Annotated in this window: 54 protein-coding genes (1 of these 54 running past the window's edge); 17 read left to right on the forward strand and 37 right to left on the reverse strand. The window is 57.1% G+C overall.

Annotated elements, in window-relative coordinates:
* Positions 1–283 precede the first annotated feature (283 nt).
* Positions 284–1,045: an NAD kinase gene (locus tag ACR0DU_RS00005; RefSeq protein WP_170468759.1), complete on the forward strand. Its 762-nt coding sequence runs from the start codon at positions 284–286 to the stop codon at positions 1,043–1,045.
* A gap of 280 nt (positions 1,046–1,325) precedes the next feature.
* Here the strand turns inward: ACR0DU_RS00005 and ACR0DU_RS00010 are convergent, their stop codons facing one another.
* The 3 genes from ACR0DU_RS00010 to ACR0DU_RS00020 form a co-directional block, all read right to left on the reverse strand.
* The gene (locus tag ACR0DU_RS00010) at positions 1,326–2,759 is read right to left on the reverse strand and encodes an amidase family protein (protein WP_480871766.1); all 1,434 of its coding nucleotides are present in this window, start codon (positions 2,757–2,759) and stop codon (positions 1,326–1,328) included.
* Positions 2,760–2,940: 181 nt separating this feature from the next.
* Positions 2,941–4,830 (reverse strand): propionate-CoA ligase PrpE, encoded by a 1,890-nt coding sequence (gene prpE, locus ACR0DU_RS00015; protein ID WP_480871768.1) that lies wholly within the window; start codon positions 4,828–4,830, stop codon positions 2,941–2,943.
* A gap of 287 nt (positions 4,831–5,117) precedes the next feature.
* Positions 5,118–7,391, reverse strand: a complete 2,274-nt coding sequence (locus tag ACR0DU_RS00020; RefSeq protein ID WP_170779286.1) for an NADP-dependent malic enzyme — start codon at positions 7,389–7,391, stop codon at positions 5,118–5,120.
* A 196-nt stretch (positions 7,392–7,587) separates the two neighbouring features.
* Here ACR0DU_RS00020 and ACR0DU_RS00025 point away from each other — a divergent pair, with 196 nt between their 5' ends.
* From ACR0DU_RS00025 to upp, 7 genes are all read left to right on the forward strand, one after another.
* Positions 7,588–8,292 (forward strand): hypothetical protein, encoded by a 705-nt coding sequence (locus tag ACR0DU_RS00025; RefSeq protein WP_480871770.1) that lies wholly within the window; start codon positions 7,588–7,590, stop codon positions 8,290–8,292.
* The gene (locus ACR0DU_RS00030; protein ID WP_480871772.1) at positions 8,255–9,358 is read left to right on the forward strand and encodes a cupin domain-containing protein; all 1,104 of its coding nucleotides are present in this window, start codon (positions 8,255–8,257) and stop codon (positions 9,356–9,358) included. Before ACR0DU_RS00025 ends, ACR0DU_RS00030 begins: the two co-directional genes overlap by 38 nt.
* Before the next feature lie 97 nt (positions 9,359–9,455).
* The gene (locus tag ACR0DU_RS00035; protein ID WP_480871774.1) at positions 9,456–9,848 is read left to right on the forward strand and encodes a cytidine deaminase; all 393 of its coding nucleotides are present in this window, start codon (positions 9,456–9,458) and stop codon (positions 9,846–9,848) included.
* Positions 9,849–9,852: 4 nt separating this feature from the next.
* Complete coding sequence (locus ACR0DU_RS00040; protein WP_010438864.1) at positions 9,853–11,160, forward strand: thymidine phosphorylase; 1,308 nt, start codon at positions 9,853–9,855, stop codon at positions 11,158–11,160.
* Complete coding sequence (locus tag ACR0DU_RS00045) at positions 11,157–12,368, forward strand: phosphopentomutase (RefSeq protein ID WP_480871776.1); 1,212 nt, start codon at positions 11,157–11,159, stop codon at positions 12,366–12,368. Before ACR0DU_RS00040 ends, ACR0DU_RS00045 begins: the two co-directional genes overlap by 4 nt.
* Positions 12,365–13,351 carry an adenosine deaminase gene (locus tag ACR0DU_RS00050; RefSeq protein WP_480871778.1) on the forward strand — a complete coding sequence of 329 codons (987 nt, stop codon included), beginning with the start codon at positions 12,365–12,367 and terminating at the stop codon, positions 13,349–13,351. Before ACR0DU_RS00045 ends, ACR0DU_RS00050 begins: the two co-directional genes overlap by 4 nt.
* On the forward strand, positions 13,348–13,980 hold the full coding sequence (gene upp / locus ACR0DU_RS00055; protein ID WP_010438870.1) for a uracil phosphoribosyltransferase: 633 nt from the start codon (positions 13,348–13,350) through the stop codon (positions 13,978–13,980). Before ACR0DU_RS00050 ends, upp begins: the two co-directional genes overlap by 4 nt.
* Before the next feature lie 3 nt (positions 13,981–13,983).
* Here the strand turns inward: upp and ACR0DU_RS00060 are convergent, their stop codons facing one another.
* Positions 13,984–14,997 carry a hypothetical protein gene (locus ACR0DU_RS00060; RefSeq protein ID WP_480457769.1) on the reverse strand — a complete coding sequence of 338 codons (1,014 nt, stop codon included), beginning with the start codon at positions 14,995–14,997 and terminating at the stop codon, positions 13,984–13,986.
* 148 nt (positions 14,998–15,145) lie between these two features.
* Here ACR0DU_RS00060 and ACR0DU_RS00065 point away from each other — a divergent pair, with 148 nt between their 5' ends.
* Both ACR0DU_RS00065 and ACR0DU_RS00070 read left to right on the forward strand, forming a co-directional pair.
* On the forward strand, positions 15,146–16,090 hold the full coding sequence (locus ACR0DU_RS00065; RefSeq protein WP_480871780.1) for a DMT family transporter: 945 nt from the start codon (positions 15,146–15,148) through the stop codon (positions 16,088–16,090).
* 215 nt (positions 16,091–16,305) lie between these two features.
* Entirely contained in the window at positions 16,306–17,064 is a 759-nt protein-coding gene (locus tag ACR0DU_RS00070) for a Hint domain-containing protein (RefSeq protein ID WP_480871782.1), read from the forward strand.
* Between the two features lie 44 nt (positions 17,065–17,108).
* Here ACR0DU_RS00070 and ACR0DU_RS00075 read toward each other — a convergent pair whose 3' ends face one another.
* From ACR0DU_RS00075 to ACR0DU_RS00110, 8 genes are all read right to left on the reverse strand, one after another.
* Entirely contained in the window at positions 17,109–19,310 is a 2,202-nt protein-coding gene (locus ACR0DU_RS00075) for a 3-hydroxyacyl-CoA dehydrogenase NAD-binding domain-containing protein (RefSeq protein ID WP_480871784.1), read from the reverse strand.
* Complete coding sequence (locus ACR0DU_RS00080) at positions 19,303–19,791, reverse strand: cupin domain-containing protein (protein WP_480871785.1); 489 nt, start codon at positions 19,789–19,791, stop codon at positions 19,303–19,305. Before ACR0DU_RS00080 ends, ACR0DU_RS00075 begins: the two co-directional genes overlap by 8 nt.
* Complete coding sequence (locus ACR0DU_RS00085; protein WP_170779275.1) at positions 19,791–21,002, reverse strand: acetyl-CoA C-acetyltransferase; 1,212 nt, start codon at positions 21,000–21,002, stop codon at positions 19,791–19,793. Before ACR0DU_RS00085 ends, ACR0DU_RS00080 begins: the two co-directional genes overlap by 1 nt.
* A 12-nt stretch (positions 21,003–21,014) precedes the next feature.
* Positions 21,015–21,653, reverse strand: coding sequence for a glutathione S-transferase family protein (locus ACR0DU_RS00090; protein ID WP_480871786.1), 639 nt, complete (start codon positions 21,651–21,653; stop codon positions 21,015–21,017).
* Positions 21,654–21,719: 66 nt separating this feature from the next.
* Entirely contained in the window at positions 21,720–21,932 is a 213-nt protein-coding gene (locus tag ACR0DU_RS00095; protein ID WP_010438892.1) for a hypothetical protein, read from the reverse strand.
* A 53-nt stretch (positions 21,933–21,985) separates the two neighbouring features.
* The gene (locus tag ACR0DU_RS00100) at positions 21,986–23,767 is read right to left on the reverse strand and encodes an acyl-CoA dehydrogenase C-terminal domain-containing protein (protein WP_480871787.1); all 1,782 of its coding nucleotides are present in this window, start codon (positions 23,765–23,767) and stop codon (positions 21,986–21,988) included.
* Positions 23,768–23,803: 36 nt separating this feature from the next.
* Positions 23,804–24,205 carry a MerR family transcriptional regulator gene (locus ACR0DU_RS00105; RefSeq protein ID WP_039536426.1) on the reverse strand — a complete coding sequence of 134 codons (402 nt, stop codon included), beginning with the start codon at positions 24,203–24,205 and terminating at the stop codon, positions 23,804–23,806.
* 173 nt (positions 24,206–24,378) lie between these two features.
* Positions 24,379–24,747 (reverse strand): MerR family transcriptional regulator, encoded by a 369-nt coding sequence (locus ACR0DU_RS00110; RefSeq protein ID WP_170468808.1) that lies wholly within the window; start codon positions 24,745–24,747, stop codon positions 24,379–24,381.
* 117 nt (positions 24,748–24,864) lie between these two features.
* Between ACR0DU_RS00110 and ACR0DU_RS00115 the strand changes: the two genes are divergently transcribed.
* The 3 genes from ACR0DU_RS00115 to ACR0DU_RS00125 are packed head-to-tail and all read left to right on the forward strand — an operon-like array spanning position 24,865 to position 27,120.
* On the forward strand, positions 24,865–25,284 hold the full coding sequence (locus ACR0DU_RS00115; RefSeq protein WP_010438901.1) for a PaaI family thioesterase: 420 nt from the start codon (positions 24,865–24,867) through the stop codon (positions 25,282–25,284).
* A gap of 1 nt (position 25,285) precedes the next feature.
* A complete protein-coding gene (locus ACR0DU_RS00120) occupies positions 25,286–25,801 on the forward strand; it encodes a PaaI family thioesterase (protein WP_010438904.1) in 516 nt (171 codons plus the stop codon).
* A 2-nt stretch (positions 25,802–25,803) separates the two neighbouring features.
* Positions 25,804–27,120, forward strand: coding sequence for an MATE family efflux transporter (locus ACR0DU_RS00125; protein WP_319547301.1), 1,317 nt, complete (start codon positions 25,804–25,806; stop codon positions 27,118–27,120).
* Here ACR0DU_RS00125 and arsC read toward each other — a convergent pair.
* The 4 genes from arsC to ACR0DU_RS00145 are packed head-to-tail and all read right to left on the reverse strand — an operon-like array spanning position 27,117 to position 29,276.
* Positions 27,117–27,458, reverse strand: a complete 342-nt coding sequence (gene arsC, locus ACR0DU_RS00130) for an arsenate reductase (glutaredoxin) (RefSeq protein ID WP_319546781.1) — start codon at positions 27,456–27,458, stop codon at positions 27,117–27,119. The genes ACR0DU_RS00125 and arsC overlap by 4 nt on opposite strands.
* Positions 27,455–28,513 carry a quinone-dependent dihydroorotate dehydrogenase gene (locus tag ACR0DU_RS00135; protein ID WP_480871789.1) on the reverse strand — a complete coding sequence of 353 codons (1,059 nt, stop codon included), beginning with the start codon at positions 28,511–28,513 and terminating at the stop codon, positions 27,455–27,457. The genes arsC and ACR0DU_RS00135 overlap by 4 nt, the downstream gene beginning before the upstream one ends.
* On the reverse strand, positions 28,510–28,941 hold the full coding sequence (locus tag ACR0DU_RS00140) for a DUF1330 domain-containing protein (protein ID WP_480871790.1): 432 nt from the start codon (positions 28,939–28,941) through the stop codon (positions 28,510–28,512). Before ACR0DU_RS00140 ends, ACR0DU_RS00135 begins: the two co-directional genes overlap by 4 nt.
* Positions 28,938–29,276 carry a DUF952 domain-containing protein gene (locus ACR0DU_RS00145; RefSeq protein ID WP_010438914.1) on the reverse strand — a complete coding sequence of 113 codons (339 nt, stop codon included), beginning with the start codon at positions 29,274–29,276 and terminating at the stop codon, positions 28,938–28,940. Before ACR0DU_RS00145 ends, ACR0DU_RS00140 begins: the two co-directional genes overlap by 4 nt.
* A 109-nt stretch (positions 29,277–29,385) precedes the next feature.
* Here ACR0DU_RS00145 and ACR0DU_RS00150 point away from each other — a divergent pair, with 109 nt between their 5' ends.
* Positions 29,386–30,963, forward strand: coding sequence for a bifunctional metallophosphatase/5'-nucleotidase (locus ACR0DU_RS00150; protein ID WP_480871793.1), 1,578 nt, complete (start codon positions 29,386–29,388; stop codon positions 30,961–30,963).
* Between the two features lie 52 nt (positions 30,964–31,015).
* On the opposite strand, the gene ACR0DU_RS00155 is transcribed toward ACR0DU_RS00150, so the two are convergent.
* Complete coding sequence (locus ACR0DU_RS00155; protein WP_170779258.1) at positions 31,016–32,668, reverse strand: tetratricopeptide repeat-containing sulfotransferase family protein; 1,653 nt, start codon at positions 32,666–32,668, stop codon at positions 31,016–31,018.
* A 146-nt stretch (positions 32,669–32,814) separates the two neighbouring features.
* Here ACR0DU_RS00155 and mnmH point away from each other — a divergent pair, with 146 nt between their 5' ends.
* A complete protein-coding gene (gene mnmH, locus ACR0DU_RS00160) occupies positions 32,815–33,867 on the forward strand; it encodes a tRNA 2-selenouridine(34) synthase MnmH (RefSeq protein WP_480871794.1) in 1,053 nt (350 codons plus the stop codon).
* Here the strand turns inward: mnmH and selD are convergent.
* From selD to ACR0DU_RS00195, 7 genes are read right to left on the reverse strand one after another with little or no spacing between them, the layout of a single operon-like run.
* Positions 33,858–36,017: a selenide, water dikinase SelD gene (selD, locus tag ACR0DU_RS00165; RefSeq protein ID WP_480871795.1), complete on the reverse strand. Its 2,160-nt coding sequence runs from the start codon at positions 36,015–36,017 to the stop codon at positions 33,858–33,860. The genes mnmH and selD overlap by 10 nt on opposite strands.
* Before the next feature lie 5 nt (positions 36,018–36,022).
* Complete coding sequence (locus ACR0DU_RS00170; protein WP_010438925.1) at positions 36,023–36,409, reverse strand: Na+/H+ antiporter subunit G; 387 nt, start codon at positions 36,407–36,409, stop codon at positions 36,023–36,025.
* A 7-nt stretch (positions 36,410–36,416) separates the two neighbouring features.
* Positions 36,417–36,686, reverse strand: coding sequence for a K+/H+ antiporter subunit F (locus ACR0DU_RS00175; RefSeq protein ID WP_010438928.1), 270 nt, complete (start codon positions 36,684–36,686; stop codon positions 36,417–36,419).
* Positions 36,683–37,180, reverse strand: coding sequence for a Na+/H+ antiporter subunit E (locus ACR0DU_RS00180; RefSeq protein ID WP_029621724.1), 498 nt, complete (start codon positions 37,178–37,180; stop codon positions 36,683–36,685). The genes ACR0DU_RS00175 and ACR0DU_RS00180 overlap by 4 nt, the downstream gene beginning before the upstream one ends.
* On the reverse strand, positions 37,180–38,727 hold the full coding sequence (locus ACR0DU_RS00185) for a monovalent cation/H+ antiporter subunit D (RefSeq protein ID WP_480871797.1): 1,548 nt from the start codon (positions 38,725–38,727) through the stop codon (positions 37,180–37,182). Before ACR0DU_RS00185 ends, ACR0DU_RS00180 begins: the two co-directional genes overlap by 1 nt.
* Entirely contained in the window at positions 38,724–39,083 is a 360-nt protein-coding gene (locus ACR0DU_RS00190; protein WP_010438934.1) for a Na+/H+ antiporter subunit C, read from the reverse strand. The genes ACR0DU_RS00185 and ACR0DU_RS00190 overlap by 4 nt, the downstream gene beginning before the upstream one ends.
* Positions 39,083–41,953, reverse strand: coding sequence for a monovalent cation/H+ antiporter subunit A (locus ACR0DU_RS00195; protein WP_480871799.1), 2,871 nt, complete (start codon positions 41,951–41,953; stop codon positions 39,083–39,085). Before ACR0DU_RS00195 ends, ACR0DU_RS00190 begins: the two co-directional genes overlap by 1 nt.
* Positions 41,954–42,165: 212 nt before the next feature.
* On the opposite strand from ACR0DU_RS00195, the gene ACR0DU_RS00200 reads away from it, so the two are divergent.
* Positions 42,166–42,636 carry a rhodanese-like domain-containing protein gene (locus tag ACR0DU_RS00200; RefSeq protein WP_480871800.1) on the forward strand — a complete coding sequence of 157 codons (471 nt, stop codon included), beginning with the start codon at positions 42,166–42,168 and terminating at the stop codon, positions 42,634–42,636.
* Positions 42,636–43,451, forward strand: coding sequence for a CE1 family esterase (locus tag ACR0DU_RS00205; protein ID WP_480871801.1), 816 nt, complete (start codon positions 42,636–42,638; stop codon positions 43,449–43,451). Before ACR0DU_RS00200 ends, ACR0DU_RS00205 begins: the two co-directional genes overlap by 1 nt.
* Here ACR0DU_RS00205 and mdoH read toward each other — a convergent pair whose 3' ends face one another.
* The 13 genes from mdoH to cbiE all read right to left on the reverse strand — a co-directional run.
* A complete protein-coding gene (mdoH, locus tag ACR0DU_RS00210; protein WP_480871802.1) occupies positions 43,452–45,323 on the reverse strand; it encodes a glucans biosynthesis glucosyltransferase MdoH in 1,872 nt (623 codons plus the stop codon).
* Entirely contained in the window at positions 45,320–46,819 is a 1,500-nt protein-coding gene (locus ACR0DU_RS00215; RefSeq protein WP_010438947.1) for an OpgD/OpgG family glucan biosynthesis protein, read from the reverse strand. The genes mdoH and ACR0DU_RS00215 overlap by 4 nt, the downstream gene beginning before the upstream one ends.
* Positions 46,816–48,033 carry an OpgC family protein gene (locus tag ACR0DU_RS00220; RefSeq protein WP_480871804.1) on the reverse strand — a complete coding sequence of 406 codons (1,218 nt, stop codon included), beginning with the start codon at positions 48,031–48,033 and terminating at the stop codon, positions 46,816–46,818. Before ACR0DU_RS00220 ends, ACR0DU_RS00215 begins: the two co-directional genes overlap by 4 nt.
* Before the next feature lie 35 nt (positions 48,034–48,068).
* Positions 48,069–49,439 (reverse strand): tetratricopeptide repeat protein, encoded by a 1,371-nt coding sequence (locus ACR0DU_RS00225; RefSeq protein WP_480871805.1) that lies wholly within the window; start codon positions 49,437–49,439, stop codon positions 48,069–48,071.
* Between the two features lie 180 nt (positions 49,440–49,619).
* The gene (locus ACR0DU_RS00230; protein ID WP_480871807.1) at positions 49,620–50,804 is read right to left on the reverse strand and encodes a CaiB/BaiF CoA transferase family protein; all 1,185 of its coding nucleotides are present in this window, start codon (positions 50,802–50,804) and stop codon (positions 49,620–49,622) included.
* Positions 50,791–52,410, reverse strand: coding sequence for a thiamine pyrophosphate-binding protein (locus tag ACR0DU_RS00235; RefSeq protein WP_480871808.1), 1,620 nt, complete (start codon positions 52,408–52,410; stop codon positions 50,791–50,793). Before ACR0DU_RS00235 ends, ACR0DU_RS00230 begins: the two co-directional genes overlap by 14 nt.
* A gap of 79 nt (positions 52,411–52,489) precedes the next feature.
* Complete coding sequence (locus tag ACR0DU_RS00240) at positions 52,490–52,954, reverse strand: DUF302 domain-containing protein (RefSeq protein WP_480457808.1); 465 nt, start codon at positions 52,952–52,954, stop codon at positions 52,490–52,492.
* Between the two features lie 76 nt (positions 52,955–53,030).
* Positions 53,031–53,774, reverse strand: coding sequence for a precorrin-6A synthase (deacetylating) (cobF, locus tag ACR0DU_RS00245; RefSeq protein ID WP_010438958.1), 744 nt, complete (start codon positions 53,772–53,774; stop codon positions 53,031–53,033).
* Positions 53,767–54,495 carry a uroporphyrinogen-III C-methyltransferase gene (cobA, locus tag ACR0DU_RS00250; RefSeq protein ID WP_010438961.1) on the reverse strand — a complete coding sequence of 243 codons (729 nt, stop codon included), beginning with the start codon at positions 54,493–54,495 and terminating at the stop codon, positions 53,767–53,769. The genes cobF and cobA overlap by 8 nt, the downstream gene beginning before the upstream one ends.
* A complete protein-coding gene (locus tag ACR0DU_RS00255; RefSeq protein WP_480871809.1) occupies positions 54,492–55,808 on the reverse strand; it encodes a cobyrinic acid a,c-diamide synthase CobB in 1,317 nt (438 codons plus the stop codon). The genes cobA and ACR0DU_RS00255 overlap by 4 nt, the downstream gene beginning before the upstream one ends.
* Positions 55,801–56,595 (reverse strand): precorrin-4 C(11)-methyltransferase, encoded by a 795-nt coding sequence (gene cobM / locus ACR0DU_RS00260; protein WP_480871811.1) that lies wholly within the window; start codon positions 56,593–56,595, stop codon positions 55,801–55,803. Before cobM ends, ACR0DU_RS00255 begins: the two co-directional genes overlap by 8 nt.
* Entirely contained in the window at positions 56,592–56,960 is a 369-nt protein-coding gene (locus tag ACR0DU_RS00265; protein WP_170779224.1) for a cobalamin biosynthesis protein, read from the reverse strand. The genes cobM and ACR0DU_RS00265 overlap by 4 nt, the downstream gene beginning before the upstream one ends.
* Positions 56,957–57,287, reverse strand: the 3' portion of a protein-coding gene (gene cbiE / locus ACR0DU_RS00270; protein WP_480871813.1) for a precorrin-6y C5,15-methyltransferase (decarboxylating) subunit CbiE. Its footprint extends 869 nt past the window's final position; 331 of the gene's 1,200 nt are visible here — the last part of the coding sequence; its start codon lies off the right edge, out of view — the gene reads right to left on this strand; the stop codon is at positions 56,957–56,959. Before cbiE ends, ACR0DU_RS00265 begins: the two co-directional genes overlap by 4 nt.

The raw sequence follows: 57,287 nt of genomic DNA on the forward strand, positions 1-57,287 counted from the left end.
GCTCGATTTCATCGCGCTGGCGGCCCAACTCGGATGTGATCGAGCCAAATAGCTCGGGGTCACGATCGGCAAGGGATTGGGTGAAGAAACCGGTATCACGAAGATTGGCGTTCATAATGGCTCCACAGGGCTGGGGTTTATCTGGCGGATTTCCTATCGGAAACGGTAGAATTCAGAAAGGCTGTAAAGCGACGAATTGGCCCGCTATGGCGTCAAGTCTGGCCTATTGCGGAAAGGTATGTTTGTTTCGGAACCAAATGTGCAGCACTGGAAACCATAAAACATGACCAAGAGAATCGCCTTTCTGGCCAGCGATGCCAAAGTGGCGCAAACTGCCCGAGACTCTCTTGTGGCGTGTTATGGAAATGCGGCACCCAGGGATGCGGATGTGGTTGTCGCGCTGGGTGGGGATGGCTTCATGCTGCAAACGCTGCAGGGTATCCAGCATCTGAATACACCAGTCTACGGCATGAACCGCGGGACCATCGGGTTTCTGATGAACGAATATGCCGAGACCGATCTGATGGCTCGGCTTGCCGAGGCAGAGGAAGAGGTCGTCAACCCATTGGCAATGACCGCAATGGATCAGTCTGGCCAAAAACACGAAGCGCTGGCGATCAACGAGGTGTCGCTGTTGCGTGCAGGACCGCAAGCAGCGCAACTCAGGATTAGTGTGGATGGGCGTGTTCGCATGGCCGAGCTTGTGTGTGATGGCGCATTACTCGCCACGCCTGCGGGTTCAACGGCTTATAACTACTCTGCGCATGGACCTATTGTTCCGATTGGCGCAGACGTGTTGGCGCTGACACCCATCGCGGCATTTCGCCCGCGAAGGTGGCGCGGTGCTTTGCTGCCGAAAATGGCAAAAGTCAGGTTCGACGTGATCGATGCTGACAAGCGCCCGGTCATCGTTGCGGCTGATTCAATCTCTTTTCCAGATATCGACTGGGTCGAAATTAGGTCTGAAACAAGCATCCAACACCGGATACTTTTTGATCCGGGGCATGGATTGGAGGAGCGACTGATTTCCGAGCAGTTCACATAAATGTGAGCGAATTGATAAATTTCCTGTCGTTTGTGTGAACCAGTTCACATGCACACCGATAATGGTTTGTTAACTTCAACTTGCCCGGAGAACACGCCAAGGTGGAAGTGAGTGGCCATCTGACGGTGTTTTCGAATATTGCGCAGTTTTTGCGCTGGCGAGGGTGGGTGGTGCTACGCTCGTCTTCTGAAATCCGGGCATATTTTATTATGCGGACCCCGGGCACAAAACCCCGGGGTCAATTTTTTGTAGCAAGCTGCTACATAGGCACAAGTTGGACCTAATTGCTCATTTGCTCCCATAAAATCGGGGCCATCTGCCCGACGCGCTCTTCGATGGCGGCTGCGGCATCTACGGCCATATCTTCGCGCCAGCGCTGGGCAGCGATCTGAATGTTGATCGGTTGGGGGCCATTCGGCAATTCCGCAAGGCGTGCGGGAACGCTGGCAGCGGGCAACCCCAGAAAGTTCATCGCATAAGAATATACTGCACAGCCCAGCACCTCATGAACACCCTCCGCGCCTTCGGTGTCTCGATCAGGCTTGAAAAATGGCTGCGGCAGAAATGGAGACAGGACTAACGGATAATCCTGCAGGAACAATGACCATTCGCGCGCATGGTGGCTGCGCTGCGCAAGGGCCTGAATCAGATCGTCTCCGACAATCGGGGGAAACTCTTGGAAATAAACTTCAAAAATATCGCGGATGGTTTGCGATCCGGCAGCTTCGATATCACCTTTCATCAGGGTCAGCACCTCGCCCATCAGCGCGCGGTAGCCCAACCGGCCGCATTCGAACACATCTGGCGGATCAATCTCTTCAACCAGATATCCGGCATCGATTAAGGCGTCCCGTGCCGTATCCAGCGCCTTGTCTACTTCTGGATGCAATGCGTAGCCGAACGTGTTTTTTGTGAAGGCGACCTTAATCGGTCCGTCTTGCATATTGCCGCGCCAGGGCAGGTGTACGTGAAAGGGATCCCGAAGGTCTGGTTCAATCAGGCTCGGCATAGACAGGTGTAAATCTGCGGCCGTTCGGGTAATCACCCCCTGAACCGACATCGACTGCGCCAGCATTCCCCGCTCGGCCTTTTGGCTTGGGTTCCACGCGGGCACGCGGCCAAGCCCCGGTTTCACGGTGACAGCACCATTGGCTGCGGCGGGAAAACGCAGGCTACCACCGATATCGTTGCCATGACCCAGCGCGCCTATTCCCGCCATAACGGCCGCACCGGCACCACCGGATGATCCGCCGGGTGAGATATGGCGGCCCCAAGGATTATGGGTGCGCCCATGAAGCGAGTTGTCCGTATCAGCACGGAATGAAAATTCGGGGGTATTGGTCCGCCCGATGACAATCGCACCTGCTTTATGCAAGTTTGAGACCACAGGAGCATCATCTGGTGCAATGACATCCTTCAGGGCCACCACGCCATTGGTGGTTGCATGATCTTTCTGGTCCACATTCACCTTGATCGTAACCGGAACACCATGCAGGGGACCAGCCAAAGCACCATCACGACGGGAACGGTCAAGAGCGGATGCACGCTCCATCGCCTCCGCACCAAGATCTTCCACAACTGCATTCAACTCGGGGTTCACTTGGTGCATACGCGCCAATGCATCCTTGACGACTTCCTCCGCGCTCAGATCGCCCTTTTTTGTTAGAACAGTCAGTTCGGTCGCACTCAGACGCCAAATCTCGCCGTTTGTCATGCTCGTCCTCCTCACTTCAACCTGCGGGGAGGCGTGACCAATGACAAGCCCCAGTAAGACAAAACGGATCCGCCCTTCATCTGGCCGAAAATATCCCGGAGCGCGAGGCAGAGTCTCGCATTCGCGCTTCAGCACAAATCAAGTGCGCCATTTTGGTGCACTGTTGGGTTCCATTGCAAAGTTACTGCGCGTAACCGATGGTTTGCAGGGCCGATTTGATCTCGTCCAGAATGACTGGATCATCGATGGTGGCAGGCATCTTGTATTCATTGCCATCCGCAATCGACACCATCGTGCCTCGCAGGATCTTGCCCGATCGCGTCTTGGGTAGGCGATCTACCACCACCGCATTCTTAAACGCAGCGACAGGCCCGATTTTGTCCCGGACCATCTTGACCACATCCGCCACCACATCCTGGTGGTTCCGTTCAGATCCGGCATTGAGGCACAAGAATCCAACCGGCATTTGCCCTTTTAGTTGGTCCGACACGCCAATCACGGCACATTCTGCCACATCGGGGTGCGCAGCCAGCACCTCTTCCATCCCGCCAGTCGACAAACGGTGGCCAGCAACGTTGATGACATCATCGGTGCGCGCCATGATATAAAGATAACCGTCTTCGTCGATCATGCCTGCGTCACCGGTCTCGTAGTAGCCTGGGAAATGCTCCAGATACGACTTCTTGAACCGCGCCTCGGCGTTCCAGAGGGTCGGCAGCGTACCTGGGGGCAATGGCAGCTTGACCGCGATAGCTCCCAATTCACCTGGTTTCATGGGATGGCCACCTTCGTCCAGAATTTGAACGTCATAGCCTGGCATGGGCTTGGCAGGTGAACCCAATTTGATCGGAAGTTCCTCGATACCAAGTGGATTACCCGCGATTGTCCATCCGGTTTCGGTTTGCCACCAATGATCGATGACCGGGACATTCAACGCATCCTGCGCCCAGATGATGGTGTCCGGGTCGGCCCTCTCACCCGCAAGAAATAGCGCCTTCAGTTGCGAGAGGTCGTATTTCGACATCAACTCCCCATTGGGGTCTTCGCGTTTGACGGCGCGAATGGCTGTCGGGGCCGTGAAAAAACTTTTGACCTTATGTTCGGAGATCACGCGCCAGAAGGTGCCAGCGTCTGGCGTGCCAACGGGTTTGCCTTCGAACACAATCGTCGTATTGCCATGGATCAGCGGAGCGTAGCAGATATAGGAATGCCCCACGACCCAGCCCACATCTGACGCTGCCCAGAATACGTCACCTGGGTCGACATTGTAGATGTTCTTCATCGTCCAATTCAGCGCGACCAGATGGCCAGCGGTCGGGCGCACGACACCCTTTGGAGCTCCGGTGGTGCCCGAGGTATACAGAATATACGCCGGATCGTTGCCGTTTACAGGCACGCATTCTGCAGGTTCAGTTCCGTATTGGAACCCATGCCAATTGACATCGCGCCCTTCGATAAGTTGTGCAACCTCCTGTTCACGTTGGAAGATTACGCAGAGCTCGGGTTTGTGGCTGGCAAGATCGATCGCGCCATCCAACAGCGGTTTGTAGTGCACGACACGACCCGGTTCCATCCCGCATGAGGCGGCGATGATCGCCTTGGGTTTCGCATCATCAATGCGCACCGCGAGTTCGTTGCTGGCAAAGCCGCCAAACACCACCGAGTGCACTGCACCAAGGCGGGCGCAGGCCAGCATGGCCTCCAACGCTTCGGGGATCATCGGCATATAGATGATGACCCGGTCCCCTTTCTCAACTCCTTTCGCGCGGAGCGCACCGGCCAGATTGGCGACCCTGTTGCGCAGCTCGACGTAGGAGATTTCGCGTTTGGTATGTGTGATGGGACTGTCATAGATGATCGCGGTCTGCTCGCCACGACCGTTTTCCACATGCCGGTCGACTGCGTTCCAGCACGTATTTACCTTGGCATCGCTGAACCATTCATAGAGAGGCGCATTGTCGTCGAACAGAGCTTTGCTGGGCTCTTGAACCCAGTCGATCCCTTTTGCCGCATCCATCCAGAATGCTTCGGGGTCGTTCTTCCAGCTCTCGTAGACGTCCTGATATGCCATGATGGCCTCCTCCCAAATTCCTCGCGTTTTGTGTTAGGCGCCGAGGGTGCCTCGGGCAAGCGACGCGGAATGCGGCGCGTCAGTTTATCGCAAAATCTTTGCAGAACCTTTCAGATTGGACTGCAAAGTTTTGCAAATTCTCTGATATTTATGACCTTCTAGTTGATCCATCTAAGGTTTTGCAAATCTGCTAACTCGCCGCTGCAAAAGCGACAGTGCCAATAGAATCAACTTGGGCAACTGGTCCGGAGCCCGGTCGTGAGTATCCTCATACCGCCGCGCCCAGATTACCCGTAATGAGCCACTGGCGTTCCGGCGATGGCCGCCATGTTCAACAGCCCCCGGGCAGTGATTGATGGCGTTACGATATGGGCTTTGTTTCCCATCCCCATCAAGATCGGCCCCACCTCTAATCCGTCCGCTTTCATCTTGAGGATATTACGCACCCCGCTTGCTGCATCCGCGTGTGCGAAAATCAGGACATTCGCAGCGCCATCCATACGCGAGTTCGGGAAAATACGTGCACGCAATTCAGGATCAAGGGCCAGGTCCAAGTTCATCTCGCCCTCATAGCTGAAATCGCGCGGCTCAGAATCGAGGATCTCAAGGCCCGCCCGAAGGCGCTTGCCCGATCCCTCTGCCTGATTGCCGAACTGCGATTGCGAACAGAATGCAATCTTCGGCTCCAGTCCGAACCGCCGCACGTGACGGGCTGCGCCGATGGTTGTTTCGGCGAGTTCCTCGGGGGTGGGCAGTTGCCGTACATGCGTGTCGGCGATGAATAGGGGGCCGTCTTCCAGAATCATAAGTGAAAGCGCGCCGTGCGGGCGTAAATCGCCATCATCCAGAACTTGCTCAACATAATTGAGATGCCAGCGGTATTCGCCGAATGTACCGCAGATCATGCTGTCAGCCTCGCCGCGATGCACCATGATCGCCGCAATTGCAGTATTGTTGGTGCGCATGATGGCTTTTGCGAGGTCCGGAGTGACCCCCCGCCGCTGCATGATCTGGTGATATGAGTTCCAGTAGTCGTAGTAGCGCGGATCGTCCTGCGGGTTCACAATCTGGAAATCCTGCCCCGGACGAACTGTCAGCCCCAGTCGTTCGCATCGTGCGTCGATTACGTCCGGGCGACCAATCAGGATCGGGGTTTCTGTGGTTTCTTCCAAAATAGCCTGTGCTGCACGCAATACCCGCTCGTCCTCGCCTTCTGCAAAAACGATCCGCCGGGAAGCAACTGCAGCGGCTTCAAATACTGGCCGCATCAGAAGAGCCGATTTGAACACAGTCTGATTCAGCCGTTCTTTATAGGCCTCGAGGTCATCAATGGGCCGTTTTGCGACCCCACTTTTCATGGCTGCTTGCGCAACAGATGACGAAACGACTCCGACGAGGCGCGGGTCGAAAGGTTTGGGAATCAGATAATCCGGCCCAAAGGTCAACTGCTCACCCTTGTAGGCTGCCGCAGCTTCAGCGCTGGTTGTCGCACGGGCCATGTCGGCAATTCCGTCGACGCAGGCGATTTGCATCTCGTCATTGATTTCAGTCGCACCAACATCCAGGGCACCCCGGAAGATGAACGGGAAACACAAGACATTGTTCACCTGGTTCGGGAAATCGCTGCGGCCGGTTGCAATGATCGCATCTGGCGCAACTTCGCGTGCCGCTTGTGGCAGGATTTCCGGAGTTGGGTTGGCCAATGCAAAGATGATCGGGGTTTTAGCCATCTTTTCAACCATCTCGGGCTTCAACACGTTCGGTCCACTCAGCCCCAGGAACAGATCGGCATCCGGGATCACATCATCCAGAGTGCGCAGATCGGTTTTTTGGGCAAACTGGTCCTTGTGCGGGTTCATATCCTCGGCGCGGCCCTCATAGACCAGACCGTGAATGTCGCACAGCCAGATATTCTCGCGTTTGACCCCAAGCTTCACCAACATGCTGAGGCAGGCGATCCCTGCGGCGCCACCACCGGTTGAGACAACTTTGATATCCTCAAACTTCTTGCCTGCCACATGCAGGGCGTTCTTGGCAGCGGCCCCAACAACGATCGCGGTGCCGTGCTGGTCGTCGTGAAAGACGGGGATATTCATCCGCTCTCGGCACAGTTTTTCAACAATGAAACAATCCGGTGCCTTGATGTCTTCAAGGTTGATCGCGCCAAAAGTCGGTTCCAACGCGCAGACGATATCCGCCAGTTTTTCGGGGTCAGGCTGATCCACCTCGATGTCAAAACAGTCGATGCCAGCGAATTTTTTGAATAGGACCGCCTTGCCTTCCATCACTGGCTTTGATGCCAGAGCACCTATGTCGCCGAGCCCCAGAACCGCAGTGCCGTTCGAAACAACAGCCACCAGATTGCCGCGCGCGGTATATTTTTCGGCATTGGCTGCGTCGCTTTTGATCTCGAGGCTGGCTTCGGCCACTCCTGGCGAATAAGCGCGTGCAAGGTCCCGGCCGTTTGCCATCGGCTTCGTGGCCTTGATCTCAAGCTTTCCGGGCTTTGGATGGGCATGATATTCAAGCGCAGCCTGTCGCAGGTTCGGTGTGTCAGACATCGGCAATTCAACTCCGTTCCAATATTCGTTTGATGGTTAAACCATTTCTCAACGCTTGGCTATGTCGCCTCGGATTGCTGTCGAAATAAGGTCTCACGGATACGTTAAGGGGTCGCTGGTTGAGATTTGATGCTTTGCTTCTATGTACAGTCGATTCCCGACTATCTAACGGGCCTCAGAAGCGACGGATCTGATCATGCGCAATAAAAACAAAGCTTGTGCTGACGCGCAAATGGCCACCGCTTTTGACAGGCTTGGCACCAAAGGGGGTGCCTTGGTTGGTTCGCTTGCTTTGGCTGTCGTTCTGCTTTGCGTGGCCATGATCTGGCCTTTGCAGGCCGCAGCATTCAACCAAGAGGGCGGCTTGATCGAGACAATTTCAGCCACTGCGTTGCTGACTGCCGGGCTGGTCGCGCTGGTGCGTTTTCCAGGCCTCTCGCGCTTATATATTGCACTTATATGCCTACTGTTGGCCGAGCGCGAGCTGGAAGCAGAGGCCTACACCGAAGGCAGCGTACTTTTCGTCGTGCTAGAATGGCTGGATTTACTGCTTGATGCGACCACAGTCCGGATCGCTTTGGGCGTGATTGTCATTGGTGGTTTGCTTTGGCACGGGATACCAAACGGAGTACGGGCACTTAAGATCCGCGCACCATTTCTGACGGTATTTGTCCTAGCCGGAAGTGTTGCGGTACTGGCGCAGATACTCGAAGAAGTCAGTGGATTTTTCTCGGAAGGCCTTTCGGTCACGATGGCTACACGCCTGTTCGTGCTGGAAGAAACGCTTGAAATGTACTTTTCAATTGGCATTTTGGCCGCTGTTCTGATCGGATGGCCAAAAATCAGATCCGAAGAGATACAGAATGACAAGCGATCCGAAAGACTTCCAGACGCGCGCTGAAATCCGCCTGCCGACGCAGGAACTCCGCAACGATATTCCGTTCTATACCAAGGTGCTGGGGATGCGGATGGACATGATCTATCCAGCCGACGATCCAAATACCGCTGTGTTTTCCGGACATGGTTTACGTTTGCGGATCGAGAAAGACGCATCCGGGTCTCCTGGGACCTTGCGCATTTTGACGTCTGACCCCGACAGGTTCGCTGACGGCCAGCGCAGTCTTGTCGCACCAAATGGCACCCGGATCGAAATAGAGGAACTGGATCCACCGCTGGTTATGCCGGAAACGGTTCATTCATTTGTTGTTCGCCGCCTCAAAGATCAGGCGCCTTGGATCATCGGGCGGGCAGGGATGCATTATCGCGATCTGGTGCCTGACAGGTTGGGCGGTTCGATCATCGCCAGTCATATCCGCATTCCCGATGGCGGCCCGGTGCCGGACATGGTGCATTTTCACAAGGTCGGGTTTCAGCTTATCTTCTGCATCCACGGTTGGGTGGATGTGGTTTACGAGGATCAGGGTGAGAAAATGCGCCTGACAGCGGGTGATTGCTTTATTCAACCGCCCGAAATCCGTCACCGAGTGCTTGAGGCATCGGACAACGTGCAGGTGATCGAGATTGGTGTACCGGCTGAACATGTGACCGAGATCGACCACGAGATGGACCTGCCAACACCACACTTCCGACCGGACCGGGAATGGCAGGGCCAACGGTTTGTTTATAATCAGGCCAAAGACGCGGTGTGGATACCTTTCCGTCTGCCCGGATATGTCTGTCGCGACACAACCATTGCCGAAAACACCAAGGGTGTCGCGGGTGTGCAGGTCTTCCGTCGCGGGCAAGGTCAGCCAGAGTGGGCCAGCCACGATACTGATATCCACTTTACCTTTGTGATGGATGGCGAGGTCACACTTGAGGGTGAGGGGCGCGAACCCTATCGGCTGGAACAGGGCGACGCCTTCGTCATTCCACCTGGCATGAGAACTCGTTTGTCTGATCCAACTGACGATGTCGAATTGTTGGAAGTAACGCTGCCCGGCACATTCAACACGACCTTGGGCTAAATGCTTGTGATTATCCGCGCTCGGGGGCTTCAAATTCCCCGGCGCTTTCATTTAGGGTATGACATTCTGACCAAGTGATCAAAAATTGGGAATCGTCATGTCTTTGAAAGATGCTGCTTTGGCTGTTCGTGAAAATGCGCACGCGCCTTATTCGAATTTCAAGGTCGGGGCGGCGATCCGGACAAGTTCTGGAGCGGTTTACACCGGCTGCAATGTCGAAAACGTAGCCTACCCGGAAGGCACCTGTGCCGAGGCCGGGGCGATTGCCGCGATGATCGCCGCAGGCGACAAAGAACTGACTGAAGTTTACGTGGTTGCCAGCAGTCCGCATCCGGTGCCACCCTGCGGCGGCTGCCGTCAGAAACTGGCTGAATTCGGAAAAGGCGATGTGGTGGTCACTATGGCGACTGCCGATGGTCTTGAAACCAAAACCACAATAGCTGATCTGTTGCCGGGTGCATTTGGTGCTGCGCATATGAGGGACACTTGATCAGATGGATGCGCGTTCGATTATCGCCAAGCTTCGCCGTAACGAGATACCGACATCAGCCGAATTGCATTGGTTCGCACAGGGGTTGGCTGATGGTGGCGTAAGTGACGCGCAGGCGGGAGCCTTTGCCATGGCGGTCTGCATGGGTGGGCTGGGGGCTCAGGGCAGGGCTGATTTGACGGTTGCCATGCGTGACAGCGGTGAGGTGCTGAACTGGGATGTTGATGGCCCGGTGATCGACAAACACTCGACTGGTGGAGTCGGGGATTGCGTCAGCCTGGTTCTCGCACCGGCCCTAGCCGAATGCGGGGCCTATGTACCAATGATCTCGGGCAGGGGGCTGGGCCACACCGGCGGCACTTTGGACAAACTCGAAGCGATCCCCGGCGTGACAACACAGATCGGCCAGACAAGGCTGGCGCAGATACTGAATGAGACCGGCGCTGCGATTGTCGGCGCTACGGGGCAGATCGCACCGGCGGATAAACGGCTGTACGCGATCCGCGATGTGACGGCGACGGTGGAAAGCCTTGATCTGATCACTGCGTCGATCCTGTCAAAGAAGCTGGCCGCCAGCCCGGATGCGCTGGTGCTGGACGTCAAGGTGGGCAGCGGGGCGTTCATGAAGACGTTGGATGAGGCGCGCAAGCTTGCTCGGGCGCTGACCGAAACTGCAAATACCGCTGGGTGCCGGACCTCAGCGGTGATCACCGACATGAATCAACCGCTTGCGCCAGCACTTGGCAACGCGCTGGAAGTTGCCGAAGTGATGAAAGTCATGACCAGTGGTCAATCCTCACCTTTGGCCGAAATATCTGCTGAACTGGGTGGCGTGTTGATGGCAGATGCGGGCATGTGCGCATCGGCGGAAGAAGGCCGGGCGCGGATCGCAGAAGTAATACGTGACGGGCGCGCCGCCGAACGGTTTGGCCGCATGATGGCCGCTGTCGGAGGACCTGTGCACTTCGTCGATACCTGGGCGCGATTCCTGCCCGAAGCAAACGTGATCCAAGAGGTGCCTGCGCCCCGCGATGGCTACATCTCTGCGATAGATGGTGAGGCACTAGGACTGGCGGTGGTTGCCCTGGGTGGTGGACGCCAGGTTGAGAGTGATGAGATCGACCCGGCGGTTGGATTGTCGGATATCTTGCGGTTGGGTCAGCACGTTCAGAAGGGCGCGCCATTGGCCGTGGTCCACGCAGCCCGAGAAGATGCAGCGCGACTTGCGTCCGAGGCGGTATTGAATGCCGTAGCGCTTGGCGATGCGCCAGTAGAACAACCTCCGCATATACACGAAAGGATCAGCGCGTGAGCCGCGCTTTCCTTGTTGTTATGGATTCGGTTGGTATCGGCGGCGCGCCAGATGCCAATCAGTTCTACAACGGCACCACGCCCGATACGGGTGCAAACACGGTGGCTCATATTGCGCAGGCCTGTGCCGAAGGGCGCGCAGAAGAAGGACGCTCCGGCCCATTGCATTTGCCAAATCTCGACGCTCTGGGACTGGGCGCTGCAACGCGACTGGCCTCAAATGATGTCACGCCGGGGTTAGAAGCCAAACCAACAGGTCTCTGGGGATGCGCGCGAGAGTATTCACCGGGCAAGGACACGCCCTCTGGCCATTGGGAATTGGCAGGCGTTCCGGTGCCGTGGGACTGGCACTATTTCCCGGATACGACACCTGCCTTTCCCGCCGAGCTGAGCCGGGCAGCGGCGCAGGCTGCAGGTACCGTTGGCATTCTGGGCGATTGCCACGCTTCTGGCACGGCGATCATCGCTGAATTGGGGGCTGAGCATATGCGAACCGGCTGGCCGATCTGCTATACATCTGCCGACAGTGTGTTCCAGATTGCCGCACATGAGGAGAGCTTTGGCCTCGACCGTTTGCTGGATCTGTGCAAGGTGCTTGCGCCGCAGCTTCACGAAATGAAAGTTGGCCGTGTGATAGCTCGGCCATTCACCGGAACACCGGAAACTGGATTTACCCGCACCACCAACCGCAAGGATTTTGCCATCGTACCCCCAAGCCCGGTGCTGACAAACTGGGCGCAGGACGCGGGTCGGCACGTGTATGCAGTTGGCAAGATCGGCGACATCTTCTCGATGCAGGGGATCGACTCGTTGCGCAAAGGTTCGGATGCCGAACTGATGGCCCACCTTTCTGATCTGGTGGATGAGGCCGAAGACGGCAGCCTGACATTTGCCAACTTCGTCGAGTTCGACAGCATCTATGGCCACCGTAGGGATATCAGCGGCTATGCCCGCGCGTTGGAGTGGTTTGACCGCGAGTTGGGTGCCATCCTTCAAAAATTGCTCCCCGACGACCTGATGCTGCTAACCGCCGATCATGGCAATGATCCCAGCTGGATCGGAACCGATCACACGCGCGAACAAGTGCCGGTATTGATTGCCGGACATGGCACAGGTGAAATCGGCCGGATCAACTTTGCCGATGTCGCTGCCAGTATCGCGCATCACCTGAATATCCCGGCGCAAGGACCGGGGCGGAGTTTTCTATGACAGCGGCTGACCAACCCAAGATCGAACTTCACCTGCATCACGAAGGTGCAGCGCCCCCCGCCTTTATTCGCCAGTTGGCCCATGAAAAGCGCGTGGATCTAAGCGGGATTTTCAAACCCGATGGCTCGTATGATTTTCGCGACTTTGCACATTTCCTCAGTGTCTACGAGGCTGCCTGCGAGGTTCTGAAATCGCCAGAGGATTTTCGCCGATTGACGTTGGCCATTCTCGAAGAGAGCGCAGCCAACGGGGTGGTGTATTCTGAAACTTTCCTTAGCCCCGATTTTTGCGGCGGAGGAGATTTGCATGCATGGAAGGACTATTTGACCGCGATCCAGGATGCCGCTGATGAGGCCGAGCGCAAATTCGGGGTTACGCTGCGCGGTGTCGTGACCTGTGTGCGCCATTTCGGACCCGAGCAAGCCAAGCGCAGTGCACATTGTGCGGCCGAAACTGCTGGGAACTGGATCACCGGATTTGGCATGGGCGGCAATGAATCCGTCGGAACGCAGGGTGATTTCAAATGGTCCTTTGAGTGCGCGCGCGAGGCAGGGCTGCAGTTGACCACACATGCCGGTGAATTTGGGGGTCCCGATAGTGTGCGGGACGCAATTCGCGATTTGGGGGTCGAGCGTGTGGGCCATGGTGTCCGTGCCATCGAAGACCCGGACCTTGTGCATGAACTGATCGACCGAGATATCACGTTGGAAGTGTGTCCGGGCTCGAACGTGGTTCTTGGCCTATTCCCCGATTTCGCGGCGCATCCCATTGCGAAACTGCGCGATGCAGGTGTCAAAGTGACCGTGTCTACTGACGATCCACCGTTTTTCCATACCACGATGCGGCGCGAATATGAGATGTTGGGTGCAGCATTCGGCTGGCAAGCCGAAGATTTTGCCGCCCTTAATGTAACGGCCCTTAATGCGGCCTTTTGTGATGAAGAGACCCGCGCGCGGGTCAAGAGAAGACTGGAGACATCATGAGCGATCACCTGACCGTCGTCGACCACCCGCTGGTGCAGCATAAACTGACGCTCATGCGGGACAAGGGCACCTCGACCGCCGTGTTCCGGCAGTTGTTGCGCGAGATCACGTTGCTGTTGGCCTATGAGGTCACCCGCGAGATGTCGCTGACGACGCGCCACATCGAAACCCCGATGGAAGAGATGGACGCACCCATATTGGCGGGCAAGAAGCTTGCGTTGGTTTCGATCCTGAGGGCCGGAAACGGGATGCTGGACGGGGTGTTGGAGCTGATCCCCTCGGCGCGGGTCGGCTTTGTGGGTCTCTATCGCGATGAAGAGACGCTTAAACCTGTACAGTATTATTTCAAAGCGCCCGAAGGGCTGAAGGACCGTCTGGTCATTGCTGTTGATCCGATGCTGGCAACTGGCAACAGCTCGGCCGCAGCGATCGATCTGCTGAAAGAGCAGGGGGCCGCAGATATCCGTTTCCTTTGTCTTCTGGCTGCACCCGAAGGCGTGGCTCGCATGAAAGAGGCGCATCCGGATGTCAAAATAGTGACTGCGGCGCTGGATCGTGAGTTGAACTCCAAGGGCTACATCATGCCGGGCCTGGGCGATGCCGGGGATCGGATGTTCGGCACCAAATAGGCGCTATTGCCCGCAGATATTCTGCAGCCGGACCCAATCGCGGTCCGGCAATACCTGTTCCAAAGTTCGACCTGCCATGGGGTCCGCCTCGATCAACCCGAGAACGGACTCGCCTGTGATGTCAACAGCATAAGCGTACGGTGTTGAGGGAAGGGCGGCCTGAGCGAACACTGCCAGCAGATCATCATCGCTAATTTGTGGTTGAGGTTCAGCCAGGATTTCTTCGGTGTAGGTATCGACTATTTCAGTGGTCAACTCGCCAGTCGTCAACAGCCGAAACGCGGTTGTTGGGCCGGTACGATCTAACAGGTCGTCCAACGGTGCCTGTTGTGCCGCGCGAGCGCGCGCGGCGATAACATACCCCGCGGCAACGGCGGGGTCTTCATGATCTTCGACCAGCGCGCGATTCAGCAATACAGTCCCCCCCGGCAGGCTTAGGCTGTTGGACAAACCTGCGGGCAGAATCACGATCTGTCGAACACCAGTTCGTTTTGCAAGCCGGTCCAATGAGTCCTGCGCTTCGGGTGAATTGCATGCCTTGCCTGATACCCTTTCAATGCGCTGCAGGATCGTATCTCCGATCTCTTGCTGTTTGATCTCTGGCACGACTGAAACGACATGACGCTGCAAAGCGCCGGGCAACCACAGCAAAAGAACTGCCACTACGGCCAGCGCCACCCCCGCAACGCTGAGCCAGCGCAGACGACCGGGGTGCGGTCTGGCGCGGTCGATAGCACGTTGCAGACGATCGATGGCCTCGATCATCGTGGTTTCCGTTTCTGCAAGCTCCAGCGTTTCGCCAGGATCGCCGTCGGGACAATAGATGGCGGGATACGCACCCGGGTTTTGACGCTCTAACGCAGCCAAAGACCAATGCGTGAGCGCGCTGTCATTGAAATCCGAGATCGTCAGAGTGGCTTCGCCAATCGAAACCACAACCTCACGCCGCTGTTCATCGGGCGAAGGGCGCCACAAACCGGTGGCTTCGATCCGCTGGTACTGTTTGAGTGCGGTCATCGGTTAATGCTGCTCGAGTATTATTTTGCACTAAGCTTAGCATGGCAAAAACCAGCGGCGCAAACCTGTTGCATCAGGTTTGTGAAATGTGCTGATTGTAGCGGGTAGTTTTCTGGCCAGCACTGGCTAATCAAGCGCAGAGGCGGGAATGCAGTCACAACAACAATCCCATTCGATGCTGGCCTCTTTACTGATGGTCGCCTCGATGGCCATTATCGGCGTCATCGATAACTTTGTGATCCGGGTCGCCGAAAGCATTGGGCTATGGCAGTTTCATCTAAGCCGCGCGACGTTGATGTTACCCCTGATTGCGCTTCTTTCGGTGCTTGGCTTGGGCAGTTTGAAACCACGCCGGTACGGCATCGTCGCGGTGCGTAGCGTATTGATAACAATGGCGATGCTTTTTTATTTTACAGCTCTGGCTCTGATGCCGATTGCGCAGGCGTTGGCAGGGCTGTTTACCTCACCGATTTTTGTGCTGCTGATTTCCGCACTTTTTCTGAAGCAGCATATCGGCCCCTGGCGAATCGTGGCCGTTCTTTTGGGCTTTGCCGGAATACTCAGTGTTTTGCAGCCCGATCCCAATTCATTTGATCTTAAGACGTTGATCCCAGTAGCTGGAGGTTTTTTCTATGCTCTCAGCGCCGTTGTAACCCGCACGCATTGCCGTGATGAAAGCACCGTCGCCCTGCTGGCCGCGATGGTCGTAACCTTGGGATTAGCAGGGTTGATTGGTCTGATATGGCTGGCTGTGTTTCCGGTTGACGTGCCTGAAGGCCCAGAGGGGTTTGCCATGCGCGGTTGGGTCTGGCCGATACATGAAGCCCTGCCTTGGGTGGTGCTGCAAGCGATTGGGTCTACGATCGCCGTTTTCATGCTGATCAAAGCTTACCAATTAGGAGAGCCTTCCTACGTCGCCGTATTCGAGTATTCGGTCATGATATTCGGACCCTTCTTTGCATGGATCGCCTTTGGACAATCGGTAGGATTAATGCAGGTCGTCGGTATTGGCATGATCGCAACTGCAGGAATTTTATTGGCTTGGAGAGAGAAGCGCGCTGCCGGAAAGCTGCCCAAAGCTCTGCCAAATTGAGGACGTGTGTAGATAAAGCAAAGTTACTTGCACATCGCCTATAGTTTCCAGGTGTCGTGCAAAGCGATCTTCGCCGCCCATATTGTTCCGGAACGTCACGTGAAATATGGCCAAAAGGTCCTTATTTCGCCGCAATTGTGGCAAAACTTAGTCAGCTCGTGGCACATAAGCATGGTCAATCTGAACTATGTCGAAGTGCCAAGAGGGGGGCGCAAGTGTTAGAGTTAGTGAGTGTTTCGGGGTATTCGAAACGTGAGGGTCAAGGCCCGCAACCTGTTCAAGAGTCAGCCGTTTCAGTGCGCCGCGGTGGATTGCTGCATGGGACCAGGGTTGCAACAACCAGTGGTTGGAAGCCGGTTGAAAATCTGGTTACTGGCGAACTGGTGCGAACGCTGGATCACGGGTTTAGAGAATTGCGCCGTGTCTGCGCCGACAGCGTCGTGGTTCCAGGGGGGGAACGCAGGCCAGAGTATCTGCCGGTCCTTGTCCCGGCTCGCGCCGCGTATAATGGGCGGCCGGTCTGGCTGATGCCAGAGCAGGGAATGGCGCTGGATCAGACTAAACTGGATCTGGGAATTGAGGGGCTCTCAATTGTCCCTGCGCGTATGCTAAGCGGTGTTGGCAATCTCAGATCAAATACTCCGGCGCAAAGCTTCGATGTGACGTCGTTGTATTTTGATCAGGATGAGATTGTCTTTATCGAGGGGGGATTCCAAGCCTACTGTCCTGCGGGAGGTATGGGACCGGTCTGCACATACGAAGTTGCCGACCAAGAAGATGCTGATCTGTTGATCGAAGCGGTGGCCATGAAAGGCGACATATCGGTTTTTGCAAACCCATTGGGTGCGCTGCCTGCGCCCGTCCCGCAGGAACCAATATTCCCTATTCGCCCCCCCAAGGGCATGCGTCGGCCAGGGCGGCCAGGGCGGCCTAATGCCCCGATCTTGTTTCTGCGATCGGACTGGCGCATCTGAACGTAATCTGCTGGCGCAAAACAGATTGCGCCAGCAGTTCAATATCAGGCAGCTTCGGCCTCTGGGTTGAAGCGACCATAGAAATTCTGACCTTTCTCGGCCATTTCGCGCAGGAGCGGTGGGCACGCAAAACGCTCGCCATAGGCCTCGGTCAGTTGGTCGCAACGCTCAGACGCATAGGGCGTGCCGATGATGTCCAGCCAACTGAGCGGACCACCCGACCAAGGGGCAAAACCCCATCCAAGGATTGCACCCACGTCGCCTTCGCGGATGTCCTCAAGAACACCTTCTTCCAACGCACGAACCGCTTCCAAAACCTGCGCGAACATCAGGCGTTCCTGCACTTCGATCAGGTCGGGTTGTTCGGCAGCCAGCGGGTATTTGTCCTGCAAACCCTTCCAGTATTCGACGCGTTTACCCTTGTCGTCATAGTCGAAGAATCCGGCATTGGCCTTGCGGCCCAGACGCCCCTGTTCCTCCATCCAGAAGATCAGATCGTCCGAGGGGCTATCAGGATAGGCATCGCCCATCGCTGCTTTCGTTGCCCGTGCTATCTTGGCCCCGAGATCGATTGAGGTTTCGTCCGTCAACTGGATCGGTCCTACCGGGAAACCCAACTGCCGCGCGGCATTGTCTATCAAGATCGGACTGACGCCCTCGGTGATCATCCGAGCACCCTCGTTGATATAGGGGATGATGCAGCGGTTGGCGTAGAAGAAGCGTGCGTCATTGACCACGATCGGCGTTTTGCGGATCTGACGCACGTAATCCAGTGCTTTTGCCACTGCCCGATCGCCAGTTTCCTTGCCCTTGATGATCTCAACTAGGAACATCTTCTCAACTGGTGAGAAGAAGTGGATGCCGATGAACTGCTCAGGCCGCACACTCGCCTTGGCCAGATCGGTGATCGGCAGGGTCGAAGTGTTCGAGGCAAAGATGCAATCTTCGGGGATGATCGCTTCGACGCGTTTGGTCATCTCGGCCTTTACACTCGGGTCTTCGAACACGGCCTCGATGATCAGATCGCAGCCTTTGAGGTGTTCCAAATCCGGCGTCGCGGTGATCTGGCCCAGCATGGCCTCTTTCTTCTCAGCCGTAACCTTGCCGCGCTTGATACCCTTGTCCAAATAGGCCTCGGAATAGGCTTTGCCTTTGTCGGCTGCTTCCTGATCACGGTCGATCAGAACAACTTCCATGCCCGCTTGAGCCGAGACCAGAGCAATGCCTGCGCCCATCATGCCAGCACCCAGAACACCGATCTTCTTGACCCGCTGATCGGGCACATCCTTGGGCCGCACAGCGCCTTTTTCTAGCGCCTCCTTGTTCAGGAACAGCGAGCGGATCATCGCCGAAGACGAAGGGTTCATCAGCACGTTGGTGAACCAACGGGCTTCGATCTTCAGGGCGGTGTCGAAGTCAACCAGCGCGCCTTCGTAGATGGAACTCAACAGAGCCTTGGCCGCCGGGAATGCACCTTGTGTCTTGCCATTCACCATCGCGCTTGCGCCGACGAACGTCATGAAGCCAGCTGGGTGGTAGGGTGCGCCGCCGGGCATTTTGTAGCCTTTCGCATCCCATGGTTTGACCAGATCGGAATCCTTGGCGTTCAGAACCCATTCCTTGGCCGCGGCAACCGGATCGTCCGCCACGGCGTCGATCAGTTGCGCGCCTTTGGCCTTCTTCGAGTCCATCATCTTACCTTCCAGCAGCACCGGAGCTGCCGCCATTGCACCAACCATCCGGCTGTAGCGCATGGTGCCGCCGCCGCCGGGGAAGATGCCGAGCAAAATCTCGGGCAGGCCGATCTTAGCCTTTGGATTGTTGGTCATTACCCGGTGATGGCAGGCTAATGCGATCTCGGTCCCGATCCCGGCACAGGTGCCGTTGATGGCGCAAGCCACTGGTTTGCCGCCCTTTTTGGATTTGGGGTCCATGCCCGCCAGCTCCAACCGACGCAGGATGTTGTGGCCGCTCATGACAAAGTCGAACAAAGCCTGAGCCGGCTCGTCTCCGGCTTCCTGACGGATCGTGGCGAGGGTGCTCAGATCCATGCCGCCCGCAAACGACCCTTCCTTGCCGCTGGTGATAACAATCCCTTTGATCTCATCATCTGCCAGCGCCTGATCGATCAGTTCGCCGACCAAAGTGAAAGCCTCGCGGCTTAGGACATTCATGGATTTACCCGGAACGTCCCAGGTGATGAAGGCAACGCCGTCGGCGTCTTTGCTGAGGGTGAAATCAGTCATTGTCATCTCCAATCTGGTCAGCCGTCAGCGGGCCGCCGTCTTTGCGGGTAAAGCGAAAGTCGTCGCCCTCGAACTTCACCATCATGTCTATGTCGCTGTAATAGCCGGTCTCGGTCGGGGTCCGTGTACCCACCACCAGAAAGGATGCGGGCGCGTCGGTTTTGTTCACAAGGTGATGGCCATTGGCGTCACCTGCAGGCCAGGCGGCGCAGTCACCGGGCAGCATCTCATGCTCGCCATCATCATCGATCAGCACACATTTGCCGCTGAGCATGATTGCAAACTCGTCCTGCTCCATGTGGTAGTGGCGCAGCGAGGACAGGCCGTTCGGTTCCAGACGTACGATGTTGACCCCAAATTGCGTCAAACCGTTCGCATCGCCCAAGGGTTGGACGTAGCGGTCATCGCCCGCTCTTGCCAGTTTGCCGGGATAGCCCGAACCGTTCCGAAACGGTATTTTGGAAAGATCAATTTTGGGCATCAGACACGCTCGATAATGGTTGCCGCACCCATGCCGGACGCGATGCAGAGTGTGGCCAGACCGGTTTCCTTGTCCTGACGCTCCAACTCATCCAGCAGGGTTCCGATGATCATCGCACCAGTCGCGCCCAGCGGGTGACCCATCGCGATCGAGCCGCCGTTGACGTTAACCAGCGCCGGATCGACGTCGAACGCCTGCTGGAAGCGCAGCACGACCGAGGCGAAGGCTTCGTTCACCTCAAACAGGTCCAGATCGCCGATCTTCATGCCATTGTCGGCCAGAATCTTCTCGGTCACAGGAACCGGGCCGGTCAGCATGATGGTCGGGTCGGTGCCGATTTTTGCGGTCGCCTTGATGCGCGCGCGCGGCTTCAGGCCGTATTTCTCGCCGAACTCCTTGTTGCCGATCAGTACAGCCGCCGCTCCATCCACGATGCCCGAGCTGTTGCCGGCGTGGTGGATGTGATTGATGCGCTCAAGATGCGGGTACTTGATCATCGCAACCTTGTCGAAGCCCGGCATTTGCTCGCCCATCATCTGGAAGGATGGGTTCAGCGCGCCGAGGCTCTGCATGTCTGTGCCGGGGCGCATGTACTCATCGTGGTCCAGAATGGTCAGGCCGTTCTGATCCTTGATCGAGATCACCGACTTATCAAAGCGGTTGTCTTCCCACGCAGCAGCCGCGCGTTTCTGAGATTCAACGGCCAGCGCATCCGCATCGTCGCGGCTGAACCCATATTCGGTTGCGATAATGTCGGCCGAGATACCTTGCGGCACAAAATAGGTTTCCATCGCCAAAGAAGGGTCAACGGCAATCGCCGCACCATCGCTGCCCATGGCCACCCGGCCCATCATCTCGACACCGCCTGCGATATAGGCTTCACCTGCGCCGCCTTTGACCTGATTTGCGGCCAAGTTCACGGCCTCCATGCCCGAGGCACAGAAACGGTTGATCGCCAGGCCGGGGATCGATTCATCCAGATCCGAAGCCAGAACTGCTGAGCGTGCCAGGCAGCCGCCTTGCTCCATCACCTGCGTGACGTTGCCCCAGATCACATCCTCGACGGCGTGACCTTCCAGATTGTTGCGCTCTTTCATTGCGTTCAGGGTCAGGGCCGACAGACGCACCGAGGTTACCTCGTGCAGACTGCCATCCTTGCGGCCCTTGCCGCGCGGCGTGCGCAGGGCGTCATAGATATAGGCTTCGGTCATGGGGTCTTCTCCTTAAGCTCGATCCGACGGGTTGCCGGGCATCAGGTCGTAGGGGTGTTTCCAGCCGGGCTGTTCGCTGAGGCGCGTCAGCCAGGCGTCAATATTGGGCCAGTCGGCGCGATCAAAGCCGAATGGTTCGGGGTAATAGAGGTAGCCGCAGCAGCTGATGTCAGCATTGGTCACGCCGTTGCCAACGATCCAGTCACGGCCGTCAAGATGGGCGTTCAGCGTCTGATAAGCTGCCTTGAGGCGACCCTGATTGAACGCGATAACATCCGGGTTGCGGTGCTTTTCGGGCAAGAAGTTGATCAGGAAACGGGTCAGCCCGGCCATCGAGCTAAGCTTGTGGTTGTCCCACAGAACCCATCTGAAGATCTCGTAATTTTCATCACGATCTTTGCCGCCGAATTTTCCGGATTTTTCCGTCACATAAGCCTGAATCGCGCCGGACTGACTGGTGCGAAAATCACCGTCCACCATCACGGGGGCTTCACCCATCTCATTCACTTCTGCCCGAAATTCAGGGGTGCGCGTCACACCCCCGAAGAAATCAACAAAGACCGGCTCCCAGTCCAGACCGGACATTTCCAACGCAAGCGCGGCTTTGTAGCTGTTTCCGCTTTCACCAAAGCAATACAGTTGAATGGTCATGAGCGCGCCCCTCCCAAGGCATAAAGATATGTTTTCTGTGCTACCTTCAGTGGCCAGCACGAAGTTTTAACGTTTTCGAGCTTCCAGCTCTGAATTAAATATGCGCAGCCTATGCGTCAGGTTTTCGTGATCGATCACGCTGTTGAAATTCTCAAAAAGGAACGACAAAGCCTCACCTTCATCCAATCCCGCCTCTCGTGCGAAACCGCGGAGCTTACGGTAGCCGTCCTCGGTCATCGCGACCGGAAATCGGCGGGTCAGGCGAAAGCGTTTTGGCATCTTGTCTCCTCCGTTGGTGGGCTCGGGTTGCTTTAACCGAGCCCACACTGAGATCAGAAGTTCGCCGCGTCCAGTGCCATTACCGTGTCTGCTCCGGTCTGGATGCGGGCCAGATGCATGGCTGTCGCGGGCAGGCGGCGGGCCATATAGAAGCGACCGGTATTGATCTTGGTCTCGTAGAACTCTTTGTCCGAGGCACCGCCGTCCAACGCGTCTTGAGCGGCCTTTGCCATCTGCGCCCACATCAGGCCCAGGCAGACATGGCCGAACATGTGCATGAAGTCGTATGACCCGGACAGAGCGTTGTTTGGATTCTTCATACCTTCCTGCATGAAATACATGCCGGCGGCCTGCAGGTCCTTGGAAGCGGCCTTCAGTGGTTCGATGAAGGCTTTATCATAAGCTTCGTCCTTGCCACCGTTCTCCTTGCAGAAGCTTTTGACCATCTCGAAGAAGGCCATGACATGCTTGCCGCCGTCCTGGGCCAGCTTCCGACCCACAAGATCCAGCGCTTGAACGCCATTTGCACCTTCGTAGATCATCGCAATCCGGGCATCGCGGGTGTATTGCGACATGCCCCATTCTTCAATGTAGCCATGGCCGCCATAGACTTGCTGCGCCTGAACGGTCATGTCGTAGCCTTCGTCAGTCAGGAAGCCCTTGATGACCGGCGTCAACAGCGAGATCAGTCCGTCTGCATCCTTGTCACCCGCCCGGTGCGCCTTGTCGATCATCGTCGCGCCCCACAGGATGAACGCACGTGCACCCTCGGTGAAGCTTTTCTGATCCATCAGGTTGCGGCGAATGTCGGGGTGAACGATCAGCGGGTCGGCGGGGCCGTCCGGGTTTTTTACGCCTGTTACATCGCGGCCCTGCAGGCGATCTTTTGCGTATTCCAAGGCGTTTTGATAGGCCGCTTCGGCCTGAGACAGGCCTTGCATGCCCACACCTAGACGCGCTTCGTTCATCATGGTGAACATGGCGCGCATACCTTTGTGCTCTTCGCCCAGCAGCCAGCCGGTTGCCTCGTCATAATTCATGACACAGGTCGAGTTGCCGTGGATGCCCATCTTCTCTTCGATTTTGCCGACCGAAACACCGTTGCGCTCGCCCAGCGAACCGTCTTCGTTCACGATGAATTTGGGGACGATGAATAGCGATACGCCTTTGATGCCCTCGGGGCCGCCAGGGATTTTGGCCAGCACCAGATGGATGATGTTGTCGGCCATGTCGTGATCGCCAGCCGAGATAAAGATCTTCTGACCGGAAATCTTGTAGCTGCCGTCGTCCTGCGGTTCGGCTTTGGTACGCATAAGCCCCAGATCGGTGCCGCAATGCGGTTCCGTCAGGTTCATGGTACCGGTCCATTCGCAGCTGACCATATTGGGCAGGTACTTGTTCTTCTGCTCGTCAGTGCCGTGCGCTAGAATGGCTGAGGCCGCGCCGTGGGTCAGGCCCTGATACATCACAAATGCCTGGTTCGCGCCCGAGAACATCTCACCCACCGCTGTACCGATGACATAGGGCATATTCTGGCCGCCATACTCTTCCGGCATGTCGAGGCCCGTCCAGCCGCCTTGTTTCATCTGCTCAAAGGCGTCTTTGAAACCTGTGGGAGTGTACACAATACCGTTTTCCAACCGGCACCCTTCGGTGTCGCCCACCACGTTCAGCGGGTGCAATACGTTGGAGGCAACCTTGCCAGCCTCTTCCAGAACCGCGCCGGTAAACTCGGCTTCCAGCTCTTGATACCCGGGGATATCCGACTGTGAGATTTTCAAAACGTCGTGCAGGATGAACTGCGTGTCTTTGGATGGCGCGTTGTAGACGGGCATGTGAAGCTCCCTTAATTCATATGTCCGGAGGCGGGTTTATTCAGCCGCCTTCTTTTCCTGTTTCATCGAGGCGATCACCTTCTCGCCCCAGCGCAACTGCTCTTTCAACTCGTCGATGGCCTGTGTCAGCTCTTCGCGGCGCGATTCCATGTCAGCAAGGCGCTCGCACGCGATTTCATATGTGCGGGACATCTGTGTCAGCTGTTGGTCACCCACGTGATACAGGTCCAGAAGCTGGCGGATTTCTTCGAGGCTGAAGCCAAAGCGCTTGCCGCGCAGGATCAGTTTCAGGCGTGCACGATCCCGTTTGGTGAACAGGCGTTTTTGGCCCTCGCGGATCGGAAACAAAAGCTCTTTGGCCTCGTAGAACCGCAATGTGCGGGGCGTGACATCATATGTCTCGCACATTTCGCGGATGGTCAGCAGATCTTCGGTCATGATTCAAACTCTCATCACTGGCGTCATGCAACCTGAGTTGCGCAGTCGATGAGCGTTTTACAACACACAAGTGACGTTTACGTAATGCGGACGCTGCGTCACAAATAAGTTGACGTAACATCCGGTCGCGTAAACAGGGGTTTCGGCAATTTTGTTGCCGTAAGGGAAGGGGGCTATTTCAGCAATTCGACAGTCTGATCGCGCAATTGCTGCAACGCATCCATCGCCTCATCCAACTGCGCGCGTTGCTGACGTAGCTCTTCCATTTGTCGATCTGCCATCTCGATGAAGGTCGCCATCTGGGCCTGATCGCCCTGATCTTCGTAGATCAGCAACCACTGGCGAATCTCTTCCAGAGGAAATCCAAACTTGCGACCACGTAGGATCAGTTTCATTCTTGCGCATTCACGAGCACCATAGAACCGCGACCGACCTTCGCGGTCCGGTTGCAGCAACTCGATATACTCGTAATAGCGCAGGGTGCGCGGGGTCACGTCGAACTCGGCGCACATCTCTTTGAATGACAAACGGGTGTCGGACATTCTGGGTCTCCTCGGCTGCAACCTAGGGCGTCGTTGCGGCAAGCGCAACAGGTGGGCTTGCCCTTGGCGTAAACGCAGGCCCATAAAGGGGCGGCTATAAGGATAGGACCCAACCCCATGGTCGATAAGACAGTTTTAGCGCGGCAGTTCATCGAGGCGATTCCGCATGCAAAAGCCCTGGGGCTTGATTTGACCCATATCGGAGAGGGTGAGGCCGAAATCTCGATGCCCTACAACGAGCAACTAATCGGCGACCCCAGAACCGGAGTAATCCATGGTGGCGCGGTTTCTGCCATGCTTGATACTTGCTGTGGTGCTGCGGTGATGAGCCACCCATCGGCCCCCGGAGGAACCGCTACAATCGATCTTCGTATTGACTACATGCGGGCCGCGACGCCCGGTCAAAGTATCCGGACGCGGGCGACCTGCTATCACATCACGCGCAACGTGGCCTTTGTTCGTGCGACGGCGACGGATGATGACAGCGACCGACCGGTTGCTACTGCCTCGGGCGCATTCACCGTGGAGGGGCGCTGAGATGGCAAGACCTCGCCCCGAACCCATGCAGGTAGTCAAGCAACGCCGTGATGCCGCTCTGACCGCTTTGGTCGAAGGTGTGCCGTATATTCGGTTCCTCAACATTACATTCGACCGGCGTGGGGACGAACTGACAGGTGTACTGAATTTCGATGAGAAGTTGATCGGCAATCCCTTTCTGCCTGCCATCCACGGCGGTGTGACGGCGGCGTTCCTGGAAGTCACTGCCGTTATCACGCTGAGTTGGGAGCATATGTTCCCCAGGATTGAAAGCGGTGAGATCGGTGCCGAAGATATCTTGACCGACGAGAATATCCGCTTTCCCAAAACCATCGACTTCACGGTCGATTACCTGCGGTCTGGTTTGCCGCGAGACGCTTATGCACGCGCATTCATCAACCGATCGGGTCGACGTTATGCTTCTGTCCGGGTCGAGGCTTGGCAGGACAACCACGCCAAACTCTTTGCGCAAGGCACCGGGCATTTCTTAATGCCGCAGCCTCCGACAAAGCCGTGAGCTTGGAGGAGGCCAACGCGCCCATCACCCATCGGCGCGTCCTGAAAATCGCGATGCCGATCGTGCTGTCGAACGCGACCGTGCCGATCCTTGGCGCGGTCGATACCGGCGTTGTCGGTCAGATGGGGCTGGCAGCACCTATCGGGGCAGTGGGCATGGGTGCGGTGATCCTGTCGGCGATCTACTGGATTTTCGGCTTTCTGCGGATGGGGACCACCGGGCTGGCCGCACAGGCGCGCGGTGCGGGCGATACAGCAGAAACCGGAGCGTTGCTCATGCGCGGCTTGCTGCTGGGCGCAACGGCCGGTTTGGTCTTTATCGCTGCACAAGTTTGGGTATTCCTTGGGGCTTTTGCACTGTCTCCAGCCAGCGCCGAGGTCGAGTCTCTGACGCGCGCCTATCTGGAAATTCGCATCTGGGGCGCTCCGGCCACGATTGCCCTTTATGCGGTGACAGGCTGGCTGATCGCAGTCGAACGCACGCGAGGCGTATTCATCCTGCAGATATGGATGAACGGGCTGAATATCGTGCTGGATCTATGGTTCGTGCTTGGCCTTGGATGGGGTGTCGAAGGCGTTGCCATTGCCACTCTGATCGCCGAATGGACAGGCCTTGCGTTGGGCTTATGGCTGTGTCGAGAGGCGTTTGGCGGCAACCAGTGGCGGGATTGGCCGCGAATTTTTGACCCAATGCGTTTGCGTCGGATGATGCAGGTAAACGGTGATATTATGGTGCGCTCGGTTTTGTTGACCGGGGCATTCACAACGTTTCTGTTTGTCGGATCCGATTTGGGCGACGTGAATTTGGCGGCCAATCAGGTGCTGTTGCAGTTTCTCGAAATCACTGCCTTTGCTTTGGACGGCTTTGCCTTTTCGGCTGAAGCGCTTGTCGGTGGAGCCGTCGGCGCGCGCGACCGCCGGAAAGTCCGGCGCGCATCGGTCATGGCTTCGCAATGGGGCGTTGGCGGGGCCATCGGGCTAGGGCTGGTGTTTTATCTGGCAGGGCCGGCGCTGATTGATCTGATGTCAACATCGCCCGAGGTTCGGGCGACGGCACGCGAATATCTGTTCTGGGCTGCTCTGGCACCGGTCATCGGGGTGGCAAGCTGGATGTTCGACGGTATCTATATCGGTGCCACCTGGACCCGCGATATGCGCAATGCGATGATCCAGTCGGTGGCGTTATACGTGGTGGCGTTGTTCGTGCTGGTGCCGACGATGGGCAATCATGGGCTTTGGGCCGCGCTGATGGTCTTGAACATCGCGCGGGGTCTTACGCTTGGTTGGCGCTATCCTCGACTTGAGGCACAGATCGCCTAGAGCAAGCCCAGCAGGTTTTCCGGCGGGCGTCCGATAGCGGCTTTGTCGCCCGCGATGGCCAACGGGCGCTCTATCAGGATTGGGTGATCGACCATGGCCTGAATAAGCACCTCATCGGGCGAGGTCTTGGTCAAACCCAGCTCTTTGAACGTCTTCTCTCCGGTGCGCATCATGCTGATTGCCGGGATATTCAGCTTGGCCAGAACTGTCCGGATTTCATCAGCCGAGGGCGCGTCTTCAAGATATTTGCGCACCTCAGGCTGTGCACCGTTTTCCTGCAACAATGCCAAACCCGCGCGGGACTTGGAGCAGCGCGGGTTGTGCCAATATTCGATCACAGCCAGTCCTCTCGTTTGCTGCCCACCGCCTGCGCGACCGAGGTGTATCCGTCGCGTGCCAGCAGGTCATCCAACCCCTGCGCGATTTCAGCGGCCAGAGAAATCCCTCCATAAACCATCGCCGTGTAGAACTGCACTGCGGAAGCACCGGCGCAGATCTTGGCATAGGCCTGTTCCGCTGAGCTGATGCCGCCAACCCCGATCAGCGGGATATCTGCGCCGGTCAACTGGCTGAGCTGCGCCAGCACACGTGTCGATTTCTCGAACAGGGGCGCGCCGGATAGGCCACCAGCCTGATCCTTGTGTGCACTGCGCAGGCCATCGCGCGACAGTGTGGTGTTGGTTGCGATCACCGCGTCCACACCGGTTTCACCGGCGACATCGGCGATGTCCTGCAATTCGGCCTCGGTCAGGTCAGGGGCGATTTTCAGGAAGATCGGGATCGGGCGGGGCAGGGCGTTTCGGGTTTCGATCACACCGCTGAGCAGCGCAGTTAGCGCCGCTTTGCCCTGCAAATCTCGTAGCCTTTCGGTATTGGGCGAGGACACGTTGACGGTGGCAAAGTCCAGATGCGCAGCGCAATGGGCAAGCACTTTGGCGAAGTCTCCAGGCCTATCGTCACTGTCCTTATTGGCCCCAAGGTTCAACCCGATCACTGCATCCTTTGGGCGGTGAACCAGTCGCCCCGCCATGACATCCATCCCTTCGTTATTGAACCCGAAGCGGTTGATGGCGGCTCGATCTTCGGTCAGGCGAAACAGGCGCGGCTTTGCATTCCCGGGCTGTGGGCGGGGTGTCACCGCGCCCACTTCGATAAACCCGAATCCGGCGCGCGAGAGCGGTGTCAGCGCCTCACCATTTTTATCAAACCCCGCAGCCAGTCCAACGGGGTTTGGCAAATCCAGGCCTGCAACACGGGTTTTAAGCCGATCCGATGTGACCGGCCCGGGCGTCGGTGCCAGGCCCGAGGTCAGGGCCTTGATCGAAAGCCCGTGCGCGGTTTCAGGGTCAAGGCGGTGCAGGGCGGCCAGCCCCAGTTTCTCAGTCAGTTTCATCCGAAGGAAGCTCCACCTTTTGTTGGCGCACAGCGGATCAGGCGCGAGGTTTCAACGGCGGCTTGCCGGTGCATCACGGCAGCGCGATAAGCTGGGTCGGTCACCATCTCAAGAAACGCACGGGCGGTGGGGTAACGGGCGATAAACACTTCGTCCCATTCTTCATCCTGCGGCCCGATGAGCGTAGTCTGAAACGTACCGCGCCAAAGGATCGTTGCACCTATGCGGGCGATGATTGGGGCAGTCTCTGCCCCGTAGTTGCGGTAGGCTTGCGTTCCGGTCAACCCAGCATTGGCCAGCGGATGATCCGACGGATACTGTGCTGTGTCGCGGAACTTCACCAGGTTGAGCATCTCGATCGGATGGTCACGGTTGAGGTCTTTGAATGCCTCAAACTGTTCCCGATCCGGGTCGATGAAGCGGGTCATTCCATCCCCTCCGGGAACCGGTGGGCTTGACCATCAAAGGGCAGGTCTTGCGACCAAATCACGTCCGACATTCGAATTTGACGATAAAGGTGAGGAAACAGCGCACCGCCGCGCGAGACCTCCCATTTCAGATCGTCGCCCATGGCATCCGCATCACATGCCAGAAGTGTTAACCCCGCGACACCAGCGAAGTGCTTTGCGGCTGTCTCTGCAGCCTGTTCGGCGGTTGAGAAATGGACGAACCCATCTGTCACATCAATCGGAGCCCCGTTCGAGGCTCCGTGTGCCTGCAAGTCGGCCCACTCGTCGGCCCGGAAAATCTTGTAAATCAGCATATCGGTCTGATGCCTTGCGCGTCGGGTAGAATCAAGCCGGATTTCCCCCTTTGACTCTTCGCCGCGCAACGCGCACGATCACGACAAAACAACGATAGGGAGTTTTGAGATGTTCACCCGATTTTTAACTTCGGTGGCTGTATTGGGCCTGACAGCCGGTATGGCGGCTGCCGAATACAAGCTTACGATTTTGCACACCAATGACTTTCACTCGCGCATTGAACCGATCAACAAGTACGACAGTGCTTGTGGTGATGAAGACAATGCCGAGGGTAAGTGCTTTGGCGGCTCGGCACGTCTAGTGACCGCGGTGGAAGAGGCGCGTGGACGGGCCGAAAACTCGATTCTCGTGGACGGAGGTGACCAGTTTCAGGGCTCTTTGTTCTATACCTACTACAAGGGCAAAGTCGCCGCTGAGTTCATGAACAAACTGGGCTATAACGCGATGACCGTAGGCAACCACGAGTTTGACGATGGCCCCGAAGTGTTACGTGGCTTCGTCGATTCGGTTGATTTCCCGGTTCTGATGTCAAATGCCGATATAGCGGACGAAGAACTTCTGACCGACAAGATCAAGAAATCCACCGTGATTGAGGTGGGCGGTGAGATGATCGGCCTGATTGGTTTGACGCCGGAAGACACACATGACCTGGCGTCGCCGGGACCGAATATCACCTTCTCGGATCCAGTGCCTGCGGTTCAGGATGAAGTGGACAGATTGACCGCAGAGGGCGTGAACAAGATCATCGTCCTCAGCCATTCGGGTTATGGGGTGGATCAGCGCGTGGCGCAGGAAACCACTGGTGTCGACGTGATTGTAGGCGGTCATTCGAATACCTACTTGTCGAACACGTCCGATAAAGCAGCGGGACCGTATCCGACCGTAGTGAACGGGGTGCAGATCGTGCAGGCGTATGCCTATGGCAAATTCCTGGGCGAACTCAATGTGACATTCGACGATGACGGCAATGTCGTTGCGGCTGTTGGTGAGCCGCTGATCATGGACAATTCCGTGACCGAGGACCCGAGTTCGCTGGACCGCATCGCTGAGCTGGCCGTTCCGCTCGAAGAGATTCGTATAAAAGTTGTGGCCGAGGCTGCAGACGCGATTGAAGGCGATCGGTCGGTCTGCCGCGTACAGGAATGCGCGATGGGCAATCTTGTTGCGGATGCGATGTTGGCGCGGGTCGCGGATCAGGGCGTCCAGCTTGCGATTGCAAACTCGGGCGGGCTGCGAGCCTCAATCGACCCAGGCGAGGTGACCATGGGCGAGGTGCTGACGGTTCTGCCGTTCCAGAACACGCTCTCGACCTTTGAGATCAGCGGCCAGGGTGTCATCGATGCGCTTGAGAATGGCGTGAGCCAGGTTGAAGAGGTCAAAGGTCGCTTCCCGCAGGTGGCGGGCATGACCTTTACCTGGGATCCATCGGTCGCACCAAATGAAGGCCGGATTGTCGAGGTCATGGTCGCCAACGGCGACGGCTTTGCGCCTATCGATCCGGCGGCGACATATCTGGTTGTCACAAACAACTATGTCCGCAACGGTGGTGACGGGTACAGCGTATTCTCGGGCGATGACAAGAACGCTTATGACTTTGGCCCCGATTTGGCGGATGTAACGGCCGAATACCTTGCCGAAAACGCCCCATACCAGCCCTATCTGGACGGTCGTATCAAACAAAAGTAAGGCTAGCACAACAAACGGAGAGGCCGCCCATTACAGGCGGCCTTTTTTTGGTTCAGTCGAACTTGTACTCAGGCCAAAGCGCTTGGTCGAAGCCGACTAACATAGGTTGAATGTGGTATGTGACATCACGCCAGCCGCCTATGGAACGGGTCGAGATTCTCTGGCGTACCTGATCGACACTGGCAGTGCGCACTTGCTGTGTATTTCTTTCAGGGTGCATCATCTGTTCGTCCCATCCGATGCCGCAAAACGCTGTAATGTTCTTGCTATGAGTTTCGGGATCGGCGACCAGATCTTCGTAAGATACCGACAGGATACGGTCCCCGAAGATGTTGTTCCAGTGCGCCATATAGCGCCTGTACAGGTTGGCCGAATGCGCAATTGCCTTTAGATCAGACGCATAGCGCAGCCCCGGTTCAGGAAAACGCCTGATCCATTTGGACAGGCCAACATCCCGCGGATCGCGGATCATGTTGATAACCCGGGCTTCAGGGAAAGCCGCTAATAAAAATCCAACCCGCTGATAATTGTGAGGCATCTTGTCGACAAATGCAGTTGTACCCTTGGGGGTCGGTGGCATTAGTCTGCGAAATTCCTGTGCAAAGTCTGCGGCGGCTTTCGCGTCAAAAGGCGTATTCGAATCCAGATAGGAATTTGAGAGATCAGCCCCCAGCATAAGCTCTCCGCAGCCAACAACACCGGGTAGGGAACTCAACATCATTTCCATCAATGTCGTGCCCGACCGGGGCTGCCCCACCACAAAAATCGGTCTTGGCTCGCCGTCAGGCATCGAACCAATTGAAGACATATCATCGGTGAACAGGCTGCAAATTTCGCTTTGCTTTTTCTCTTCAATTGCGAAGTCATACGGGTTCGTCGCATGTTGTGCCGCATTGGCGCGCGCGAACAGAGGCAACGCCACATGCAACCCCTTGCGTGCCAAAGTCACGTTTGCCTTTGCAAAGCCAAGCAATGAATCGTCGTGATCGCTTTGTGAAATCGCGGTTTCAATGGTGTCGGCAAGTTCCTCTGCTTGCTTTTCATCCGCTACCATGGACATTTGGTATAGCGCCGCAGCTGAAACAGGATTTGCCGCAAGAACAGAGAGCAAAATCTGCCTTGACCCGTCCTTGTCGCCGGCCTGATGCAGGTTCACTGCTTTTCGAATGGCGATGTCTTCTTTTTCAGGTGCTATCTCAAAGGCGCGTGAAATATCTTCGGTGCTTTGTTGCGTAAAGCCGATCTGCCCATAGGCCCGGGCACGCGATGATAGCAGATCAGCGTTATCAGGATCAGTCGCTAATTTTTGCGTGGCATGATCGATGATCAAGCGCCAGCTATGCCCTTTGAGGTGGATTTCGTCGATGACGCGAACCAGCTCATTGCTGTTGGGGAAACGCGCCAGCTTTTGTTCGGCATACGCAAGCGCGCGCGGGATTTGACCTGTTTGCATCAGCGCATTTGCCAGATTTTCAACAAATTGCACATCGTCTGGCTTCATGCGCGATGCTTCGGCGAAATGGGGAATGGCTTGCTTGTACCGCTTCATCTCGGTCAGCACAAAACCAGCAATGGCTTGATAATCTGAATCCTTGGGGAATTTCTTGATGCCCAGTTGCGCCTTTTTCAGTGCCTGAGGCAGCTTTCCCGCCTCAAGATCACTTAGTGCTTTGCTTTTGAGAGAGTTCGGGGTCTGTTGTGCCATTCGAGCGCAGGTCCCATGAATGAAATCTATTTAGTAAGTTCATTACCCAAGCGCACGCGTATTGCAATGGCTCATCAATGCGGCGTTCCGGTGTCACTGATGCCCGCTTGCTTTTCTTCTGCCGATAGGCGCGATAGACCGTTGGCATGACATTGAAATTCTCTAGTCTGGCACAGCTTTACAGCCACAAGTTTGATACCATCATCGACGTGCGCAGCCCGGCCGAGTTCGCCGAAGATCACATGCCCGGCGCCATCAACTTGCCTGTTTTGAACAATGAAGAGCGTGCACAGGTTGGCACCATGTATGTCCAGCAAAGCCCGTTTCTGGCCCGCAAGTTGGGTGCGGCACTGGTGTTTCGCAATGCAGCGGGTCACATTGAGAACCGACTTAGCCACCATGAGGGAGACTGGAAACCCTTGGTCTATTGCTGGCGTGGTGGTCAGCGATCCGGGTCCTTCGGCTGGATGCTGCAACAGATTGGCTGGCGTGCTGAGGTGGTTGAAGGCGGATACCGATCCTACCGCCGGATGGTGAAGCAATATCTTTATGATGATGCGCTGCCCTATCGGTTGGTCGCGCTGGACGGATACACCGGGACTGCCAAAACTGACCTGCTGGCGCACCTGCGGACGCTAGGTGTTCAGGTGGTTGATCTGGAAGGGTTGGCCAATCACCGAGGATCATTGTTGGGCGAAATGCCCGGCGGCCAACCCAGTCAGAAAGCGTTTGAATCTGCTTTGACCGCAGCTCTGGTTGAATTGGACGAGGCGCGGCCCATCGTGGTTGAGGCGGAATCGTCGAAAATCGGAAACCTGATCTTGCCACCCAGCCTGTGGTCTGCCCTGTGTTCGGCACTCCGAATTCAGATCAATGCGCCGATCGAAGCGCGCACGGCGTATCTGGTTTCGGCCTATGACGACATCTTGTCAGATAGAGAAAGGCTACGAGACCGATTGTCACCGCTGCGGCTTCATCGTGGCCATGATGTTGTCGATGGTTGGTTGGATTTGATTGACGCGGGGGATAAAAGGGCTCTGACTCAGGCACTGATGGAGCAGCACTATGATCCGGCTTACGCCAAATCCCGCAAAGCACAACACGCTGAGGTAATCGCCCAGATTGTTGCCCCGTCACTTGATGGCAAGGGGTTGTCAGGGACAGCGGAACAGATCGAAAGGATACTTGATCAGTTGTGAACGCGCAGGCCCGGTGTTGTGTTCAGGTGGCCGATCAGAGCAGCAGGATAGCCGACGGCCTGCAGTTGGGCACATAGATGTTCAGCCTCCTCGGATGCAACGGCTGCCAACAGACCTCCGGCTGTTTGGGGGTCGAACAACAGGCAAGCTTTGCCTCCGGTTGGAAGTTCAGGGGTTATGGAGCGGTTATCGGCGTAAATTGTGGATCGGATGCCCTGATCACTTAGTTCAACTGCACCTGTCATAACCGAGATCTGCGCCAGAGACAGGGTCGCGCCACATCCCGAAGCCTCACACATGCCCTGCAGGTGACCTGCCAGTCCGAATCCTGTGACATCGGTCATCGCGTGGGCGCTTCTTAAGATGTGGGATGCCTCGCCTTGCGGCTGTATCATGTGCTCTAAAGCGGATACGACCCAATCTCCTTTTGCTTGCCCGGCCATTTCAGCGGCCATCAACACACCGCTGCCCAGTGGCTTTGTTAGGATCAAGGCATCACCGGATTTCGCACCGCCTAGCGTGATGGGTTCGGCTTCGCAAAGACCTGTCAACGTGAAGCCAATGGTCAATTCATCACCCATCGAACTGTGCCCGCCGACAATTTCAGCACCGGCCTGATGCATGACGGTGCTGGCAACCTGCATGATCTCGGCCATTGTACGTTGTTGGAGTTCAGCGGACATGCGGGGCAGGATGATTGTGGCCGTCGCGGCCTGTGGCTGTGCGCCCATCGCCCATATATCACCAAGCGCGTGAACGGCGGCAATCCGGGTCATCAAGGTCGGATCATTGGTGAAGCTGCGCAAATGATCCGAAGTTATGACCTGTCGTACAGCATCGGTCTTCAGCAATGCCGCGTCGTCGCCGGGCAGCTGAGTGATGTCAGGCTTTTCAAGCCGCGGCAGTTCGGCCAGCGCGGTTTGCAGCGCTCTTCGACCGATTTTGGCACCGCATCCACCGCACATCGGCTTTTCTCCCAGTGCCTCTTGCATCCCAGCAGTGTGATACCGAGGCAGAGGGGGGGCGGGCATTTGGGGCAGTTCACGAAATCTGTTCATGAAACGCTGATCGATGCGGTTCTTCCACTTCCACATGAGCGGTCCGCTGAACGAGGTTCCCAATCGTTCGGCCAGCGCAGATTTTTGGCCGAGCGAGATGAGCTTCAGGTAATCCTTTTGAGGGGCATATCGCCTCATCTTCCCGGCACCGAGTGCCGCGCGCAGATTGTCATACAAGATCGGTGCCTCTCGCACCGCGTATACCCCGGCTTTGGGGCGCGGGTTATCTGAGAGGTGCGCACAATCACCGGCGGCAAAGATCGTAGGATCGCTGGATTGCAGGAATGCGTTCACCTGGATGAAGCCGTCTTGAAGCGCGAGGCCGCTGTTGGAAATCCAATCATATGGCCGTGCGCCTGCCGCTCCGGTGATGAATTCGGCAGCGACCTGATGACCGTCTGACAGATCAATTCGCCCCTTTGAAATTTGTTGAATGGAAGCGTGCTCAAGAACCTCGATCCCTAGTTGCTTCATGGCCTGACGGATGGTTGCTGAGGCTTTTAGAACTGTTGCGGAGAGGGCGGTTGCGTTATCGATCAAAGTGACCTTTGCCGAGCGCCCCTTGGCGCGCAGGGCATGGGCCATTGCCATGACCAATTCAGCACCGGCAACACCGCCACCGATCACCGCGACCGAGGCGGGGCCGGGCTCTGAAATATACTCCTCCCATTGTGCGGCGAAGCGGCCAAGGGGTTTGGCGGGGACGGCATGGTCAGAAAACCCAGGCAAGGCAGGCATATCTGACGTGATACCCACGTTGACCGAGGCGACATCAAACTCCACCGGCGCGCGTCCGGGAACATGGATTTGACGTCTGTCCGGATCGATCCCCTCAACTGTGCCCAATATTACCCGAGCCCCTGCATAGCGGGTGAGGCGGACCAGATCGATATCAAGTTCCCAACGCTGATAATGGCCAGCAACAAAGCCTGGCAACATTCCCGAATAGGGCGCGGTCGGGCCGGGATTGATCACCGTAACACGTGCGCCCGGCAACGGGTTCATCCCCCATTTGCGTAGCAGTAGCGCATGGGCGTGACCCCCGCCAATCAGAACCAGATCGCGGGTCAGGGGCAGCGGTGGTGTGTGCATTGTAACTAGTTCGCGCTGTGGTCCGGGACGTCTTCAACCTGCTCAACGGCGTGGGTGGCCCAAAGCTCATCCTCGCCCGCATCAGGCAAATCACTGGGCTTTTCATGTCGATGAATGTGCCATTTGGCAATGAACAGGGCCGTGATCGGTGCCGTCAGGAAAAGGAACAGCGTAATCAACAGCTCATGCAGTGAAAGTTTGCCCTCAAGCAGTACTGAATGTGCGATCGAAGCCAGGAGTACACCTCCCACACCCAGCGTTGTCGCTTTGGTTGGTGCGTGCAATCGCGACATCGGGTCTTTCAGCTTAATCATGCCAAACGAGCCGACAAAGCCGAATATGCCCGAGACGATCAGGAAGAAGGCAATGAGCAGTTCGAAGATGAATGTCATGCCGCCCTCACTCGATGATGTTGCCGCGCAGCATGAAGCGCGCGTAGGCCACGGTCGAGACAAAGCCCAGCATGGCGATGATCATCGCGGCCTCAAAGAAAATCTCGGTTTCGATGCTCAGCCCATACAGTATCAGCAATGCGATGGTGTTGATTACCATTGTATCCAGCGCCAGTACACGGGTGCCCACGCCATCTGCAGTGATGATCCGCCAAAGGCACATCATGATCGCCGCTCCGAAACAGGCGAATGCAAAATATATCGCATATTCGATCATTCGAAAATCTCCTTAAGGCGGCGCTCGTAGCGGCTTTTGATCTGGTCGCGCACTTCCTCGGGGTTCGGCGCATCCAAGCAGTGTACCAGCAGATTGTGCCCTTGTGCAGACAGATCACAGCTAACGGTACCGGGTGTCATGGTGATAGTTCCAGCAAGCACTGTGATCGCTTCGGGCGTGCGCAGTTCGAGGGGAACGCAGACAAATCCGGGTTGGCGGTCGGCATCCCGTTTGAACAGGATGATCCTGGCGACAGTAATGTTTGCGATCACGATATCCCACAGCACGACCAGCATATATTCCACGACCATTGGCCAATTGCGCAGCTTGGGACGGTCAGGCCAATAGGGTTGCGTGATGAACGGAATAATGATCCCCAGCAACAAGCCGAACACAAGCGAATTCAGCGACGGCGAATTCGCCAGTAAAATCCAGACAAGCGTCAGCAAAACGGTCAAATGAGGGTGGGGGAAAATCCGGTGCAGCAGCTTTATCATTCTTCCCTCCCTAACACGGCAGAGATGTAGTTGTCGGGTGTAAACAACTGTTCTGCGGTTTTACTGGTGTACTGCAGTGCCGGGCCAGCAAATAGTGTGAGCAGTACCAGACCAAGAACCGCGCCAAAGACTGAGGTAAACGCAAGGGCTGCGTGCGGTTCAGGCGCAATTGCGGTGGCAACTGATTCTTCTTCGGAATCTGGTTCAGTTGGCGGGATTGCCTGTACGTCGTGGCACTTCCAGAAAATGAGTGTGCCGGCACGGGCCAATCCGACAATGGTCACGAATGATCCGATCAAGATCACAGCCCAGACCGCATTGGCATCCGGTGCCCCGCGCGAGGCGTCAAGAACAAGCAATTTACCGATGAAGCCGGATAGTGGGGGCATGCCTGCCATCGCAATGGCACCAACAAAGAAGAGGGCCGAGATCAGCCCGGTTTGCGGCATCGGTTTAGTCGGCGTGATGGCACCTCCACGACGTTCCATCACCATATCCGCCACCAGGAACAGCAAAGCGGTCGCCAGTGTCGAATGGAAGACGTAATATAGGGCTGCCGCCGTTGCGACCTCGCTGAATAGTGAGATAGCGATGAGCAATGTTCCCATCGAAGTAATGGCGCAGAAGGCAACCATCCGTGCGATATGCTGTGAGCCCAGAATGCCTACGGCACCAACCGCCAAGGTGACCAATGCTGCAGGTTGCAACCACGCACCAACCAGGCCTTCGGTTGCGGCAACGTCCGGCCCGAAGACCAGAGTATACACCCGCAGGATAGAGTAGGCACCGACCTTTGTCATGATTGCAAACAGGGCGGCCACAGGTAGAGGCGCATTGGCATAACTTGCAGGAAGCCAGAAATGCAGCGGCAGCACGGCAGCCTTGATACAGAACACCAACAGCAGCAGAACGGCCCCAACCCGTAGCAGGGCGGTATCCTCGGGTGGAATTTCTGCGACCCGAACAGCAAGATCAGCCATGTTGAGCGTGCCGGTGACGGCGTAGATAGTTCCAAGCGCAAACAGGAAAAGGGTTGAACCCAGCAGGTTGTAGGTGACGTATTGCACCCCTGCCTTCAGCCGGACCGCTCCGCCTCCGTGTGTCATGAGCCCGTACGAAGCGATCAGAAGGACCTCGAAAAACACAAATAGGTTAAAGGCGTCCCCTGTCAGAAAGGCCCCGCAAACACCCATGAGCTGGAAATGGAAAAGGGCGTGGAAATGCTTGCCCCTATCATCCCACCCGGATCCGATGGCGTAAAGAACGATGGGCAGGGCCAGCAACGCAGTAAGCAGCACCATCATGGCCGACATCCGGTCCAATACCAGCACGATGCCGAATGGCGCAGGCCAATCGCCCAGCTCATAGACCTGGATTTCCCCGGTTGTGGCTTGCGCTGTGATGGTCAGTGCGATCCCCAGCAGCCCGACTACCCCCGCGACCGAGAATATGCGTTGCAAATCCAGATGATATCGCAGGACCATGATGATGAACGGGGCCAGGATCGCGGGCAGGACGATCGGCGCAACGATCCAGTGGTTCATGCGTCTTCTCCCGGTGCATCCACGCTGTCGCTCGCACTCATGTCAATATGGTCATCCTTCGAGGACAGATAGGCAGACAGGGCGATCATCACGATCACCGCGGTCATACCGAACGAGATCACGATTGCCGTCAGAACCAGCGCTTGCGGCAGCGGATCGGTATAGGGCACATCTTCGTATTTGTTCAGAACGGCCGGGGCGTCCAGCGCCAAACGTCCTGTGGCGAACAGGAATACGTTCACGGCATAGGTGATCAGAGACAGGCCCAGAATAACCGGGAAGGTTCGGCGGCGCAGGATCAGGAAAATCCCGGCGGCGGTCATCACACCTACGGCAGAGGCTACGAGCGCTTCCATCAGGCCTGCTCCTTCTCATTTTCATCTTCCGGAGGATTGTCTCGCAACGGATTGATATCCATCGGGAATTCCTGCGCCATGCCCGGCTGCCAGGCGAACCGCGACAGGCTGTCGAGCGCCAGCATCACCGCCCCCAATACGGCGAGGAACACTCCGGTATCGAACAGAATTGCAGTGGCCCATTCGAACTCTTCCAGAGGTGGCCAGTGGATATAACCGAAATCACTTGTCAGGAACGGGCGCTCATTAAACCACGCGCCTAAACCGGTGGCGGCGGCAATCAGGACACCCCAGCCGATCGTGCCGTGGTAGTAGAACCGTTGCCGTTCGATGGCCCATGTGTATCCGCTGGCCATGTATTGCATCAGATATGCGATGGCGACGATGAGGCCTGCGATAAAGCCACCTCCGGGCTGGTTATGGCCACGGAAGAAGATGTAGGCACCAACCATCAAGGCAATTGGCATCATTACCCGTGTGGCGACAACCATCATCAGCGGATGCGAGTCACCTGACTGCGGCCAGTGCGGTTTGCGGTTCAGCAAATAGCCGCGCACGTTGGTGCTCAGAACCGCTTCGGTCAGGGCAAAGATGATCAGGGCGGCAATACCCAGCACGATGATCTCGCCAAACGTATCAAATCCCCGGAAGTCGACGAGGATTACGTTCACCACATTGGTGCCGCCACCGCCTTTGTAGGAATTCGCAAGATGGAAATCTGAAATCGTCGGAAAGGCGAAATCCCGCATCATCAGCGCGTAGATCAACGCGCCCGAGCCGATCCCGGCCACAACCGAAATCGCTGCATCGCGCCAGCGCCGTGCGGCGCTGCTGTCCCAAGGCGTTTCGGTGGGCAGGAAGTTCAGCGATAGCAACAACAGGATCATGGTTACAACTTCAACTGAGATCTGCGTCAGTGCCAGATCGGGGGCCGAGAGATAGTTGAACGCCATGGATACGATCAGACCGACAACCCCAATCAACACCAGCGAGAGCAGGCGGTTGCGGTGAAACCACATGATCGCAAGTGTCGCCGCGACAAGGCAAATCCAACCGATGATGGGAATGATCTGGGCCGGGAGCGGCACCCTGGTTTCTAAGCCTATCGTGCCAGTTGCAAAGGCGTAGTAACCGATGCCGACCGTGAAGGCGATCAGGATGATGGCATAGCGGCTGATCACGCCGTTGTGCAGCTCATCCGTGATCCACTGGCTAAGGCGGGTCAACGCGTTGATGACTGCTTCGAAGATCACCTTGGCCTCGGGGCGGGGCAGGGCATTCCAGATCTGCTCACCCCTGCGATGCAGGGACAGCAGGAACAAACCACCCAGTGTTGCTACCGCTGACATGTAAAGCGCGGGCGTGAAACCATGCCACAGTTTCAGCGAATAATAGGGCAGCTTCTCACCACCAATCACGGCGCTGGAGACAACCGCGACCAGAGGGCCGACGATCGCCGCGGAATAGAGGCCAATAAGGACCACCAAAACCACAAGGAACGCAGGCGCCAGCCACAACCCGATAGGGGGGTCATGCGGGTGAGCTGGATAATCTTTGCGTTCAGCACCCAGGAAAACATGCGCGACAAAGCGGAAGGAATAAGCGGCAGAGAACAGCGCGGCCAATAGCGCCAAACCGGGAACCAGATAATGCGAGTTCAGCCAGGTTGTATGCACCGTCTCTTCCAGCATCATCTCTTTCGACAAGAAACCATTCAGCGGAGGCAGGCCAGCCATCGATAGCGCAGCAATGGTTCCAATGGTGAAGGTGATCGGCATCAGGTGACGCAATCCACCTAGGCGCTTGATGTCACGTGTGCCGGTTTCGTGGTCAATGATACCAGCGGTCATGAACAGAGCGGCCTTGAATGTAGCGTGGTTGATGATGTGGAAGATCGCTGCCACAGCCGCGATCTTGGTGCCAAAACCCAGCAGCATGGTCACCAATCCAAGGTGTGAGACTGTCGAAAACGCAAGCAGTGCCTTGAGATCGTCCTTGAACAGCGCAATCACTGCACCCAGAAGCATGGTGATCAGCCCGGTGGTGGCGACGATGTAGAACCACGCATCCGTCCCAGCCAGAACCGGCCACATCCGGGCCATCAAGAACAGACCGGCTTTTACCATCGTGGCAGAGTGCAGATAGGCTGAAACTGGTGTCGGTGCAGCCATGGCGTGCGGTAGCCAGAAATGAAACGGGAATTGTGCCGACTTGGTGAAACAGCCCAGCAGTATCAGGATCAGCGCGGGCAGGTAGTAGGGCGACGCCTGTATCAGTTCTTTGTTCTGCAGGATGACGCTTAGATCGTAGGAGCCAACGATGTTGCCCAGGATCAGCATCCCGGCGATCATCGCCAGCCCGCCTGAACCGGTGACAGCCAGCGCCATCCGGGCACCTTGCCGCCCTTCGGGCAGATGCCTCCAATAGCCGATCAAAAGGAATGAGCTTAGGGACGTAAGTTCCCAAAAAATAAGAATAAGTAGTATGTTATCAGACAGAACGATACCGACCATCGCGCCCTGAAACAACAGTAGATAGGTATAGAACTGCCCCATCGGATCTTCGCGTGACAGGTAAAACCGCGCATACAGGATTATCAGCAAGCCGATCCCTAAGATCAGCAGCGCGAACAGAAAACCCAGCCCGTCGAGCATGAAATTCGCGTTCAGCCCCAGCCCCGGTATCCAGTCAAATCGCGCAGTCACCACCTCGCCGCGCATGACGCTGGGAATATGGATCAATAGTCCCATCAGGGCGAGGAATGTGGTCAGCCCTGCCGCGGAAGCTGCTGCGTTTCGTCCTGCCCGGATCAAGAGGGCCGGAAAAACAGCTCCGAGGAAGGGAAGGGCCGCGATAAGGAATAGGGACAAGTGCGATACTCCGGTCTGGGCGGTCAAGTTAGTCCTGATTTTGTAGGGAAAAATTCCGAACTGTCCAGAGATTGGGCTGTTTTTTCGCAGAGATTGACCATTGCAAAGATGTTCAGGGGGCGATGACGATATCTTGAACAACGCGCGCGAACTGGGGCGCGAAAAGGTGGCGTGCTTGTGATATGACCCAAATTTACATCAGGAGGCGCAATTTGGCAGAACACGCGATCAAAACCCGTCGATGGGTCTTGCTTGGAGCAGGAACGGTGATAGCCGGAGGCTTCGCACTCCGGGAATACCGTTTGATTCCACAGGATTACGCAGGGCATCAGATCGCGGTTTCCACTGCCCACCAGCTCGTGCGGCAGGGGGATATTGTTCTGATCGACATCCGTACCCCTCGCGAATGGCGCGCAACGGGGATCGGTGAAGGTGCCCATCCGCTCGACATGCGACGCGAAGATTTTGTGCCCGTTTTGGAGCAATTGCTCGAGGGCGATCGCACCGCGCCGGTGGCATTGATTTGCGCACGTGGTGTACGTTCTGCCCGGTTAAGCAACCAACTGACTAAAGCGGGCTTCACCAATGTCATCGATGTGCCTGAGGGGATGCTGGGGTCGGCCGCCGGACCAGGTTGGGTTCGTGCGGGTCTGCCAGTCAATGATTACAAAGAGGATAGGTAATGCGAGCGAGATTATGGCTGGTTTTGGGCCTTGCCTTCACGGGGGAAACCGCTCTGGCCGTTTGCGGTGATCAAGATGGGGTTTGCAAGACAGATGCAGGCGCGTATCAGATCGAGTTGCCGGCAGATGACAATCCGCCGCTAGTCGTATTCATGCATGGCTACGGAGGCACGGGCACCGGGACGCTCAAGAACCGGGCTATGGTCGAAGCATTGCTGAAACGAGGCTACGCCGTGATGGCCCCCGAAGGTTCCGAGCGGAATGGTCGTCAAAGCTGGAACTTCTTTCCTGGTTGGGACGGACGTGACGAGGCCGATTTTTTGACCGAAGCCGTTCAGGATGCGGCCAATCGGTTTGACATTGACCCCGGTCGGGTAGTGCTAAGCGGTTTTTCAGCGGGTGCATTTATGGTTTATTACCTTGCCTGCGCGGCGCCGGAAACCTTCTCGGCCTATGCACCGGTTTCAGGCGGTTTCTGGAGGCCGCATCCGGAGACTTGCGAAGGACCGGTCCGTCTGTTCCACACCCACGGTTGGACAGACAATGTGGTTCCGTTGGAAGGGCGCATACTGGGCGGAGGCCGGTTCCATCAAGGTGATATCTTTGCTGGTCTCGAAATTTGGCGCATTGCCAATGAATGCGTCGATACCAAACCCAGCGGGTTTTCAACCACTGGCCAGTTCATGCGTCGGAACTGGATGGGATGCGCTGAAGGAAGCGCGCTGGAATTCGCGCTGTTTCCAGGTGGACATACAGTGCCCAAAGGTTGGGCCGATATGATGGTGGATTGGTACGAGGGCTTACCCGGCAGTTGACTATTCTGCTGGAGTGACGATGCCCTTACCTTCGATCAGGCGCTTCAACTCATCACGATAGCGACGCGCTGACCGGGTGATAGCAGGCTCGCTGACGTCTTCGCGCATCCCGACCATACGACGCGCAGCGCCCGCTGATACGCCGCTCAGCGCCGAAAGCGGGATTGCCAACGCAAGACTGATCGCGATTGGGGCCAACCAAACTGAGACGAGACCAGCAAGAATACCAACGCTCAATGCCACACCGCTTACGGTTTCAAGCGCGTGGCACAAGATCAAGGTCCGCACCCCATAGCTGCCGCCATCGCGGGCCTGCGGTGACCAGCCTTTTTGAATGCCCAGAGCAGTCCGGAAAACCGCGATCATCTGCTGCACCATCAAAATCGGAGCATAGAGAACGGACAAAACGACCTCGGACAGGAATGAAGTAAAGAACTTACGGGTGCCGCCGAAATCGGAATATCGTACGCCGCTGAGGGGCAGTGCGGCCACGCCCAGAACCTTGGGGGCCAGCAGCATTGCGTACATCACCAAAATGATCAGTACGTGGCGTGTTTCGGACATCTCAGGCCATTGCGGGAAAAGCGGATTATCGGGGCTGAAGTAATGCAGAACCGAGGCATCCTTGCCCTGGCCGATCAAAGCCCACATCACCAAAAGCGCAAACCATAGCGGCGACATCAGATATCCGACCGCACCGTGAAACATATGGAAGCGTGAGACCGCACGGAACCCCGTCGAACCAAGCAGTTTCAGGTGCTGCAGGTTGCCCTGACACCAACGGCGGTCGCGCATTGCGTGGTCGATGAGGGTGGGTGGTGTTTCTTCATACGATCCGCGAATGCGTGGCAAAAAACGCACGGCCCATCCGGCGCGACGCAGCAGTCCGGCCTCGACGAAATCATGGCTCATGATCAGCTTGTCCTGCCCATTGAGAGACTTCAGCTTCGGCAAGCCTGCGCTGGTAGCAAAAGCGCTTGTGCGGATGATGGCGTTATGGCCCCAGTAATTGCCTTCTTGCCCGCACCAGCGGGCCAGACCTTCGGCAAAGGCGATACCATAGACACCATTGGCAAATTGCTGCATCCGGGCGAAAACCGACTGCGCGCCGATCAGTTGCGGATAGCTCTGGATCAGGCCTGCACCCGGATCACGCGCCAGCGCGTCGGTCAAACGGCTGATCGCGCGACCTGTCATCAAGCTGTCGGCATCCAGCACCAGCATCGCATCCCAATCCGCGCCCCAGCGGCTGACCCAATCGGCAATGTTCCCGACCTTGCGATCCGTGTTTGCAGGGCGGCGGCGATAGTAAAGTTCCAAACCTGGTGCCAAGGTTGTGCGCAATGCCTCGACACTGGCCTGTTCTTGCGCCGCAATTTCGGGATCGCGGGTATCGGATAGAATGAACATGGCATAATGGTGCTGACCGCCGCGTTGCTGCAGGTCTTCAAGCATTGTGCGAGCATTGCCCAGAACGTTCCAGGGCACCTCGTTGTAGACCGGCGTCAACAGCGCCACGCGCAGCGGCTGCGGTCGGCCTTCGCGTTTGGGCTGCTCCTGACTGGACAGCGAAACCATGCCCAGCAACACGGTACAGACCGTGAATGAAATCCAGAAGAAGTTGAAAGAGATCAACGTTAGCAGGATACCTTCGACCAGGTTGATCCCCTCGGCGCTGAACCAGTCAGACATGACCCAGAGCAGGCCCAAAGTTGCCGCCATCGCCGGTGAAAAGGCCAGCGCGCGCCAGAATCCGGCTGAGGGTCTCCGATCACTAGTCGGGGCCTGCGCATCGCGGAACCCCTGCGCAAAGTTCTGCGCGGGCATCGCCAGAGGGGCCTCGGGCGGCATGATATGAAGATCGCGGCTCATGAGGTCCAACGGTATAGCCAGACTTCAGAGGCCGGCTGTTTGTCTTTCAGCAATTGCGCGCGCAATTCGACATGGTTGCGTTCACCAGGTTCAAACGAGAACGCCAGTCGTAATCCACCTGTATCTGGATTACGCTGCAACACCCCGTCCGACGTCTCAGCATGAGGCGAGTCGACAAAAACAGTCATCTCCTCGGGGTCGTCAAACAGATCGCTTGGTTCAAAGTCGATCACGGCCAACCGTCCTTCGCCAAAGGTATTATCGCCCATGGCTGTATTGATGACCCGCGCGACGGGTGTGTGCTGAGGCTCTTCGCCCCAGATCAGGCGATAGGACATATCAACTTGGCTGCCCGCCGCGTACGGTTCCATCGGCCGCCAGTAGGCGACGATGTTGTCATAGATTTCCTGATCTGCGGGTATTTCTACCAGCGTGACAGACCCCTTGCCCCAGTCCCCATTGGGCTCGACCCACAGGCTGGGGCGCTTGTGATAGTTGGCCTCAAGATCAGCGTAGTCTGAGAATTCGCGCTTACGCTGCATCAGGCCAAAGCCACGTGGGTTCATATCCACAAATGAGGCGATCTGCAGGCGGGTTGGATTGGCCAATGGCCGCCAAAGGACTTCGCCCGCACCATTCCGGATCAGCAACCCGTCGCTGTCGTGAACTGCGGGGCGAAAATCATCGAACCGGCTGTGATTGGTCTGATCGAACAGGAACATGGATGTGCCTGGTGCGATGCCGACATGGGACAGGTCGGTGCGTGGAAACAGCGTTGCGCTGACGTCCATGATGGTGTCGTCACCTGGCGTGATTTCAAACCGGTACGCACCACTGACGCTGGGGCTGTCCATCAGGGCGTGGACCACCATGTTCCGCTGTCCCGACGCAGGCTTTTCGAGCCAGAAGCGAATGAAATCGGGAAATTCCTCCCCATCGGGATCGCCGGTTTTCAGCGCCAAACCGCGTGCTGACAAACCATATGCTTCGTGCAAACCGATTGCGCGGAAATAGCTGGCACCCTGAAAGACGCAGAACTCGTCGGTTAACCCGGGCCGATGCATCTCGGCACGCAGGCGGAATCCCGAAAAGCCCAGCGTTTCATCTGCAGGCAAAGAGGGAACGTCTTCGCTTTTTGTGAACATATCCAGATCAAAGGCAACAGGTGTCACATGACCATGGTCGACGGTTGAAATTTGCACTGCGCGAGGGAAGTAAAGTCCGGGCGCGAAGAAATCGACTTCGAACGGTGACTTGGTGCTGTACCAAAGGCCTTTTTCCAACTGGAAACGGATCGAGCGATATTGCTCATAGTTCAGATCCTGCCATTCTTGCGGCACCATCTCGCGTTCTACATAAGGTCGGCTTGCCAGATCGCGCGCCATTTCGATAACTGTGTTGCGGTCAAAGGCGACCTCACCGCCGGTCGCATGAGCTGCCGGAGCGAGGATCAATGCCGTTGATGAGGCGAGGAATGCGCGGCGTGTAAAATTCATTTCTTAGTCTTCCAAGGGTGTGACTTAAACCACGCGGCCAGATAGGCCACGCCGATGATCATGGCAAAGCCAATCATGTTGGCGACAAAGACACTGGCAACATCCCGCCCACTCAGGTCCAATCCGACGCCGATAAGTCGTGCTGCAGCCATGGAAAATACAAAGACCGCAAGCGACTGCTGCCCGACTTTGGTGATGACACTCAGCAGCAACTGCCAAACCTTCGCTGCGGCTCCCTGACCGGTGGTGATCAGGCGATGGCCATGCTCACCGGCAACAACCCAGCCCAGATAGGCCAGTGAGAGGAAATGCAAATATCGGAAAAGGCCAAAGTCTGTCTTGTTTCGGAACTCTTTGGTTACCGGCCAGACTTTGCGGATTTCATCAGCCAGATCGGGTGCTGCGGCATTTATCCAGGTAAAAACCTTCCACGAACCAAACGGCATCGAGAAGATCAGGAATAATGAGGCCGCCCAGATCAACGTTTTTGAAACCGGCGGGGCGGGAATCCAGCCGCGCATGAACGCGAAGCCAGTGAAGAACAGCAATTGCCAGCCAAACGGGTTGAAGAACCATTGACGATCCGACCAGGGCTCAGCAGGCAGATCGAGATAGTCATATTGCGCGATCAGCCAGATCGTGACAGATGCCAGGGCGACTGCCCAAAACCCGATGCGATAGAGCCCCATGAACAGCGGCATCATCGCAAGCACCACCAGATACATCGGTAGGATGTCAAAATAGTTGGGCACATAGGTCAGGGTGAACAACCCTACGATCTGTGGCGCGGGGTCATTGAAGAAATGCTGCAGGTTCAGCGACGAGATATAGTTTTTCTCGAACAGCCCGCTTTGGTTCAGCGCTGCCATGGTCATAGCGACGAAGAAAAACAGACAAATATGGGCCCAATAGACCTGCCAAATACGGAACGATACGCGCGCGGTGCCCATCAACCAGCCCTTGCGCATGAACGCTCCGCCAAAGGCGATGGCCGAGGCCATGCCGGAGCAGAAAACAAAGATTTCGGTTGCATCCGAAAACCCGAACCGGGCAGGAATCCACTTGGCCCAGGGATCGTTCGGGATATGGGCAATAAGGATGATGAACATCGCGATACCGCGATAGAAATCAAGGCGCGGGTCGCGCGTGCGGGCAGGGGCAGCGCTTTGAGAGGCCACCGGAGCAAAATCAGAAGCGGGCGATGCAGTCGCCATACGGTTTCTGTCCTTCTTGGTCTTTTTTATTGTTCTTATTCGGCGGGGACGCTTTGTGCGTCGCCATTGTCGCGTGCGGCCTCGATCAATGCGCGGCGGGCGAGGGCATAGTTGTCTTCGCCACCGGAGCGCTTGGCGCGGCGGTCGTCAAGAATGCGCTCGACAGCATCCAGACGGCCGGCGCGCAGGCCTGAATCAATTGTGATGCGCTCGAATACATCACGTTGGGCGTGGCTGCCACCAGCCAGCTGCATTCCACCACGTGCGTCTGACAAAAAGTCAAAGGCTTGGCCATAGAGGCCTTCGCCAAAGGCCTCAAGGCCCTTGGCCGCAGCGACGCCGGGATCAGACATGCGGATCGGCGTATCGCCCTGGTTGCGCTGGGCATCGCTCTGGATGCGGTGCAGTATTTTGCTGGTCGCATCCGAACGGTTGTCGCCAGTCAGGGCCAGCAAGTAATGCAGGTCGGCAAAGATCAGGCAGCCGTCTTCGGTGCGGGCGGCGCTGAGATCGGCCAGTTCTTCCCAGCGGTTGCCCACATCCACTCCTTCAAGCTCTAGCCGGGACAGCAGCGAAGTCGCATTCGAGATATCGCGGTAATCGTCGGTCTTGTCCTGACGGATGTGATGATCATACAAAGCCATCACTTGATCGACCTGACCCAGATCCAGATGCATCAGCGCCTTGTGCCACCACACATGATAGCGGAAATTGTTGCAATGCGCCCAAGCATCCTCGCGCCCCGCAAGCCAGTCAAGGCCCAACTGAGCATTTCCCGTCATCTCATGCACATGCGCCACGGCGTGCAATCCCCACGCATCGTCGGAAACCATCCAAAGAGCCTGACGACCGGCGATCTCGGCTTTCTCGTAGGCACCCGTTTCCTCAAGAGCAAATGAATGGCAGCCCAGCAGATATCCACGCCCAGCGTGGTCGGGTTCGTAAGCGGGCATCACGCGCTCAATCGAACGGCGCATACCTTGCGAATCCCCCAGAACGAACCGAGTGGCGTGGCTGAGTTTCATCGCCAGAGTGTCCGTGGGGTGCGCCCGAAGGATTTCTTCGAATTTCTGTACCGCTTGAGTGGGGAGGTCAGCCATATACATCGCCAGTGCCTCGACATACAGCTTTTCACGGTCCGAAACCGGCTGACGCTCCATCGCTGCATTGGCTGCGGTCAGCGCTTCGGCCGCGACCGCGATCATCTCGCGGCGCCCCAGCAGGACCATGAACAGGCCTTTGATCGCGTGACCCAGGGCAAAGTCAGGCTCAAGCTCTAGCACCTTGCCCAGATGCTGCGGCGTTACGGCTGCGTGCGCCATGAACCCAAGGAGAACACCATCCCACGCCTCGACGCTTGCGGGCTGGGTCAGGGTGTTCATCTGTCCAAAGACGTCTTGTTTCATGCTTGGGTCCAATCTGATTGCGGCATTCTATAGTGTTTGATGTAACAGAGTGTGCCGCGGGGTCGTAACAGTATCGACCCTGCTCTCGAATTGGTGAAAACGCGTGTGTGGAAAACGCGAAAAAAACCGCCGATTCAAGGGCATGTTTCAGCAACTTGCCGCCTAATCAGGCAGAGTGTTTCAATCTTCGAAGGGATTTTCTGCGTTTAGAACAGCTTGTGTGTCAGCGCCACAGACAGGAGGTGCACTGCGATATGTTACAGGTGTACGGGACAGGTTCAGAGGGTTTCCGATCAATTGCACCTCACCGGGTGCAGCCTGCATGGTGACCTGCATCCGCCGGGCAGCGACCTGATCTGAGGCGAAGACCTGATCAAGTGTTTGCACAGGACCAACCGGTACTTTCAGTTCTTCCAGACCTGCAATAACGCGGCTGGTATCCAGCGCCTGTACGGCAGGGCGAAGGATTGCATTTAATGCGTCACGATTTTCAAGACGGGCAGGATTGGTGGCAAATCGCGGATCGTCAGCAAGCTCTGGGTGTTGGATGAAACTGCAGAATCTTTTGAACTGGCTGTCGTTTCCGACCGCAAGGATCACGTGCCCGTCGCTGGTTGCATATACGTCGTAAGGGACAATGTTTGGATGCCCGTTGCCGCGCCGTTGAGGCACATTGCCCGAGGTCAGGTAGTTCACGCCTTCGTTGATCAGCCAGGCCACTTGCGAATCCACCAGCGCAAGGTCGACCTGCTGGCCTTCGCCGGTCAGATCGCGATGCCGCAGAGCCGCCAAAATACCGACGCAGGCATACATGCCGCACATCACATCGGCGATGCCAACGCCAACCTTCATTGGTGCGCCTTCGGGATCTCCAGTCAGCGACATAACTCCGCCATAGCCTTGTGCCATCAGGTCATAACCGGGTTTCGATGCGTTCGGACCGGTCTGCCCGTAACCCGAGATCGAGCAATAGACTAGGCTGGGAAACTCTTTGGACAGCGTGGCGTAGTCGAGCCCGTATTTCGCCAGCCCGCCTGGCTTGAAGTTCTCGATCAGGATATCCGCATGAGACGCCAATCTCCGGATTTCCGCTTGACCTTCCGCCGTGGCGATATCCAACGCGACCGATTTCTTGTTGCGATTGGATGACATGAAATAGGCGCTCAAATCCGAGCGGTTACCATCCGCGTATTCGATGTAGGGAGGACCCCATTGCCGCGTGTCGTCACCTCCGGTCGCTGGGTTTTCGATCTTGATGACGGTGGCTCCCAAATCACCCAGCAGTTGCGTGCAGGTAGGGCCAGCCAGAATGCGCGACAGATCCAGTACCTTGACGCCCTTCAGGGGTCCTTCAGATGCGGCCATCATATCCTCCACGGTCGATCTCCGCAGCAATGACAGTGAATTTGTCGGCTTTCAACGCCTGATCCAGCGCTGCCCGCAATTCGTCGCGGTTGCGCACCGTATGACCGTACCCGCCAAAGGCGCGCCCCATGGCTGCAAAGTCGTGGCGGTCGAAATCGACACCTCGATTGCCCATCTGGCGCTGGCGTTGCTTCAATTCAATCAGGGCAAGGCTGGCATCTACAAACACAAGAAAGATCGGGTTGCCGCCCATTTCGGCGGCGGTCGAAAGCTCTCCGGCGACCATCAGAAACCCGGCGTCGCCCGAGAAGCTGATCACGGGGCGGTCCGGTTCCGCCAGTTTCAGGCCAATCGCCATTGGAACTGCGCACCCCATTGTGCATAGCGCCGAAGACTGGATCAGCCCGCGCTCCTCTGAACACGCCCACATCTGGCTGAGCAGAATGCGATGGGCGCCACTGTCGGCGGTAGCGAGTGACTCAGTTGGTAGCACTGCACGGGTTTCCGCGATGATCGCCGCCGGTCCCCAGTCTTCATCGGTTGGGAAGGCTTCTGCCAGTGCTGTCTTGACTTGATCCGGTTCACCATTCGGCCAAGTCTTTCGGGCGGGGTTCCCTTTTGCGATGGCTTCAAGAGTTGCGCTGGTGTCCGCCACCAAATTTAATCCGGCCTGATGCATATAGTGATCGTTCACTACAGCAGCAATGTCGATCACTCGCTTGTCTTCCGGGTCCCAAATCTCGCGCCAGCCAGGGCGCATTTCTATGGGGTCATAGCCCAAGCATAGCACCAGATCAGCTTGTTCCACCAACGGGATCAGATGCTTGTCGACCAACGGCGAAAGACCCGCCCCACCCAGACACAGCGGATGATCCTCGGGCACCACCCCCTTGGCCTTGTAGGTCGTGACGAAGGGAATGTTGAAATGCTCCAAAAACGCCCGCACGACACAGCGCGAGTCGTCATAAAGAACATCGAGGCCAATGATCGCCAAGGGGCGTTCGGCCTCGGCCACCCAACGGCGAGCCTTTTCCAGACATTCAGCGCCAGGTGCGACGGGTGCGACTTTCGCGAGACGACGGCGTTTAACTCCCGATACGCGCGTATCGGCCACCGAGATTGGCACATCGATGTGCACCGGACCGGGGCGCGGCTGGTTCGCAAGCGACACCGCCTTGTCGGCGATGATATCGGCCCCGTCAGCAGTCAGCATGAAGGTTCCCTTGGTGATCGAGCGGTAGACTCGCGCGTGATCCATCACCTGATGGGTATAAGTCAGTGCCTCATCCGCGTCGACGCATCCGGTCAACACGATCATCGGAACGCGATCCTGCAATGCGTTCGCGACCACGTTGATCCCATTCATCGCGCCCGGGCCAAGCGTGGCCACCAGAATCGCAGGCGCGCCATCGCGATGATGAACGGCTTCGGCCATGAAGCCGGCTGCGTTTTCATGTTTGGTCAGATGAAAGGTGATACCTGCGCTTTCCAGCGCATCCACCAAGGTCAGAACCTCGCCACCGGGCATTCCGAACGCGTGGCGGCATCCGGCCTCGAAAAGGCGTTGTGCCAACAGATCCGCAGCGCGGGGGGACAGGTCCTGCATCAATCAAGCTCCGACAAGTTTATCTTTCAGCAGATTGCGGAGGACGCGCCCGGACGCAAGCAGCTTCACGTCAGTGTGACTATTTGACGGCGCTTTCCGCCACGGCCTGAAACTTTTCGTCTAATTCGGCGGCAATATCGCGCAGCGCCTCACCGCCTTCATCCGTATATGGGGCGAACACAAAACTTGGCGTTTTGTAGGACAGGGTCGCAGTGCCATCCTTGTTCTCGGTCACGTAGAAACGGATGGGCGCTTCGATCATCGCATTCGTCGAGGTTTCAAGGACCCGAACTGCGTAGTCGTTGTTGAATGCGCCGATCACTCGGTTGCCCGGAATGGTAATGCCGCGCGAGGCCGCTGCTTTGGTCGGTCCGGCCTGAGTGACCACGATCAGGCCGTTCTCTTTTACCGCGGCCTTTGTGTCTTCCACGAGGCTCTCATAGCTTTTTCCGCTGGAGTAGATCGCCCATCCTGCAAGAGGTTCGATGCCGTCGGCCCACGCAGGCATGGCCAGCAGGCAGATCGCAGCACAAAGCGCCCTCATGTTCTATCCCTTCCTGTTGATTGGAGAATAGATGACAGAAAACCGCTGAAACGGGGCTCACAATCCTGTGCGCGCGTCAGGCCGTACGTTTCTTCAGCAGATAGATATCCATGATCCAGCCGTGATCAGAACGGGCTTGCGCGCGCGAGTCCAGAATGTCTTGCGCCACATCCGCCAATGGGCCTTTGATCAGAATCTCTTCTTTCATGCCCACATATGCCCCCCACCAGATGTCATAATCGGCCATCTCTAGGCTTTGGAACGAGCATTCGCCATCCAGCATAACAGCCACTTTCGATGCCGTTTCAGGCCATCCCTCATCGCGGATGCGGCGACCGGTGGTCACGACATAGGGTGCCCCCAGATCATTGATCGGGATCGCATGGGCCGCAGTTAACGCCTGCAACGCGGTGATGCCCGGCACAACCTGGACCTGCGGCTGTGGGTCCAGTCGAGCGGCGATCCTGAGCGAACTGTCATACAGCGACGGATCACCCCAGATCAGCAACGCGACCTTCTGCGCGTCGGGGTGGGCTGAAATCGCTTCGTGCCAGCGCAGGGCAATTGCGTCGTGCCATTCGTCGACACCTCGTAGATAACCGTCATCTGCCCGGCGTTTGGGAACGTCGAAATAGACGATCCGCGCAGGTTTATCGGTGACCTGCGCGATGATGTCTTCGCGCAAACCGGCCAGATCAGCTTTGTTCTCTCCCTTACGCGGGATCAGGATCAGGTCTGCTGATCTGATTGCCTGCGCCCCCTGAAAGGTCAGGTGGTCGGGATTGCCGGTGCCGATCCCGATCAGTGTGAGATCAAACATCGCCGAACTCCGCCAGCGGGCCATACAGGATCAAGGCAGGAGCAGTACCGATCTCGGTGCGCAGTTTGTCGGAAAGCTCTCCGATGGTGGAACGATGCAAAGATTGTTCGGGGGTTGAAACGGATTCGGCCATCAAGGCAGGTGTGTCCAGCGGCAGGCCATGCGCGCTCAGCGCTTCGACCAGCAATGGAAAAGTGCGCTTGCCCATAAATACGACCGTTGTCGCGCCAGCATCAGCTAGGGCGGGAAGATTCAGATCGGCAGGCAGTTTTCCACTCGCATCATGCCCGGTGACGAATTGAACACGACGCGCAGTCAGGCGTCGTGTCAGAGGAATTCCCGCAGTCGCAGCCGCCGCGACGGCAGAGGGGATGCCAGGAATGATCTCGTATTTGATACCGGCGGCCTGCAACGCGACCAGTTCTTCCTCTAGTCGACCGAACAATCCTCCATCACCGGATTTCAGCCGCACGACATGCTGGCCGGTCTGCGCATACTCAACCAGCAACCGGCTGACGTGATCCTGCTTGGGCGAGGGGCGACCGGCGCGTTTACCTACGCCCACCAGATCAGCGTCGTCACGTGCATGGGTCAAGATCGGGCCACTGCTGAGATCATCAAACAGCACCGCATCGGCCTTCTGCATCCGGTCCACGGCCTTGAGCGTTAGCAGCTCCGGATCACCCGGACCGGAGCCGATGAATGAGACAAACCCGGTCATACCGTTGCCTCCGCAATCAGGTGAAAAAACGTGCCGGTGACATTGCCGCGTCGCGATCCTGTCTGAGGGCCTTCAGCCCCTTCGGCATCGAAGACCCGCGCAAGAGGAGCGTCAGGTTGTTCGATGATCGAGGAATAATGGAACTCATGTCCGCGCAGAGCGGTACCTGCCGCAAAGCCGGGCATCGAGGCCAAAAGTTCAGCCCTACGATAGCCAAGGTTGAATTTACGCTTTTGGTATGAGGTTTGCAGACCCAGCAATCCCGCCATCTGATGTGGGGTGCCATCTTTGTCGACCAGCACTTTCCCCAATGCCATGTACCCCCCGCATTCACCATGCACAGGCCGCGTTTCCGCGTGTTTCCGCAGCCCGGTCAAGAAAGTATCGGCCGCAGCTATTGTTCCCGCATGCAGCTCAGGATAACCCCCGGGCAACCAGACCAGATCGGCATCAGCGTCTGGCGCTTCATCGGCCAGAGGTGAAAAGGGCAGTATCTCTGCACCCGCGCGGTTCCACCCTTCCAGAAGATGTGGATAGGTAAACGAAAACGCGGCGTCTCGGGCAAGTGCGATCCGCTGTGCCGGGGGGTGCGGCAGTGCGGCCGACGATGGCCCATTAGGGCCTGAGGAGGCCGCCTTTTTGATCGCATCCAGATCAACATGTTCACGCAGGAATGCGGCGTAACCGGCAATTGCGGTTTCCAGATCAGGGTGCTCGACGGCCTGAATCAGACCCAGATGCCGCTCGGGCAGGGTAAGATCGCCCCGGCGCGGAAGAACCCCTAGAACGGGTAATCCGGCGCGCTCCATGCCCAAACGGGTCAGTCGTTCGTGGCGAGGGCTAGCACAGCGGTTCAGGATGACACCGGCAAAGGGCAAATCGGGGTTATACATCCGAAATCCAAGCGCGGTCGCCGCCGCTGATTGCGCCTGTCCTCCGACATCCAGAACCAAGACGACCGGCCATCCCATACGCTGAGCCGTTTCAGCGCTCGACCCATGTCCCAGCTCTCCGGGTTTGGCGACGCCATCAAACAAACCCATTGAGCCCTCGGCCACCACGATATCCGCGCCCGTGGCTTGCTCTGAGATCGCGCTGAGCAGCGGCTCTCCCATCGCCCAGCTATCCAGATTGAACGAGGCGCGGCCTGCCGCAGCGCGGTGAAAGGCCGGGTCTATGTAGTCGGGCCCGCTTTTGAACGGCTGCACGGTCAATCCGTCCTCAGCCAGCGCCCGGAGCAACCCCAGCATGACCGTGGTTTTGCCCGTGCCCGATGACGGTGCGGAAATCAGTAATCCCGGGGGGTTAGTCATCGCCGTGACTCCAGCTCGACCAAGGGCTGTCGGAGCTTTGAGGGCGATAGCGGCGGTCGTATGTTTTTGAATACAGGCAGCTTTCGTCAAACCCTTCGCCTGCGAGCGCCGGGCCAACCATTATCAGTGCGGTGCGCGAGATGCCTTCGTCCAGCGCCTCTTTCAGCGTGGCCAGAGTCGCGCGGATGATCCGTTCATCCGGCCAGCTGGCGCGGTAGACAACGGCGACCGGGCAGTCCGCACCATAGGCAGGGGTCAGGTCGGCGATGACATTGTCCAGATTTCCGATCGACAGGTGAATGGCCAGAGTAGCACCTGTTTTAGCAAAGTTTTTCAGCGTTTCACCTTCAGGCATCGAGGACGCGCGCCCAGGCGTCCGGGTCAACACCACCGATTGCGCCAGTCCCGGAAGGGTGAGTTCAGTTCCTAGAGCAGCAGCTGCGGCGGCAAAAGACGGGACACCGGGCGTGACGCTGACCGGGATGCCCATGTCTTTCAGACGTCTGATTTGCTCTCCCATCGCCGACCAGACAGAGAGGTCCCCGGAATGCAGCCGCGCAACGTCCTGTCCAGCTTTATGCGCCGCTTCAATCTCGGCCATGATCTGATCCAGATCCATCGGAGCCGTGTTCACGATCTTTGCGCCGTCGGGGCAGTGGCTCAGAATCTCCTCGGGAACCAACGAGCCCGCATATAGGCACACCGGGCACGAGGCGATGATATCGCGTCCGCGCAAGGTCAGCAGGTCGGCGGCACCCGGTCCGGCGCCGATGAAATGAACGGTCATGGTTGTCCTCCAATGGCGACGGCGCAGGTTGCAAGCCGGTCGTCCGAGATTTGTCTGGGTGAAATCAGCCGCGCGCCATGCCCGGCGGCAGCAAGAGCGGATGCTTCGGCCACGCTGCCGGTGCCGTATGTGGCACGACTTCGGGGCGAGCAGGTGAGGGTACGTTGCCCGGCGAGATCATGTGCCGGGACGAAATGAACCGGCAGCTCAGTTGCCTCTGCAAGTGCGACAAGTGCGGCATGTCCGTCCTTGTCTGCAACGGTTGCCAGGGCATCGACTGTTTTTCCTGTCGAGGCCAGATCAAAGGCAGCGCGCAGACTGACCAGCGTAGCAGAGGACGAAAATCCGAGCCCGGCGACGATCATAGCGTAAGACTCCACTGCATCACGGGGTAGGCAGATTTCCAACCCCGCCGTGGACCAAGCGAAGCAGCTTGCGCCAATTCGATACGCAACAGATCTCCGCCCAACTTGTCGTGCCACGCGGCCAGCAACGCTTCGCTTTCCAATGTCACAGCGTTGGCGACAAGCCGCGTACCGGCACGGAGATTTGCGTGTAGCCAGTTCAACAGCTCCGCGCTCAGGCCGCCTCCGATGAAAACGACATCTGGTTGGTCAAGGCCAACCAACGCCTCAGGTGCGATACCTTGAACGACCCGCAACCGATCCTGCCCCAGCGCATCGGCGTTTCGG

The sequence above is a fragment of the Ruegeria sp. G2 genome (genome assembly GCF_056533505.1).

Excerpts from the sequence above, each read along its gene's own strand:
- ACR0DU_RS00030 (WP_480871772.1), top strand. The coding sequence starts at position 8,255 with ATGACAAGCGATCCGAAAGACTTCCAGACGCGCGCTGAAATCCGCCTG.
- ACR0DU_RS00175 (WP_010438928.1), bottom strand. The coding sequence starts at position 36,686 with ATGATCGAATATGCGATATATTTTGCATTCGCCTGTTTCGGAGCGGCG.
- ACR0DU_RS00235 (WP_480871808.1), bottom strand. The coding sequence starts at position 52,410 with ATGCAGGACCTGTCCCCCCGCGCTGCGGATCTGTTGGCACAACGCCTT.
- ACR0DU_RS00150 (WP_480871793.1), top strand. The coding sequence starts at position 29,386 with ATGTTCACCCGATTTTTAACTTCGGTGGCTGTATTGGGCCTGACAGCC.
- ACR0DU_RS00240 (WP_480457808.1), bottom strand. The coding sequence starts at position 52,954 with ATGAGGGCGCTTTGTGCTGCGATCTGCCTGCTGGCCATGCCTGCGTGG.
- cobM (WP_480871811.1), bottom strand. The coding sequence starts at position 56,595 with ATGACCGTTCATTTCATCGGCGCCGGACCGGGTGCCGCCGACCTGCTG.
- mnmH (WP_480871794.1), top strand. The coding sequence starts at position 32,815 with ATGACATTGAAATTCTCTAGTCTGGCACAGCTTTACAGCCACAAGTTT.
- ACR0DU_RS00100 (WP_480871787.1), bottom strand. The coding sequence starts at position 23,767 with ATGCCCGTCTACAACGCGCCATCCAAAGACACGCAGTTCATCCTGCAC.
- ACR0DU_RS00040 (WP_010438864.1), top strand. The coding sequence starts at position 9,853 with ATGGATGCGCGTTCGATTATCGCCAAGCTTCGCCGTAACGAGATACCG.
- selD (WP_480871795.1), bottom strand. The coding sequence starts at position 36,017 with ATGCACACACCACCGCTGCCCCTGACCCGCGATCTGGTTCTGATTGGC.
- ACR0DU_RS00255 (WP_480871809.1), bottom strand. The coding sequence starts at position 55,808 with ATGACTAACCCCCCGGGATTACTGATTTCCGCACCGTCATCGGGCACG.
- ACR0DU_RS00110 (WP_170468808.1), bottom strand. The coding sequence starts at position 24,747 with ATGTCCGACACCCGTTTGTCATTCAAAGAGATGTGCGCCGAGTTCGAC.
- mdoH (WP_480871802.1), bottom strand. The coding sequence starts at position 45,323 with ATGAGCCGCGATCTTCATATCATGCCGCCCGAGGCCCCTCTGGCGATG.
- ACR0DU_RS00065 (WP_480871780.1), top strand. The coding sequence starts at position 15,146 with ATGCAGTCACAACAACAATCCCATTCGATGCTGGCCTCTTTACTGATG.
- ACR0DU_RS00050 (WP_480871778.1), top strand. The coding sequence starts at position 12,365 with ATGACAGCGGCTGACCAACCCAAGATCGAACTTCACCTGCATCACGAA.
- ACR0DU_RS00115 (WP_010438901.1), top strand. The coding sequence starts at position 24,865 with ATGGTCGATAAGACAGTTTTAGCGCGGCAGTTCATCGAGGCGATTCCG.
- ACR0DU_RS00225 (WP_480871805.1), bottom strand. The coding sequence starts at position 49,439 with ATGAAACAAGACGTCTTTGGACAGATGAACACCCTGACCCAGCCCGCA.
- ACR0DU_RS00020 (WP_170779286.1), bottom strand. The coding sequence starts at position 7,391 with ATGTCTGACACACCGAACCTGCGACAGGCTGCGCTTGAATATCATGCC.
- ACR0DU_RS00090 (WP_480871786.1), bottom strand. The coding sequence starts at position 21,653 with ATGACCATTCAACTGTATTGCTTTGGTGAAAGCGGAAACAGCTACAAA.
- cobA (WP_010438961.1), bottom strand. The coding sequence starts at position 54,495 with ATGACCGGGTTTGTCTCATTCATCGGCTCCGGTCCGGGTGATCCGGAG.
- ACR0DU_RS00095 (WP_010438892.1), bottom strand. The coding sequence starts at position 21,932 with ATGCCAAAACGCTTTCGCCTGACCCGCCGATTTCCGGTCGCGATGACC.
- ACR0DU_RS00025 (WP_480871770.1), top strand. The coding sequence starts at position 7,588 with ATGCGCAATAAAAACAAAGCTTGTGCTGACGCGCAAATGGCCACCGCT.
- ACR0DU_RS00080 (WP_480871785.1), bottom strand. The coding sequence starts at position 19,791 with ATGCCCAAAATTGATCTTTCCAAAATACCGTTTCGGAACGGTTCGGGC.
- ACR0DU_RS00190 (WP_010438934.1), bottom strand. The coding sequence starts at position 39,083 with ATGGAAGCGCTCGTAGCCTCTGCCGTAGGTGTGATGACCGCCGCCGGG.
- ACR0DU_RS00120 (WP_010438904.1), top strand. The coding sequence starts at position 25,286 with ATGGCAAGACCTCGCCCCGAACCCATGCAGGTAGTCAAGCAACGCCGT.
- prpE (WP_480871768.1), bottom strand. The coding sequence starts at position 4,830 with ATGGCATATCAGGACGTCTACGAGAGCTGGAAGAACGACCCCGAAGCA.
- ACR0DU_RS00145 (WP_010438914.1), bottom strand. The coding sequence starts at position 29,276 with ATGCTGATTTACAAGATTTTCCGGGCCGACGAGTGGGCCGACTTGCAG.
- ACR0DU_RS00230 (WP_480871807.1), bottom strand. The coding sequence starts at position 50,804 with ATGGCCGCATCTGAAGGACCCCTGAAGGGCGTCAAGGTACTGGATCTG.
- ACR0DU_RS00220 (WP_480871804.1), bottom strand. The coding sequence starts at position 48,033 with ATGGCGACTGCATCGCCCGCTTCTGATTTTGCTCCGGTGGCCTCTCAA.
- ACR0DU_RS00035 (WP_480871774.1), top strand. The coding sequence starts at position 9,456 with ATGTCTTTGAAAGATGCTGCTTTGGCTGTTCGTGAAAATGCGCACGCG.
- cobF (WP_010438958.1), bottom strand. The coding sequence starts at position 53,774 with ATGTTTGATCTCACACTGATCGGGATCGGCACCGGCAATCCCGACCAC.
- ACR0DU_RS00155 (WP_170779258.1), bottom strand. The coding sequence starts at position 32,668 with ATGGCACAACAGACCCCGAACTCTCTCAAAAGCAAAGCACTAAGTGAT.
- ACR0DU_RS00010 (WP_480871766.1), bottom strand. The coding sequence starts at position 2,759 with ATGACAAACGGCGAGATTTGGCGTCTGAGTGCGACCGAACTGACTGTT.
- ACR0DU_RS00215 (WP_010438947.1), bottom strand. The coding sequence starts at position 46,819 with ATGAATTTTACACGCCGCGCATTCCTCGCCTCATCAACGGCATTGATC.
- ACR0DU_RS00005 (WP_170468759.1), top strand. The coding sequence starts at position 284 with ATGACCAAGAGAATCGCCTTTCTGGCCAGCGATGCCAAAGTGGCGCAA.
- ACR0DU_RS00060 (WP_480457769.1), bottom strand. The coding sequence starts at position 14,997 with ATGACCGCACTCAAACAGTACCAGCGGATCGAAGCCACCGGTTTGTGG.
- ACR0DU_RS00205 (WP_480871801.1), top strand. The coding sequence starts at position 42,636 with ATGCGAGCGAGATTATGGCTGGTTTTGGGCCTTGCCTTCACGGGGGAA.
- ACR0DU_RS00135 (WP_480871789.1), bottom strand. The coding sequence starts at position 28,513 with ATGAAACTGACTGAGAAACTGGGGCTGGCCGCCCTGCACCGCCTTGAC.
- upp (WP_010438870.1), top strand. The coding sequence starts at position 13,348 with ATGAGCGATCACCTGACCGTCGTCGACCACCCGCTGGTGCAGCATAAA.
- ACR0DU_RS00085 (WP_170779275.1), bottom strand. The coding sequence starts at position 21,002 with ATGACCGAAGCCTATATCTATGACGCCCTGCGCACGCCGCGCGGCAAG.
- ACR0DU_RS00170 (WP_010438925.1), bottom strand. The coding sequence starts at position 36,409 with ATGACATTCATCTTCGAACTGCTCATTGCCTTCTTCCTGATCGTCTCG.
- ACR0DU_RS00075 (WP_480871784.1), bottom strand. The coding sequence starts at position 19,310 with ATGACTGATTTCACCCTCAGCAAAGACGCCGACGGCGTTGCCTTCATC.
- ACR0DU_RS00265 (WP_170779224.1), bottom strand. The coding sequence starts at position 56,960 with ATGATCGTCGCCGGGCTCGGATTTTCGTCCTCTGCTACGCTGGTCAGT.
- ACR0DU_RS00140 (WP_480871790.1), bottom strand. The coding sequence starts at position 28,941 with ATGACCCGCTTCATCGACCCGGATCGGGAACAGTTTGAGGCATTCAAA.
- ACR0DU_RS00105 (WP_039536426.1), bottom strand. The coding sequence starts at position 24,205 with ATGACCGAAGATCTGCTGACCATCCGCGAAATGTGCGAGACATATGAT.
- ACR0DU_RS00185 (WP_480871797.1), bottom strand. The coding sequence starts at position 38,727 with ATGAACCACTGGATCGTTGCGCCGATCGTCCTGCCCGCGATCCTGGCC.